The organism is Jiella mangrovi (assembly GCF_017815135.1).
In the GTDB taxonomy this organism is placed as follows: domain Bacteria; phylum Pseudomonadota; class Alphaproteobacteria; order Rhizobiales; family Rhizobiaceae; genus Jiella; species Jiella mangrovi.
Genome location: NZ_JAGJCF010000002.1, coordinates 340356 through 396815, shown reverse-complemented (window position 1 = coordinate 396815; position 56460 = coordinate 340356). Strand labels below are relative to the sequence as shown.

Below are 56460 nucleotides of genomic sequence, written 5' to 3'. Positions count from 1 at the left end.
CTTCTTGCACCGGGCGGGTTCGGTCCCGAGATCGACGCCGAGAAGATCCGCGCCATGATGGACGCAACGAGCGAGGCGAACCTGATCGCCGCGCTCCGGGCAATGGTGGCCGAGGGATTTACCGTTTCGCCGGACATGGCCAGGCATTGCAGCGATCGGGCGGGGCGGGCCGAAATTCGCACGGTCTTCGATCTGCTTTTTTCGACCGGTGAGCAGGGCGTCCTGCCGCTCGAAGCGGTCGCGGCGACTGGTGTTGCCATTGAGGTGCTTTGGGGCGAGGCGGACACTGTCACCCCGGTTTCCCAGAGCAAGCAACTTCCGCCGCAATTTTATGTCAGGCGACTTCAAGATGCCGGCCACATGCTGACACTGGAAGCTCCTAGCGAGAGTGTCGCCGCAATTCGCCGGGCGATCGCGCGGGGCGAGGGCGCCTGAAATGCCCTTGCGGGCGATCGTTCCAGTTTCTTTCGATGCGAAACGCCGTTACGGTTAATTTTCGGTTCAGCGGGTCGATTCGAGGTGGGAATGAGCGAGACGAAGGAAACGATCCCGCATCTGATGGGGACGAAACGGCTGGCAGATGCGGTGCGTCAGGCGAAGATCGCTGCGGCGCAGCGCTCCGATGTCGTCGTCGATATCCGCGAGGCCGACCGCGCCCGGCTGGATATCCTGGCCGAGGAACTCCAGCCGATCACCCGCGAACTCGATCCGGCCGACGACTATTTCGATTTCACGGTCTCGGGCGGCGCGCATCCGCGCCTGTGGATCGACGGAACCGCCAACGTCATGATGGCGCGTGACCGGCGGACCTATCGCTTCGTCCGCGAGACCCGCCTTGGCCGCCTGACGCTCGCCGAATCGACCGAACCGCGCGTGATCGCCGACCATGTGACGAACTATGTCGCGGAGCGGATCGTCGATCGCGAGAAGGCCTATGCGGCCGACGATGCTCTCGGTGACGGTGACGTCGGTCAGCAGGGGCGCAGTTCCAAGCCGTCCCATGCGAGCGACGAGCCGCTGCGGATCAACGAGCCGCAGAAGAAGGACGAGAAGCGTCCGCGCACGAAGACCACCGAATTTGCCATCGCGCTCGTCTGGCTGATGATCGGCGCCGTGCTCGGTGCGGCGATCCTCCTTGCCATCGCCTCTTACCGCGGCATGACCATTCCCGGCTGAGCGGCATGGGGTTGGGGGCGGCGTCTGCCCGACAACCGGTCTTTTCCCGTAGCGCAGATTTTCGCGCGAGAGGGAGCCGTCCGTCATCCCTGGTTCACGGCGAAACCAGCCGGAACAGATGGGCGAGATCCTTGAAGAAGATCTTCAGATGCGCGGCCGGATCGCGGCGCGTCAGCTTCTTGTTCATGTAGGATTCCCACGTCAGCCGCTGCACGTCCTTGTCACGGCAGATCGAGACGAAGCGCTCGCGCTGGGCATCGGATCGGTACCAGAAGCTCTGCATGATCCCCAGGATCCAGAACACCTTGCCATGCTCGCGCATGAAGGCTTTCCGCGCGGCTGAAAGAGCCTTCACATTGCCCGTCGCAAGGAAGGCGCAGGCGGCGTCGGCGACCATTCTCGCGCTGACCATGGCGTAATAGATGCCCTCGCCGGATGCGGGCGCGACGACGCCGGCAGCATCACCCGCGAGGATGACGTCCCGGCGGTTGTCCCAGCGTTTGAGAGGCTTGAGCGGGATCGGCGCACCCTCGCGCCGGATCGTCTGGGCGTCCGACAGCCCGGCCGTCGCGCGCAGCCTTTCGACCGCCGGGCGAAGGCCATAGCCCTTGATGGCGCTGCCGGTTCCGATCGAGGCCGTTTCGCCATGGGGGAAAACCCAGCCGTAAAAATCGGGCGAAATCCGCCCTTGGTAATAGACGTCGCAGCGAACCGGATCATAATCCGCCTGCGGCGCGGCCGGCCTTGCCTTGACGATCTCGTGATAGGCGAAGACGCAAGGGATCTTGTCGGCGCCGGGGATCGCCTGGCGAGCGACGGCCGAGCGGGCACCGTCGGCGCCAATGACGAGCCGCGTCGAAAGCAGCTTGTCCCGACCGCCGGCGTCGCCATCCCCTTCGCGGCCTTTAGCATCGCCCGTCGATCGAAACCGCACGAGGGTCTCGCTGCCGTTGCGCTCGATGGCGGTGAACCGGCCAGTCAGGCGGGTCGCGCCGGCAGCGGCCGCCCGTTCCCGCAGCCATTCGTCGAAATCTTCGCGGTCGACCATGCCGACATAGCCGTTCTCGATCGGCATCGGCACGCGTTTCTCTGACGGCGCCACCATCTGGGCGCTGGCGATGCGCGCGACGAGGAGGTCTGGCGCAATGTCGAAGTCGCGCACGAGGCGCGGCGGGATCGCGCCGCCGCAGGGCTTGATCCGGCCCGCTTTGTCGAGCAGGGCGACCGAATGGCCGGCTCTTGCCAGGCTCTCCGCCGCCGTCGCACCCGCGGGGCCGCCACCGACGACGACGACGTCGAAGCGCGGAATGTCGTTGGAACTCATGCCGTCACCACGTCGCTGGAGGAAAGTTTTGGCTCGTTGCGGCTTTCGGCGGAAGCTGCCGAAAGCCTCGAGACCGCGCGGACCGCAAGGCGCGCCGAGATCACGAACAGCATAGCCTCGGCGGCAAAGACGATCGCATAGGCCGCCCCGTTCGTGCCGACGATCAGGCCGGTGAGATCGACCGCGACGGTGCCGAGGAAGCCGCCGACGCCGAAGGCGATGGCCTGCGACGCGCCCCACACGCCCATGCGCACGCCCTCGCGGCCGGCAGCGCCCTCGCGGGCAAGGCCCATCATCCGGGCGATCGCGGCGACGGCAAAGACGCCATTGCTAACGCCGAGGGCAAAGACCACCGAGCGGAGCGGGAAGACATGCGGGGCAAAGCCCCCATAGGCGAGCGCGGCCAGAGCCGCCGCCGAGCCGACGCAGCCGGCGACCGAGAGGCCCGTAAGAATACCCGGCAGCCGCCGGGCGAGGATGGGCCCGAGCACGGCGACCAGCACCATGCCGAGCACGGTGCCGCCATGCTGGGCGCTGGAAAGCTCCGTCGTCTCGCCGGGTGTCATCCCGAAGACCAGCCCGGCAAAAGGCTCGAGCACCAGATCCTGGGCGCTGTAGGCCAGCATCGAGACGAAGATGAAGACGGTGAACCGCCGGGTCTGGGGTTCCTCCCAGATTTCGGCGACGGCGGTCCTGAAGGCGAGCTTCGGCTTCGTGTTCACCGGAGCTGGTGCCTGCCCGGAGGCCTCGATGCCAGAGACGGCGAGGAGACTGACGACGAAGGCGATGGCGCAGACGACCGCCGTCACCATAACGAGGCGCTGCGGCGAATACGGGTCGAGGAACTGGCCGGCGAGCCCGGTCGTCACCGCGAAGCCGGCGATCATCATGATCCAGATCAGCGTCGCGGCGGGGCCGCGTCGGCGGTCGGCGACATGGGTCGCAACGAGCGTCAGGAGGTTCGTGCCAGCCGCGCCGACGCCGGCGCCGATGACGACGAAGGCGAGGATCGCCGCGATCAGCCCAGCCGTCTGGTGCGACCCCATCAGCGCCGTCGCACCCGCCGCGCCGACCGCGCCGAGGCCGAGGACGGCCATGCCGCCGACGATGAAAGGCGTCCGGCGCCTGCCGCCATCCGAGCTGTGACCGAAGAGGGGGCGCATCATCTGCAGGGCATAGTGGATGCCGACAAGAGCGCCGGGGACGATCGCCGGCAGGGCCAGTTCGACGACCATGACCCGGTTCATGGTCGATGTGGTGAGCACCACCATGGCGCCAAGGGCCGTCTGGACGACGGCGAGCCGGACGATCTGCAGCCAGGTGAGGCCTTTGCCCGTCATCTCCTCAACCTCCAACGACGCTGCCGAGGGCGAAGGCCGAGACCATCATCCCGAGGACGTAGAGGCTGGTGCCGGTGGCGTTGTACCAGGGCGCCCGGCCACGGGGATCGGCGACGAAGCGGCGCATCAACCCGATCTGGAATGCCAGGAGAGCCAGGATCGCCAGAGCGTGGAACGGCGTGCCCCAGACGAAGAGGAGCCCGGCGACCAGAACCTGCGGCAGCGCCATGACGAGACAGGCGATCAGCGCCGCCGTGGTGACGCCGTACTGGACCGGCAGGCTGCGGACCCCGAGCTCGGCATCTCCCTCGATCGCCTTGAAGTCGTTGAGCGTCATGATGCCATGGGCCCCGACGCTGTAGAGATAGGCGACGAAGATGATCCGCACGTCCGGCAGGCCGCCGGCGACGACGGCCGCGCCCGTAAACCAGGCCAGCCCCTCATAGGCGATGGCGACGGCGGCGTTACCCCACCAGCCGTTGCGTTTCAGCCGGAGCGGGGGTGCGCTGTAGGCCCAGGAAAGCAGGCAGCCGATCGCCGAGGCGATGCCGACCCACGGGCCGAGGGCGAAGGCGACGGCAAGCGAGAGCGCGGTCCAGACGACGGCCATGTAGAAGGCCGAGCGGCCCGGCATGCGGCCCGACGGGATTGGCCGGTTCGGCTCGTTGATCGCATCGACATGCCGGTCGAACCAGTCGTTGACGACCTGGCTTGCGCCGCAGAGGAGGGGGCCCGCCAGCACGACGCCGGCCAGAACGACCCATACCGTCTGCTGATCGGTCGCCGCCATCGATCGGGCCGAAATCGCGCCGCAGCCGAAGGCCCACATCGGCGCGAACCAGGTGATCGGCTTCAAAAGCTCGATCCCGGCCGAAAGGCTGGGACGTGACGATGCGGGAGATTCCACGATCAAACGGCTCATGCCAGGAGGCTAGGCGTCGCTCGAAGATGTGTCAATCAAAATTGACAGATGGCTGTCAAGACGGCTTGATCGCGAGATGATGCGGCGAGCTCAGTGCGTCTCGTCGTTGTCCGAATAGTTGCCGGAGATGCCGTGCCTGCGCAGCTTGGAGTAGAGGCTCTGGCGGCTGAGGCCGAGCATTTCGGCGGCCGAGGCGCGGTTGTTGCGGGTGATGTCGAGCGCAGCCTCGATACAGAGCTGTTCGATGATGTCGGCGGTCTCGCGAATGATCTCGCGCAGCGGCACCCGGCCGACGAGTCCGGTCATGTCGTTGGCGGAGCGGAACGGCTCCGACGGGGCAGGGCGGGGCTGCGCGCGCGTCGCCTGCCGGACGGTGAAGCCGTAGAAGCGCTGATCGTCCTTGGTGATGGCCGAACCGCTCACCTCGACTTCGACGATGCCGCCATAGCGGCTGTGAAGATGCGTCGAAAAATTGCGGACGAAGCCGTCCGTGTCGATCGCCTTCATCAAGATGGCGAGTTCCACCCCGCGTCGTCCGAGGATCTCGTCCAGCGGATGACCGACGACCTGGTTGCGGCTGGCGATCTCGGTCAGATCGAGAAAGCTCTCGTTCACATCCTGGATCCGGCGATCGGGGCCGATGACGGCGATGCCGTCGGGGATCGTCGAGCCCAGGCGCGAGACGAGATCGATCTCGATCGGCTCCGAAGGAGCCTGCTCGTCGATGGCAAATCGCAGGATGATCCGGCTGCTGCCATGCTGGCGATAGAACCGCGCCGCGACCGGGACCTTCCTTTCGCCGCCGACGAGGATGAGATTTGCAGTTTCCGATTCGCCCGATGCCCGCGCCGCCTGGGCGAGAGCCTCGATGCCGGCATGGCTCGACGAATGGAACAGGGTGGCGAGCGCCGCGCCGGAGAGACGCCGGCCCTCCTTCTCGAAACTCTGCCGGGCCGCGAGATTGGCGTCGATGATGCGGTTGGTGCCGGCATCGAGAACGACGATCGGCTCGAGCGCCGTATCGAAGAGAACGCGATATTGCGTTTCGGTGCTGCGCAGCCGCGCATAGTCCGTTTCGAGGGCGAGCTGGGTCTCGACGAGATCCTGCTGAAGCGAGGCCATGGTTCGCAGATCACGGCCCAGCGCAAGGCGCATTCCGGTCTGGCTCAGCGGCATGATCGAATAGCCGACCGGCAGATCGGGGCCGCCCGGCATGGGGTGGTTGATCTCGCGGCGCGCCGGGGCTTCCTGGTCCGGCCGCTCCGAGAGCATCCGCTGGACCTTCTGCTTGCTTTCGACGGTGACGACATCGCCGAACTGGCGTCCGATCCAGGTCTTTTCGATTTCACCGAACAGAAACGGCTCGCGGATCGCGACGTCGACGATCGTTCCGTCGCCGTCCAGAAGAAGCGCGATGTCGGTCGCTGCCGTGACCATCGTCGCCACGAGGGCGGCCTCGAGATTCGCGAATGAACGGCTCGGATCGGAAAACTGCCGGCCGGTGCTGGGATGTTCCATCCTCAGTGCGCCTATCTCTCGCCAATCCCCCCGGATTTAATATCGAACCTGCCCGCTGCGCACTCTCAGCGTGCGATGAGCAGGGATTCTGCTCTCTCGACTGCGCTTCGTCCGTCTATCGCGATCAGGTCGGCTCCGTAGTCATCTAATGAAAGTCCTTCCATCGTGAAAGCCCATCCCCCAAGAAAGATGCGGCTTTCCGGTGATTGCGACGCCTGCCTTAGCATCGCTACCTGCTCGCCGACCATCGGCAGAAAGCGCTCGCTGCCGACGCTCATGCCGATCGCGTCGTAGCGCTGGCCATTGGCGAGATCGCACAGCGCGTCGAGAGTGGCATTCGCTTCGACGGAGACGTTCCAGCCGGCGGCGAGGAAGAACTCCGCCATGACGAACAGGCCGAACGTATGCTGTTCCCCCGGCGCCGCGGCCAGGAGGATGCTGGCGCGACCATCGGCCAGCGCATAGGAATCGGAGCGGCCGAGAGAGCGGATCATGTGCTGCAGCCGAGCCGATTTCGTCGTGACCTCGACGAAGCTCATGCGGTCGTTCAGCCACATTTCCCCCAGCTCGCGCACGGCCGGAGCCATGATCTCCATCAGCAGGGTTTCGAGGTCCATACCCTTGGCCTTGAGGCCGAGGAGATGCTGCCATTGCGCGTCGGGACTGCTCGAGAGAACCAGTCCGAGGAAGCGGTCCGCTTCGGCCCGGCGGCGCATGTCGAAGGACGGTCTCTTGTTCTGGTTGTCCGGCCCAGGCTCGAAATGAGCGGCGTAAAGCGACGGGATCACTTTGGCGACAATCGCTTCTGACAGGCGACCCTTCCAGCTACCCTCCTCGCAGCTGTCAATACTTTTTGACAGATCGGAGCCGGACGATGCCGACCGAAACTCTCGGCTGTACAAATCCGCAACTTGAGGGATGCCCGGCATTGTTCGCCTCTCCCGTGTGTTCGCCAAGAACCACAACGGCTCCAATCCCTTGGAAACGCAGCGGTCGCCGGTTCTCGACGCTTGTTGTACATTAAGCTTCCTCCAAACTGGACGAGAATGCAATCAGGGTTGCCGTGATAAAAATGTAAAAAACGCCGAACGTCAATTTTACTTGACACATTGGGTGCGCCGGTCTCACATTCCGGCCATGGCACCCACTCGTTCATCCAAGTCGCCAGACGTCGTTGCCACCGGAAACGGTGCCTCGCTTTATACGCCTGCCGAACGTGAGCGGCGCGACGCGACGGTCTGGACGCTCGTGCAGGGTGTTCTGGCGCCCTTTCAGTTTCTCGTCTGCCTGGTCTCGCTGGTTCTTGTGCTGCGCTACCTGGCGACCGGCGCCGGCTACGAGGCCGCGGCGCTGTCTGTCGTCGCCAAGACGGCGACGCTCTACGCGATCATGGTGACCGGCTCGATCTGGGAGAAGGTGGTCTTCGGCCGCTGGCTGTTCGCCCCGGCATTCTTCTGGGAAGACGTCGTGTCGATGGGAGTCATCGCCCTTCACACGGCCTATGTGGCCATGCTGTTCGCCGGCATCGGCACTGCGGCAGAGCAGTTCGCCGTCGCGCTCGCCGGCTATCTCGCCTATTTCCTCAACGCCGGACAGTTCATCCTGAAGCTTCGGGCGGCCCGGCTCGAGGGCGGAGCGATTGCCGGCGCAGCGCCGGCGGGGCAGGTGCCGGCATGAACGGTCCGCTCAATCTCGCCGGTGGCATTGCGGGTGCCTCGCTCCCGACGAAGGGCTGCACCGAGCGCCCGGTGCTGCGCGAGCGCGGCCAACGCGAGGTGTTCTGCGGCCTCACCGGCATCGTCTGGCTGCATCGCAAGATCCAGGATGCCTTCTTCCTCGTCGTCGGCTCGCGCACCTGCGCCCATCTGATGCAGTCGGCCGCCGGCGTGATGATCTTCGCCGAGCCACGCTTCGCCACCGCCGTCATGGAGGAGCGCGATCTCGCCGGCCTCGCCGACGCCAATGAGGAGCTCGACATCGCCGTCACCCGGCTGATCGAGCGCCGGCCGGACATCAAGATGCTGTTCCTCGTCGGCTCGTGTCCGTCGGAGGTGATCAAGCTCGACCTGTCCCGTGCCGCGGCCAGGCTCTCGGAACGCTACGCGCCGGACGTGCGGATCCTGAACTATTCCGGCTCCGGCATCGAGACGACCTTCACGCAAGGCGAGGACAATTGCCTCGCCGCGCTGGTGCCGCAGCTGCCCGAAGTCGAAACAGCCGCGCCGCAGCTCCTCGTCGTCGGGGCGCTGGCCGACGTGGTCGAGGACCAGTTCGCCCGGCTTTTCGACGCCATGGGCATCGACGACGTCCGCTTCCTGCCGCCCCGCAGGGCGCGGGATCTGCCGCCGGTCGGGGCTTCGACGCGTTATCTTCTCGCCCAGCCTTTCCTCGGCGAAACCGCGCGGGTGCTGGAACAGCGCGGTGCGAGCCGCATCGCCGCCCCGTTTCCGCTCGGCGCCGAGGGCACGACGCTCTGGCTGAAGGCTGCCGCGGACGCTTTCGGCGTCGATCCGATGCGCTTTCGCTCGGCAACGGCTGCGGCCGAGGCGCGGGCGAAGCGGGCGCTGGAGCCCTTCAGGGCCGAACTGTCGGGCCGCTCGATCTTCTTCTTCCCGGACTCGCAGCTGGAAATCCCGCTGGCCCGGATGCTGTCGCGCGAACTCGGCATGCAGCTGACCGAAGTCGGCACGCCCTATCTCCATCGCCAGCATCTCGCCGAGGAGCTGGCACTCCTGCCCGGCGACGTGCAGCTGTCGGAAGGCCAGGATGTCGATCGTCAGCTCGACAGGGCCCGCGCCGCGCGGCCGGACATCTCGGTCTGCGGCCTCGGCCTCGCCAATCCGCTGGAGATGGAGGGGCTGACGACCAAATGGTCGATCGAGCTGCTCTTCACCCCGATCCAGGGCTACGAACAGGCCGGTGATCTTGCCGGGCTCTTCGCCCGTCCGCTCGACCGCAAGACGCGGCTGAGAGTTTAGGGGAGGCGGCCATGCAGCTCACCGTCTGGACCTATGAAGGACCGCCCCATGTTGGCGCGATGCGCGTCGCGACCGCGATGGAGGGCGTCCATTACGTCCTCCACGCGCCGCAGGGCGATACCTATGCCGACCTGCTCTTCACCATGATCGAGCGGCGCTCCAAGCGCCCGCCGGTCACCTACACCACCTTCGAGGCGCGCGATCTCGGCACCGACACCGCCGCACTCTTCCAGCGCACGCTGATCTCCGCCTATGAGCGCTTCCAGCCCCAGGCGATGCTGGTCGGGGCCTCCTGCACGGCCGAGCTGATCCAGGACGATCCGGCGGGGCTCGCGAAAGCATCGAACCTGCCGGTTCCGGTGATCCCGCTGGAGCTGCCCTCCTATCAGCGCAAGGAAAACTGGGGCGCGGCCGAGACGTTCTATCAGGTGGTGCGGACGTTGGCCGGTTCAGGTCGGGCCGCTGTCGCGGATGCCGATGCTTTGAAGCCGCTCGGGTCGGACGGCGTGCCGGGGAACCCCCCTCTGCCTGCCGGCATCTCCCCCACAAGGGGGGAGATCGTTGACGTGGGTGCCGCTCCCCAATCGTCGATGCAGGACGCGAAAGCGCAGGATGACAGCGGCGTTCGCGCAAGCTCGATCTCCCCCCTTGTGGGGGAGATGCCCGGCAGGGCAGAGGGGGGTGACGCTGCCTCCCTCCGATCAGGCCAGGGCGACCAGCTGGGGCCTACCGAAAAGAACGCCCGCCGCCCCAGCTGCAACATATTAGGCCCCACCGCCCTCGGCTTTCGCCACCGCGACGACGTGGCCGAAATCCGCAAGCTGCTCGGCGAAATCGGCGTTGCGGTGAACGTGGTCGCGCCGCTCGGCGCGTCGCCGGCGGACATTGCGCGGCTCGGCGAGGCCGATTTCAACGTCGTGCTCTATCCCGAGATCGCCGGTGTCGCAGCGAAATGGCTGAAGCGGACCTTCGGCCAGGAGTTCACCACCGTCGTCCCGATCGGCCATGGCGCAACCCGCGACTTCGTCGCCGAGGTCCGCAAGCTCGCCGGCCTGCCGACCGAGGAGGCCGACGAGGCGGCCGAACCTGCGTCTCGGCTGCCTTGGTTCTCCCGCTCGGTGGATTCCAACTATCTGACCGGCAAGCGGGTCTTCGTCTTCGGCGATGCCACCCATGCGCTCGCCGCCGCCCGGGTCGCCACCGAGGAATTCGGCTTCACCCTCTGCGGCCTCGGCACCTACAGCCGCGAATTTGCCCGCGACATCCGCGCGGCCGCCGAAAGATACGGTGTCGAGGCGCTGATCTCCGACGACTATCTCGACGTCGAGGCCGCGATCGCCGCTGCCCAGCCGGAGCTCGTGCTCGGCACCCAGATGGAGCGCCACATCGCCAAGCGGCTCGGCGTCGCCTGCGCGGTGATCTCGGCGCCCGTGCATGTGCAGGACTATCCGGCCCGCTACTCGCCGCAGATGGGCTTCGAGGGCGCCAACGTCCTCTGGGACTCATGGGTCCATCCGCTGGTGATGGGGCTCGAGGAGCACCTCCTCGGCATGTTCCGCGACGACTTCGAATTCAACGACGCGGCGGTGCCGTCGCATCTCGGCTCCGGCGTGCGCGTCGCGGCCGAACCGGCCGTCATCGCGGCGCCGCAGATGGCGGAGGCAACGCTCGCATCCGCGCCCGCCGACACCCTCACCACCCCTGAAATCTGGCACGTCGAGGCCGAAGCCGAACTGAGGAAAATCCCCTTCTTCGTGCGGGGCAAAGCCCGCCGCAACACCGAAAAATTCGCCGCGGAACGGGGTCTCTCCGAGATCACCGTGGAGACGCTTTATGACGCAAAAGCCCATTACAGCCGCTGACGCTTCGCCGGCGCGCTCGCGGGACGTTCCCGTCCGCGTCGTCCTGATCAGCCTCGACGGCCATGTCGACGGCGCGGTGGCGGCGGCGCGTCATCGGTTGCGCGACGAGCTTCCGGGGCTTGAGATCGCCGTCCACGCCGCGACAGACTGGGACCGCGACCCGGTGCATCTCACCCGTTGCATCGACGACATCGGATCGGCCGACATCGTCTTTTGCGGCATGCTGTTCCTGGAGAACCATATCCTGCCGGTGCTGCCCGCGCTGCAGGCGCGGCGCGACAAGTGCGACGCCTTCGTCGGCGCCATGTGCGGCTCGGAAATCGTCAAGCTGACGCGGCTCGGCAAGTTCGACATGAGCGGCGAGGCGAGCGGCGCGCTGGCGTTTCTGAAGAAGCTGCGCGGCGGCGGCAAGAAGGCCAAGGGCGAGACCTCCGGCGCCCGGCAGATGAAGATGCTGCGCCGGCTGCCGAAGATCCTGCGCTACATTCCCGGCACCGCGCAGGACGTGCGCGCCTATTTCCTGATGATGCAATACTGGCTGGCGGGCTCGGAAGAGAACATCGCCAACATGATCCGCCTTCTGGTCCAGCGCTACGGCACCGGGCCGCGCGCCGCGCTGAAGGCCGATCTGCGGCCGGCCGATCCCTTCGTCTATCCCGATGTCGGCCTCTATCACCCCCGCCTGCGCGACCGCATCGCCGAGCGCCCCCAGAGCCTGCCGAAGGGCGGCGGCGAGGCCGGAACCGTCGGGCTCCTGGTCATGCGCTCCTATGTCCTGTCTGGGGATACCGGCCACTATGACGGCGTGATCGCGGCGCTGGAGGCCAGAGGCATGAAGGTCATCCCGGCCTTCGCCTCGGGGCTCGACTCCCGGCCGGCGATCGAGGCCTATTTCCAGCGCGATGGCAGGCCGGTGATCGATGCGCTGGTGTCCTTGACGGGCTTTTCGCTGGTCGGCGGCCCCGCCTATAACGACGCCAAGGCGGCCGAGGACGTGCTGGCCGCGCTCGACGTGCCTTACATCGGCGCCCAGGCGGTGGAATTTCAATCGCTCGACGAGTGGAAGCTGTCTTCCGGCGGGCTGACGCCGGTCGAATCCACCATCATGGTGGCGATTCCGGAGATCGACGGCGCCACCGGGCCGATGCTGTTCGGCGGTCGCACGGCCATGCCACGCGGCGACGGCCACCGCGAGATGACGGTCGCGCCAGACCGGGCTGACATGCTGGCCCGCCGTGTCGCCCGCCTCGTCGCCCTTCGCCGCCGTGAGAAGGCCGACCGCAAGATCGCTTTGACGATCTTCAACTTCCCACCGAATGCCGGCAGCGTCGGCACGGCCGCCTATCTCGCGGTCTTCACTTCGCTGTTCAACACGCTGAAGGCGCTGAAGGCGGACGGCTACAGCGTCGATCTGCCGGACAGCGTCGATGCCCTGCGCGAGGCGATCCTCACCGGCAACGCCGCAAGCTACGGCGCGCAGGCCAACGTCTTCGCCCGCATCCCGGCCGACGAACACGTGAGGCGCGAGCCGCATCTCGCCGAGATCGAGGCGCAATGGGGCCCGGCGCCCGGCAAGCATCAGTCCGACGGCTCGTCGATCTTCGTTCTCGGCGTCAGTTGCGGCAACGTCTTCATCGGCGTCCAGCCGGCCTTCGGTTACGAGGGCGATCCGATGCGCCTTCTGTTCGAGAAAGGTTTCGCGCCGACCCACGCCTTCTCGGCCTATTACCGCTGGCTGCGCGAGGATTTCGGCGCCGATGCGGTCCTGCATTTCGGCACCCATGGAGCGCTGGAATTCATGCCCGGCAAGCAGGTTGGCCTGTCCGGCGAGTGCTGGCCCGACCGGCTGATCCAGGATCTGCCCAACTTCTATCTCTATGCCGCCAACAACCCGTCCGAGGGCACCATCGCCAAGCGTCGCGCCGCCGCGACGCTGGTCTCCTATCTGACCCCGCCGGTCGCTCATGCCGGCCTCTATCGCGGCCTCGCCGATCTCAAGGCCTCGATCGAGCGCTGGCGCGGCACCGCTCCCGAGGCGGTCGAGGAGCGCAACAATCTCGAAGCGACGATCGCGGCCCAGGCCGGCGAACTCGACCTTTGCCAGGCACCCGCCGATGGCGCACCAGTCGCCGTCGATGTTCCCGATCTGCGCGAAAGGGTGCTCGAGATCGAGGCGACGCTGATCCCGCACGGCCTGCATGTCGTCGGCGAGCCGGTCTCCGACGCCGAGCGGGCCGATCTGATCGCGGCTGCGGCCGAAGTTTCGCTGGACATGGATCCGGGTGCCGATGCGATCGCCGCGCTGGTTGCTGGCGACAACGGCATCGCGCTGCGAGCGGCCGTCGGTCTCGACGACGGCACCGATGACGTCGCCCGCGCGGAAACGGTCGCGGCGCTGATCACGCTGGAGCGCGACCTGCGACAGGATTTCGAGCTGCCGGCGCTGCTCCGGGCGCTCGATGGCCGCTTCATCCGCCCGGTGGCGGGCGGCGATCTCCTGCGCACGCCACAGATCGTGCCGACCGGCCGCAACGTCCACGGCTTCGATCCCTTCCGCATTCCGAGCGCCTTCGCCGTTTCCGACGGCCGGCGCCAGGCCGAGCGGATGCTCGCCCGCCATGCCGCCAGCGGCCACGCGCTGCCCGAAAAGATCGCCATCGTCCTGTGGGGCGCCGACAATCTGAAGAGCGAGGGCGGCCCGCTCGCCCAGGCGCTGGCGCTGATGGGGGCGACGCCGCGCTTCGACGGCTTCGGCCGGCTCGCCGGCGCCGATCTGATCCCGCTGGAGGCTCTCGGCCGGCCGCGCATCGACGTCCTCGTCACGCTGTCGGGAATCTTCCGCGATCTCCTGCCGCTGCAGTCGAAGCTTCTCGCCGAAGCCGCCTTCCTCGCCGCCTCGGCCGACGAGCCCGAAGAGATGAACTTCATCCGCAAGCACGCGCTCGCCTATGTCGCCGAGACCGGCTGCGACTTCGAGACGGCGGCGCTGCGGGTGTTCTCCAATGCCGACGGCGCCTACGGCTCCAACGTCAACCTGCTGGTCGATTCCGGCGCCTGGGAGAGCGAGGGCGACCTCGCCGCCGCCTATACGCGGCGCAAGTGCTTCGCCGTCGACCGCAAGGGCCGCACCGGCGAGCAGGAGGCGCTGCTGAAGGCGAGTTTCGCCAAGGTCGAGATGACCTATCAGAATCTGGAATCGGTCGAGCTCGGCGTCACCACCATCGACCATTACTTCGACACCCTTGGCGGCATCAGCCGGGCGGCGTCCGATGCGCGGGGCGAGAAGGTGCCGGTCTATATCGGCGACCAGACCCGCGGCGAGGGCAAGGTACGCACGCTGGAAGAGCAGGTGGCGCTGGAAGCGCGCACCCGGATGCTCAATCCCAAATGGATCGAGGCGATGCTCGCCCATGGTTATGAGGGCGTGCGCCAGATCGAGACCCACGTCACCAACACCCTCGGCTGGTCGGCGACGACCGGGCAGGTGAGCCCCTGGGTCTATCGGCGCCTCGCCGAGACCTTCGTCCTCGACCCGGCGATGCGCGAGCGCCTCGCCAGCCTCAATCCGACCGCCTCGGCCCGCATGGCCGACCGCCTGATCGAGGCGCAGGAGCGCAATTACTGGACCTCCGACCCGGCCGAAATGGAGGCCCTGCGCGAAGCGGGCGCCGATCTCGAGGACCGGCTGGAAGGCATCACCCCAAAGGAGGTCGTGGCAGCATGACCGGACTGAAAACCACACTCCCGCTCCCGCGCACCGTCTATCGCAAGGAGGATGGCGAGGGCTCCGTTCAGGTGAAGATGAACACCGGGCCGAAGATCGACGGCGCCAAGGTCTTTGCCGTCTATGGCAAGGGCGGCATCGGCAAGTCGACGACCTCGTCGAACCTGTCGGTCGCCTTCTCCAAGCTCGGCAAGCGCGTGCTGCAGATCGGCTGCGATCCCAAGCACGACTCCACCTTCACCCTGACCAAGCGCCTGCAGCCGACGGTGATCGACGTCCTCGAGACGGTGGATTTCCACGCCGAGGAGCTGCAGCCGGAGGACTTCGTCTTCGAGGGCTACAACGGCGTCATGTGCGTCGAGGCGGGCGGACCGCCGGCCGGAACGGGCTGCGGCGGCTATGTCGTCGGCCAGACGGTGAAGCTTCTGAAGGAGCATCATCTCCTCGAAGACACCGACGTCGTCATCTTCGACGTCCTCGGCGACGTCGTCTGCGGCGGCTTCGCGGCGCCGCTGCAGCATGCCGACCGGGCGCTGGTGGTAACCGCCAACGACTTCGATTCGATCTTCGCGATGAACCGCATCGTCGCGGCGATCCAGGCCAAGGCCAAGAATTATGACGTCAGGCTGGGAGGCGTCATCGCCAACCGCTCGGCCGGAACCGACGAGATCGACCGGTTCAATGCCGCGACGGGGCTGGAGCGGATCGCGCATTTCCCCGACCTCGACGCCATCCGCAAGAGCCGGCTGAAGAAGGCGACGCTGTTCGAGATGGGCGACGCGCCGGAGGTCAAGGCCGTGCAGGAGGAGTATCTGCGGCTCGCCGCCACGCTTTATGCCGGGGTCGAGCCGATGGACGGCAAGTCCATGAAGGACCGCGACATCTTCGATTTCCTCGGGTTCGAGTGAGGCGGGCGATGAGCGATGGTGCCACCTACGAGACCCGGCGCGGCGAGATCGAGACCTATTTCGACCGCACGGCAAGTGATGCCTGGAAGAAGCTGACCTCCGACGCGCCGCTCGGCCGGATCCGCGCCAGCGTCCGGGCCGGCCGCGACGAGATGCGCGCCGCGCTCCTCGCCATGCTGCCCACCGACCTGACCGGGTTGCGGGTGCTCGATGCCGGCTGCGGCACCGGCGCACTGTCCATCGCGCTCGCCGAGCGCGGCGCGGAAGTCGTCGCCATCGATCTGTCGCCGACGCTCGTTGCTCACGCTGCCGATCTTGCGGCGTCCGCAGGCGTTCGTCACGCCATCCGTTTCGCCGCGGGTGACATGCTGGCCCCGTCCTACGGCCGCTTCGACCATGTCGTCCTGATGGATTCGCTGATCCACTACGAGCCGGCGGATGCCGCCGCTGCCCTTGCGACGCTCGCAGCCCGCACATCGCGTTCGATCGCCTTCTCCGTCGCGCCGAAGACGGCGATGCTGGCTGCGATGCACCGGGTCGGCCGGCTGTTCCCGCGAGGAGATCGGGCTCCGGCGATCGTTCCCGTCGCGACGCGGCGTTTCAGCGAAGAGCTCGAGAGCCATCGCGGCCTCGCCGGCTGGCAGATCGGCAGCGAGCGCCGGGTGACGAGCGGGTTCTACAAGAGCCACGGAATGGAGCTCGTCCGGCCATGAGGCTTTTCCGCCAAAAAAGCTCCGCTCTGGCCCGCGGCACATCGGCCCCGATGTCGGCGCGCGAGGTGGCCGCCAGAGAGCAGATGCGGCGCTTCGTGATGGCGCTGATGCCGTTTGCGGACGCGGGGACGGTGGAACTGCCTCTCAGCCGGATCCTCAGGCTGTCGCTCTTCCAGATCTCGGTCGGCATCACGATGGTGCTTCTCGGCGGCACGCTCAACCGCGTCATGGCTGTCGAACTCGGCATCCCAATCTCGCTCATTGCGGTTGCGCTGGCGCTGCCGCTCGTCGTCGCGCCGGCCCGCGCGCTGATCGGCCACAAGTCCGATACCCACCGCTCCTATCTCGGCTGGCGCCGGGTGCCGTATATCTGGTTTGGCGCGATCGCCCAGTTCGGGGGCCTTGCGCTGATGCCGATCTCGCTTCTGATCATTTCCGAGGGGCGCCCCGGCACGGTGATCTACGGGGAGGCGGGAATGACGATCGCCTTCCTGATGACCGGTTTCGGCCTTCATACGGTGCAAACCGCGGGCCTTGCGCTGGCCACCGATCTCGCTCCGGCGGAGAAGCGTCCCCGCGTCGTTGCGATGCTCTATACGATGCTCCTGGTCGGCATGGTGGCCGGGGCGATCGTCATCGGGCGGATGCTGTCCGATTTCTCGCCGCTCAAGCTGATCGAGGTCCTGAAGGGCTCAGCCATGCTGACGCTGGCGCTGACGATGATCGCGATCTGGAAACAGGAGCCGCGACGCCGGGATCTCGCGCCCGACGGCAAGCCGAAAGAATCCTTCGGCGCGGCACTGAGGGCGCTCCGGCAGCAAAAGAGCCTCGATCGTCTGTTGATCGCCCTTGCCATCGGCACGGCCGCCTTCGGCATGCAGGACGTGCTGCTCGAACCCTATGGCGGTGCGGTCCTCAAGATGGCCGTCGGCGCGACGACGCTTCTGACGGCGCTGTTCGCGGCGGGAAGCCTCGTCGGCTATTTCTTCTCCGCGCGGCTGATGGGCAAGGGCGCCAATCCTTATGTCGTCGCCGCAATCGGGCTGCTGCTCGGCCTGCCGGGATTTGCGGCCGTGATCATGTCGGCGCCGTTCGATTCCGTCGTCGTGTTCTGCCTCGGCACGGCGCTGATCGGGCTCGGCAGCGGGCTCTTTGCGGTCTCCATGCTGATCGCGGCGATGGCGATGGTCACTTCGGGGCGCGGCGGCCTCGCCCTCGGCGCGTGGAGCGCCGTGCAGGCGGTGGCTCTCGGTCTCGCGGTGGCGTTCGGCGGCTTCGTGCGGGACGCCGTCAGCGGCCTCGCCGATGCCGGCTGGCTCGGCCCGGCCTTTGCCAGCCCCGCAAGCGGCTATTCCATCGCCTATTGCGTCGAGATTCTTCTCGTCTTCGCGGCTCTCGCCAGCCTCGGGCCGCTCGTCAAGCCGCGACGGATCGAACCGCGGGCCGAACCATCGGCTCGCTTCGGCCTCGCCGATCTACCGAACTAGAAGCTTAAGCAAAGGGAGTGCGTGTCTTGCCAGGATATTCCTTCACGGAGCAGCTCGATATTCCTCTGCTGCTCGTCATCCTGTTCTTCCTGTTTTTCCTCGGGCTGGTCTATTACCTGCGCGGCGAGGACAAGCGGGAGGGCTATCCGCTTGAAAGCGATCGCACCCTCGGCACGGGCGGGCGGATGAAGGTCGTCGGCTTCCCGCCGATACCCTCGCCGAAGACCTTCAGGCTGATGCATGGTGGGACGGTGACGGCGCCGAGGCACGAGCCGGAGCGCGAGCTCGCCGCGTTCTCTGCTTACGAGTTCCCCGGTTCGCCGATCATGCCCTCCGGTGATCCGCTGGTCGATGGCGTCGGCCCGGCCGCCTATGCGCTGAAATCCGACACTCCCGATCTCACCAATGACGGTTCGCTCAAGCTGGTGCCGCTGCGAAACCACACCGAGTACCATCTGGAGGAGACGGGCACCAATCCGATCGGCATGCCGGTGATGTCGCGAGACGGCTCCGAGGTCGGCAAGGTCGTCGACGTCTGGGTCAACGCCCACGAATATTTCCCCCGCTATCTCGAAATCGAGACGAATATCGAGAGCGGCGGCAAGCGCGTTCTGGCGCCGGTCGCCTTCGCGACGATCAAGGACAGCCTCGGGGTGATCCGCTTCGGGCAGCTGACGCGGGCGCAGTTCTCGCGGGTTCCGCCGCTGGCAAGCCCCGATCAGATCACGATGCGCGAGGAAGACCGCCTCAACGCCTATTTCGCCGGCGGTGCCTTCTACGATGGCTCGCCGATCGAGGATGCCCTGTCATGAGCGCTCAGATGGACGAATTCGACGACATCAAGCCCGTCGTCGGCCGTGAGGAATTGCCCAAGGGCGAGACCATCCTGTGGCAGGAGCGGCCCGACTGGTGGCGGCTGGCCCTGACGGCGTTCCGCCTGAAATGGATCGGTGTCTGGTTCCTCGGCTTCGCCGTGTGGAAGGTCGGCTCGACCCACCACGACACCGGGTCGTGGGCGCTGGGCTTCGCCGATGCCGCGACGCTTCTGCCGGCGATCGGCTTCGGTGTCGGCGTGATCATGCTGCTGGCCTTCCTGATGGCGCGGTCGACGAGCTTCACGCTCACCAACAGGCGGCTGGTGATGCGCTACGGCGTCGCCCTTCCCGCGCAGCTCAACATTCCGCTGTCGGACATCGACAGCGCCGGGCTCAAGGTGAATGGCGACGGTTCCGGGGACATCGTCCTGTCGATCCCCAAGAAGGGCCGGCCGTCCTACTTCCAGCTGTGGCCCTATGCCCGGCCGTGGAAGTTCGGCTCGGCCGAGCCGCTGCTGCGTGCCGTTCCCGGTGCCGGCGAGGCGGCGCGGCTGGTTGCCGACGCACTCGTCGCCTCGCAAGGGGGAGCGCGCGGCGCCGTTCGCAATGCCCGGCCGGCCGACGAAAAACGCGCCGAAACCGGCTTTGCCGGCGCTCAGCCGGCTGCGATGTGAAGGAAACCGGATCATGCGAGCTCTCGCCGCCGCCATCCGCAACGGATCGATCAAGATCGCTCCCGATCCGGAAAAGCCCATCCCCAGGCCGATCCTGATCAGCGCCGGGGCGCTCGCCCTCGTCACCCTCGTTGCGATCGGCATGGGTCGCACGACCGGCGTCGGCATGGCCGACACGCCGCATATCGCCACCGTCGCCCACCGCGATCTGCAGCTTGCCGAGCATGACGACGGCTCGGCTTCCGTCGTCGATGCCGAAAACGGCGAGGTGCTCCTGACCGTCGAGCCCGGATCCGGCGCCTTTGCCATCGAAGCCCTGCGCAATCTGGCGCGTGACAGGTTGCGCAAGGGTGCTACTGTGGGTGGGCCGTTCGTTCTCGCATTGAAGTCCGACGGCAGGCTGGTGGTCGAGGATCCCGAGACCCACCAGCAGGTGGAACTGCGGGCATTCGGCGAGAGGCAGGCCAAGGCCTTTGCCAATATGATGCCGGCCGCCGATGCCGCCAATCTGGGAGGCGTGAAATGATCGGACGATTGCTCAAGAAACGATCCGAAGACGTCGGCTGTACCGTCGAGGTTTCCAACACCTTCGACAGCCTCCATGCCCATGTGCGCTTCGACGGCGGCGTGACGGTGGAGCCGGGCGACGAGGTTCTCGTTCACGGCGCGCCGGTGGAAGTGCCCTATGGCGAGACCGCCTGTATCAGGCGCCGTGCGACGATCCGCCGGGCCGGATGGCTGGAGCGCGCCTGGACGCGGGCGACCGGCGACTTCGAATTCATGGAACTTTGCGAATTCTCATTCTCGGAAAGGGCAACGCTATGAACGCGCACGCCAGGATCGCCGCTGCCGAAGCGCCGAACGAGACGACCAGGACGGCCCAGCAGGACACGCTGCTGACGCCGCGCTTCTACACCACCGATTTCGACAAGCTGGACAAGGTCGACGTCTCCGGCGTTCGCCGCGAGTGGGACGCGCTGATCGCCGAGATGAAGTCCGATCCGAACCGCGGCCATTTCAAGCGGGACGAGAACTGGGACAAGATCGAGCTCGACGATCTGCCCGAGGGCCTGCGCAAGGAGCTCGTAGATTTTCTCGTCTCCTCGCTGACGGCGGAATTTTCCGGCTGCGTTCTCTACAAGGAGATGAAGCGGCGCGGATCCAATCCCGATATCTGCGAGCTCTTCTCCTATATGAGCCGCGACGAGGCCCGCCATGCCGGCTTCATCAACGACGCGCTGAAAGAATTCGGCATCGGGGTCAATCTCGGCTTCCTGACCAAGGAGAAGAAGTACACCTTCTTCCAGCCGAAGTTCATCTACTATGCCACCTATCTATCCGAGAAGATCGGCTACGCCCGCTACATCACCATCTTCCGGCATCTGGAACAGCATCCGGAACGGCGCATCCACCCGATCTTCAAGTGGTTCGAGAAGTGGTGCAATGACGAGTTCCGCCACGGCGAGGCCTTTTCGCTGCTGATGCGCGCCGAGCGGCATACGCTGGAAGGCCGCAACAAGCTGTGGATCCGCTTCTTCCTGCTGGCGGTCTACGCGACGATGTATGTCCGCGACCATGCCCGGCCGGAGTTCCACAAGGCCCTCGGCCTCGACCCGTCGGAATACGGCTTCAAGGTCTTCGCCATCACCAACGAGATTTCCAGACAGGTCTTCCCGGTGATGATCGATATCGACGATCCGCGCTTCAAGGCCGGGCTCGAGCGCCTCCTGAAGATCAGCCGCGGCATCGACGCGGCGGCGCAACAGGGCGGAGTTTCCGGCAAGCTGAAGGTCTGGCGTGGCAAGGCGGCGGCGGCGCTCGCCTTCGCGCGGCTCTACACACTGCCGGTGATCAAGAACGAGATCCCGAAGGAGAGCAAGCTCGTTCCCGTGTGGTGAGACGGGGCGGCCGGGTTCGCAAATTGCGGCGAAGCGAAACCTTTCGACGTCGTCATCCCGGGCTTGACCCGAAATCCATTCCAAATCGTCGAAGCTGCTCAGACGGTTCGATCAAGTCGAATGTGGTTCCAGCCGCGGACGGACCTGCCGCCGTCATAGGAATGGATTTCGGGTCAAGCCCGGGATGACGAGCGCTCGAGGTGGGTCCCTATGGCGCTTCGACCGACGCAGGCGGGAATGCCTCAGACACAAGCAGACGTCTTGGCGGACGAACCGTCGACACAGGTAGAAGGACCAGACAATGACCGAATATCTCTACCCCGCGCTGTTCGCGCTCGTCGTCTGGTGGGCCTCGACCGTCGCGATCATCTATCTCGACGGGCTGCCGAAGAAGACCTTCAAATATTCGATGATCGGGGCGACCTTCGTCTTTGCGATCTCGCTCATCGGGCTGCAGAAATCCGCCCAGGATGCGACAATTACGGGCGCCTATCTCGCCTTCACCTGGGGGCTTCTGGCCTGGGGCTGGCAGGAGATGAGCTTCTATATGGGCTACGTCACCGGCTCGCGCAAACAGCCTTGCCCGGAGAACTGTCGCGGCTGGCCGCACTTCGTCCATGCGGTGCAGACCAGCCTCTATCACGAGCTGGCGATCATCGTCGCCGCCGTGGCGGTGGTCTGGCTCACCTGGGGCGCGCCGAACCAGATCGGCATGTGGACCTTCATGGTGCTTTGGTGGATGCATCAGAGCGCCAAGCTGAACGTCTTTCTCGGCGTCAGAAACCTCAACGAGGAATTCCTGCCCGAGCATCTGGAGTTCCTGAAAGGGTTCCTCAACAAGAAGTCGATGAACCTGCTCTTCCCGTTCTCCGTGACGATCTCGACGGTGATCACCGCATTGCTCGTCACGGCCGCGATGGCCGAAGCGGCGACCAGCTTCGAGCGCGCCGGCTACACCTTCCTGGCCGTTCTGATGGCTCTCGCGATCCTCGAACACTGGATGCTGGTCCTGCCGATGCCGACGGCGACGCTGTGGTCCCCTGGCTTGAAGTCGCGCGGCGAGCGCACGCCCTTCGAGGCCGAGATCGTCGTCGGCTTCCTCGGCGCCGGCAAGACGACGACGCTGCGCCACATGCTGTCGGAGGCCGATCCGAACGTGAAGACCGTCGTCCTCGTCAACGATTTCGGCGAGCTCGGCATCGACGGCTCGCTGCTCGAAGGGCAGGGCGCCGACGTCGTCGAGTTGTCGAACGGCTGCATCTGCTGTTCGCTGCGCAAGGATCTGTCGGCGCAGCTGCGTGAGGTCGTCGCCAAGATCAAGCCGCAGCGCGTCCTGATCGAGCCGTCGGGCGTGGCCGACGTCGCCTCGCTTCTGCGCGTCCTGCACGAGCCTGAAATCGCCGGCCTGACCAAGGCGCTACGGCTCTACACGGTGATCGACGCCGGAGCGTTCCTGAGAGACTTCGCCCGCATGCCGGACTATTTCCGCATTCAGGCACGGCTTGCCCCGGTCTTCATTCTCAACAAGACCGACCTCGTCTCGCCAGGCGAGATCGAGACCGTCCGAGAGACGCTGCTCGCTCTCAATCCGTCGGCCAAGATCCTGACGGCGCGCTACGGCATCGTCGAGGGTGGCGTCGATCCAGCGCTCGCACTCTCGCTCTGGCAGAGCGAGACCCGGGACATGATGGACGACGAGACGGCACCGCGTCAGGCTCAAGCTCGGGGCCAGGGTTCAAGTGCTCACGCCGCCGCCGGGACCGCCCGCGTGGTCGAGCACGCGCCCAACGAGACAAGCAAGCATGGCCGGCACGAAGATACGGGGCATGGGCACGACCATGCAGCGACCGGTCCGGCGGTTGCTGCCCGCCACGAGCATGAGCACCACGCTCACGGGCTCGATGATCATCATGCTCATGATCACGGGCATGCCGGACGTCATGATCATGACCACCATCACGGGCATGATCACGCCCACCATGCCCATTCACACGATGATCATCAGGGGCACGATCATCACGGGCATCACCACCACGACGAGCCGGGCCTTGGCCTTGCGTCCTGGAGCCGGTGCTTCTCCGGCAGGGTCGATGCCGATGCCCTGCGACAGGTTCTGGCAGAGGTGGTCGCTGGCGAAGCCGGCGAGATCGACCGGATGAAAGGCATCGTCGAGACAAAGAGCGGCTGGCTGCGCTTTGACGTTGCCGGCGGCCGGGCCTCGCTGGCGGCGCATGTGCCGAAGGCCGGCGAGACCCCCCGAGCCCTGGCGATCGGCGCAGGTCCGGACAATGCATGGCTCGATCGGGCGTTCGCCGCGCTGACCGGGGAGGTGGTTTCGGCCACCGTGGCGGAACCTGCGCGCAAGGAGCCGGCGCTTTCGGTCCATGCGCCGGCCGTCAACATCCTGCCGGCCGAATAAAGGCCGGCGCCCGGCACTATGCTCCCGGCCGCCGGCGTGAAGCCTGTCCGCTCTGTCAGGCGGCGACGAATTCGTTCTGCCGATAGCCCTGAATATAGAGAAGCGCCGTCAGATCGCCGCGATCGACCCGGTGGGGCGCACTGGCCGCGACAGTCGGCTTGGCGTGGAGCGCGACGCCGGTTCCGGCGAGCTTGAGCATCGGCAGATCGTTGGCGCCATCACCGACTGCGATCGCGTCAGCAGGAGACAGCCCGTTTGCCGCAGCGATCTCGTGGAGCGCCGTCACTTTCGCCTCGGCGCCGAGGATCGGCTCGCCGACTTCGCCGGTGAGCTTGCCGTCTTTGGCGATCAGGCGGTTCGCCCGGTTCTCGTGAAAACCGAGGGCAGCTCCGATCGGGCCCGTGAACACCGTGAAACCGCCGGAAACGAGCGCGGTATGGGCGCCGTCTTTGCGCATCGTAGCCAGCAGCGTCCTGCCGCCGGCCGCATAGGTGATGCGCTCGGCGATGACCTTCTCGACGACCATCTCGGAAAGGCCGGAAAGCAGGCCGACCCGCTCGCGCAGCGCCGGCTCGAAAGCGATCTCGCCATTCATCGCGCGCGCGGTGATCGCCGCGATCCTGTCCTTGATCCCGACCTCGGCGGCGAGTTCGTCGATGCATTCCTGCTCGATCATGGTCGAATCCATATCGGCGATCAGAAAGCGCTTGCGACGGCCGGCCGCCTCCTGCACGACGAGATCGAGACCGAGCTCGGCCGCGTTCGAGCGGGCGGCGGCGATGGTGTCGGCCGCTGGGACCTTTCCGAGCGGCAGATCGGCGGCCATGCCCTCGGCAAGCCAGTCCGCATCGGCTGCGTTGGCGCCGAGCGTCGTCGCGATCTGGTCGATCTCGCGCTGGGAGAAGCGGGGCCCATTGGTCGGGGCGATCAGGGTTGCGAGATACATGAGACGACTGCCGAAGAAGGGGATGCCATGACGGGGGAGATCGAGGCGATCCTGATAGCCGGCCCCACTGCCAGCGGCAAGTCGGGCCTTGCGCTGGAGCTGGCGGAGCGCCATGGCGGCGAGATCGTCAATGCCGATTCCCTGCAGGTCTATGACGGCCTGGAAATCCTGACCGCGCGACCGTCCGCAGGAGACGTTCGCCAGGTGCCCCACCATCTCTACGGCCATGTCGATCCACGATCGAACTACTCGGCAGGGGCCTATCTCAAGGATGCCGGTTCGGTGCTCGCGGCGGTGCGGGCAAGGGGCCATCTGCCGATCGTGTGCGGCGGCACCGGGCTCTATTTCAAGGCGCTGCTCGGGCTTCTCGACGAAATGCCCGCCGTGCCGGACGAAATCCGGGCGAAATGGCGGGCGCGGCTCCTGGCGGAAGGAGCTGCGGCGCTCCACCGCGAACTCGAAACGGCCGATCCGCTGGCGGCGCGGCGACTGGATCCGGCGGACGGCCAGAGAATCGCCCGGGCGCTGGAGGTCTGCGAGGCGGCAGGGTCCCCCATGTCAACGTTGCAACGTCGCGATGGAGAGGCCCTGATCGATCCTCGAAACGCCCGGAAGATCGTCCTGACACCGGATCGGGCGGAGCTGCGCCGGCGGATCGCCGAGCGCTTTGACCGCATGCTCGAAGGCGGAGCGCTGGAAGAAGTTCGCCGTTTCGAGGCACGGTTTCCCGAGCCCGGCCCGACGGCCGGCAAGGCGATCGGACTTGCGGAACTGGGCTCCTTCCTGCGGGGGGGCTCGAGCTATGAAGAGGCGCGCGAACGGTCCATCGTACGAACCCGTCAATACGCCAAGCGCCAGGAAACCTGGTTCCGGCATCAGTTCGATGACAGCTGGGAGCGCCTCGTTCCGGATGGAGCGATTTAGTCGCGGCTATCGAATGCGATTTAACAGCTCGGTAGACCCTTTGCGCTACAGATGCGTCGTCAATTCAGGGGAGCTGGACGGAACGATGAAGGTTGCCAAGGCGGAGTTGTCGGTCGCATTCGTCGTATGCGCCGTCGTCGCCGCGTCCACGATCATTTATTACAATCACGCCCTGATGGGGAACTCGCTAACCAGCGTTGCCGGCGAAGGAATCCGTCGCACCCATTCGTCGTTGACATTCTTGGCCCTCGGCCTTCTCGGCGCTGCAGCGCTCGCCGCCCTGTTCGTCATTCTGCCGCTTCTGCGCCACCACGACCGCGAGAGCGGCAAGCTCCATTCTTTGACCGGCCTTTTGAAGGAGCGATCACAGAACCTGGAGGCGGCCGCTTTGACCGATCCCCTGACCGGCATGCACAATCGCCGCTTCTTCGACGAGGCTCTGAAGCAGTTTGTCCAGGAATTCGAGCGGATCGAAAAACCCCTCGGCCTCGCGCTGATCGACCTCGATCATTTCAAGTCGATCAACGACACCCATGGACACGACATCGGCGACGAGGTGCTGCGCACGGTTGCCTACTGCCTGTTCGAGCACTCGCGGTTCCACGATGTCGTGGCCCGGATCGGCGGCGAGGAGTTCGCCGTCATCGCGCCGAACATGGATGAGAGGGACCTGCGGCGCTTTGCCGAAAAGCTGCGGTATGAACTCTCCTGCCTGTCGGTCCAGGCTGGCCATACGAGAATTGAAGTCACCGCTTCGATCGGGATCGCCGCGGCGCTTCCCAAGGACGAGCCGGCGACGATCATGAAACGGGCCGACGTCAAGCTCTATCAGGCCAAGCAGTCCGGCCGGAACCGGGTCGCGGCCTGACCCCACGTTCTCGCGGCTATTTGCCCAGCTGTCGGAACCAAGCCTCTGTCCATGCGTCTTCCTCGAAAGGGAATACACGTGATCATGAGCACATCCGAGAGCATGGCGCCGGGCGACGGCAAAGACTGGCTGAAGACGGCGGCGAGGGCAGGGTATGCGGCCCGGGGCCTGGTTTTCCTGATCGTCGGCTATTTCTCGTTTCGAGCCGCTTTCGCCAGTGGCGAAGCGATGGATACCAAGGATGCCATCGAGGTCATCGCCGGTTCGGGCTTCGGGGCCGTTCTTCTTGCGGCAATGGTGCTCGCGCTGGCGGCCTTCGCGATCTGGCGGCTCATCCAGGTTGTGATGGACGTCGATGATCACGGCAATGGCGCAAAGGGGCTCTTCGTCAGATTCGGTCTGCTGATCAGTGCCTTTTCCTATGGCGGTCTGGCAGTCTATGCGACGACGCTGCTGATCGGCAGTGCGTCGGGCGGGGAAGAAGGCGGTAGCAGCGGCAAGAGCGGCGCAATCGCCTACGCCTATGAGCAGGGCTATGGCGTCTGGCTCACCTATCTGATCGCGGCAGGCATGGCAGCAGCAGCCATCGCTCATCTCGTCAAAGCGGCGAAGGCGGGATTTGAGAAATACATGGCTCTGCCCGAGGATCGTCGGTGGTTGTTGAAGCCGATCTGCCAGTTCGGCCTGTCGGCCAGGGCTCTCACCTTTATCGTCCTTGCGGTGCTCCTGGCCTCGGGGGCAGCGGGTTACCAGTCCGGCGACACGCCGGGGCTCGATGCCGCGCTGCAGGAAATCTCCGGCTGGAGCTTCGGCTGGGCGTTTCTGTCACTGACCGGGCTGGGGCTGATTGCCTTCGGCGTCTATTCGATCACCGAAGCCGTCTATCGCCGCATCGAGATGCCGGACGTTTCGAACGTCGGTTGAGCCAGTCTGGCGCTTTTCTATCATCCAGCTGGAAAAAGCCGTTGACGGCGCTGTCTTGCCCGCCTAGCTTCTGTGCCATGAACACGAAGCTGATTCTTGTAGGTGTGCGCACACGCGTGACGGTCTGACGGCCGCCCGGCGACAGCCACGTGTGCGCGAAACAAAGGGCCCCGAGAGGCCCTTTTTTTATTGCCAAAATTTTGGGAACGAACCGCCGGACAAGACGAGGGCGGCGATGCGAAAGACGAAAACGATGGATATCAAGGCCGAAACTGAAGCACGTGAGATGACGGGCGCCGAGATGGTCGTCCAGGCGCTCGTCGACAACGGAGTGACCGACATCTTCGGCTATCCGGGCGGGGCGGTGCTGCCGATCTATGACGAGCTGTTCCAGCAGACCGAGATCCGCCACGTGCTCGTTCGCCATGAGCAGGGCGCTGGCCATGCCGCGGAAGGTTATGCCCGCGCGACGGGCAAGACCGGCGTCATGCTGGTGACGTCCGGCCCGGGCGCGACCAACGCGGTGACGGCACTGCAGGACGCGCTGATGGATTCGATCCCGCTCGTGTGCATTTCCGGCCAGGTTCCCACCACTCTGATCGGCTCCGACGCCTTTCAGGAGTGTGACACCGTCGGCATCACCCGGCCCTGCACCAAGCACAACTGGCTGGTCAAGGACGTCGCCGATCTCTCCCGTGTTCTGCACGAGGCCTTTCTGGTCGCGCGGACGGGGCGGCCGGGACCGGTGGTCGTCGATGTACCGAAGGACGTGCAGTTCGCAACCGGCATGTATTCGCCGCCGCCGCCCAGCCGCGCCCACGAGAGCTACCGTCCGCGGCTGTCGCCGGAGGCCGAGCGGGTCGCCGCGGCCGTCTCGATGCTCGCCGGCGCCAAGCGCCCGATGATCTATTCGGGCGGCGGCGTCATCAATTCCGGGCCGGAAGCGTCCAGGCTCCTGCGGGAATTCGTCGAGATGACCGGTTTTCCGATCACCTCGACCCTCATGGGGCTCGGCGCCTATCCCGCTTCCGGCAAGAGCTGGATGGGCATGCTCGGCATGCACGGCACCTACGAGGCCAATCTCGCCATGCATGGCTGCGACGTCATGCTGTGCATCGGCGCGCGCTTCGACGACCGGATCACCGGCCGCCTCGACGCCTTCTCGCCGGGTTCGAAGAAGATCCACATCGACATCGACCCGTCCTCGATCAACAAGAACGTGCGCGTCGATCTGCCGATCATCGGCGACGTCGCCCATGTCCTGAAGGAGCTGATCGCCGCATGGAAGGGCGCGGGGGCGGCGGTCGACCCGCAGTCTCTCGAGGCCTGGTGGAGCGAGATCGAGACCTGGCGCGCGCGCAACTGCCTCGCCTACAAGCCGAGTGACGAGGTGATCATGCCGCAATATGCGGTGCAGCGCCTCTACGAAGCGACGAGGCATCGCGAGACCTACGTTTCGACCGAGGTCGGGCAGCACCAGATGTGGGCGGCGCAGTTCTACGGTTTCGAGGAACCCAACCGGTGGCTGACCTCGGGCGGTCTCGGGACGATGGGCTACGGCCTGCCGGCGGCGATCGGAGCGGCGATTGCCCATCCCGATGCGCTCTCGGTCTGCATTGCCGGCGACGCCTCCGTCCTGATGAACATGCAGGAGATGTCGACCGCGGTTCAGCACCGGGCGAACGCCAAGATCTTCATTCTCAACAACCAGTATATGGGCATGGTGCGCCAGTGGCAGCAGCTTCTCCATGGCAACCGCCTGTCACACTCCTACACCGAGGCGCTGCCCGACTTCGTCAAGCTTGCGGAGGCCTACGGGGCGGTCGGAATGCGCTGCTCCAAACCGGGCGATCTCGACGAGGCCATTGCCGAGATGATCGCCGTCGATGCTCCGGTCCTGTTCGACTGCCGCGTCGCCAATCTCGCCAACTGCTTCCCGATGATCCCGTCCGGAAAGGCGCATAACGAGATCCTCCTGCCGGAAGAGGCGACCGACGAGGCGGTGGCGAGGGCGATCGACGCGAAGGACCGGGTGCTGGTTTGACGGCCATCAGAAACGACAAAAATCGGAAACGACCATGAACAATCCTGCCGTTCAGCCGCCTGCCTCGGCCTATTTCATCACGCCCGAACGCGAGACGGTGGTGGCGCGCACGCTCGCCATCCTCGTCGACAACGAGCCGGGCGTGCTCGCCCGCGTCATCGGCATGTTCTCCGGGCGCGGCTACAACATCGAGAGCCTGACCGTTTCCGAGACCGAGCACGAGAAGCATCTGTCGCGCATAACGGTCGTGACACGCGGGGCACCGCATGTGATCGAGCAGCTGAAGAGCCAGCTCGACCGCATCGTCCCTGTGCACCGGGTGGTCGATCTGACCACCAATACGGGCGACACCGGCGAAGGCCGGCCGATCGAGCGGGAACTGGCGATCATCAAGGTCGCCGGGCAGGGCGAGAAGCGGGTCGAGGCCCTGCGTCTTGCCGATGTGTTCCGGGCAAAGGTGGTCGATTCCTCGATCGAGCACTTCGTCTTCGAGATCACGGGGCGTCCGACGAAGCTCGACAAATTCGTCTCGCTGATGGCACCGCTCGGTGTCGTCGAGATCTGCCGCACGGGCGTTGCGGCGCTATCGCGCGGCAAGGCGGGAATGTAGTCGCGACATGGCCGGCTTTCCCTGCGCCGGCATGCGGTGTCGGTTCGCAAACCCCGAAGCGTTCGCTCCCGGGCCATGAACTGACCCATCGTGCCTGCGGAAATGGATTTCGATCTCCGCAGCGACCTCATGGGATGACGATGTCCGCGTCGAAATGAACGGTCGGCCTTCGGGGCGGGGTAGTTTTCTTGCCCGAAGCTTGCGCTTCGATCATCGCGGAACGGGGCCGGAAAATCGTTTCGGAAAGTAGATTTCAGGCAGGATCGGACGATTATCCTTAATCGCGGAAGTCGCATCCGCGTGCCTTGTCCTCAGCGACAACCGCGGGATCGAAATCGATAATGACGCCGAAGTGTCTTTCGTTTATCCGCTTATCCTTTCTTGGCACATGGCTACCTGCGTCAAGTTGTCTCATAAAAATCGCCTTCTGGTAGTAATTTAATCGTGGTTAATCACCGGATTGAATGATAGATTGTCTTCGGTAATAATTTTATAAACAGGCGACGAGGCATCGGAAACACGAATTCGGTAAGTCGACGCGTCAAGATATATGGAACCGGAACGGGGTGATCGACGGTTAAACTCTTTGACTGCGTCGTTAATGACATTCGCCAAGCGAAAGTCGGGTCGAAATTGCGCGGTCCCAGCGGCTTTCCGGCGCTGCTGGCCGCTCAACTCGCGGCTTTCGGGACGCGCAGTCGACGAACGCAATGGTGAGAACGTGAACGGTCGCTCCAGACGAAACTTGCGGATACTCGTCGTCGATGACGATGCGATGATCATGATCAACACCGTTTCGATGTTGACGGAGCTGGGCCACGCGACCGTCGATGCAATGTCGGGCGAGGAAGCTTTGCAGATTCTTGCAGCGCGTGACGGCGAAGCCTTCGACCTCGTGATCACCGACCACTCGATGCCACGGATGACCGGCATCGAACTTGCGATGATCGTGCGGGACAGGTGGCCGTCGATCGCGATCATCGTTGCGTCAGGATACTCCGAGGACGTGATTGGCTCCGTAGAGGTTGCCAGCGCCCACTTGCACAAGCCCTTCGGCATGCGCGAGCTCGACGCCACCATCCAGACCATCCGCAAAGACGGCTCGAAGGCGTTCGAGATGTCCGGCGCGGGCGCCCGCGGTGGCGTTCGGGCCTGAAGCGCCGTGCGTGCATCCGAATGCGCAAGCAACGCTCCTCTTCCATCATTCGCGTCCTCGGGCTTTGCCAATACCATTCCGTTTTGGCGCCGCTGACATGATGGGCCGCCGCACGTCGCACGAGCCGGGGGGCGCCCGCTGAAAAAGCTGTGGGCGGACAAGTGCCTCTCCCCGGACATCGCCCGGTTTAAAGGGCGCGCGCAGGCGGGCCTCGGCTTGATCCGACCGTCAAATCCTGCAACGCATGGCGCTCATTGCGAAGGCTCGGTGCATTCGCGAAATGTCGTCGTCCGACGCTTGCCGGATCGTTCGTCGAAGCTGTCGATCTGGATCGGGTGAGCCAGAGGACTTGTTCGCGGTCTTGCGCGCTTCGGCATTGCTCCATCCGATCGGCCTTGTCGGCCGCTCGCAGGCCCTGGCGCGCCGCACAAGACTGAGGGGGAGAATCGCCCTTGAAACTCACGCCGCAACAGGACGACGCGCTGCGCGCCGTCGCCGATTGGCTCGACAATGGCGATCAGCCGATCTTTCGCCTGTTCGGCTATGCCGGCACCGGCAAGACGACGCTGGCGAAACATTTCGCCGAAGGCATCGACGGGGCCGTGCAATTTGCCGCCTTTACCGGAAAGGCGGCACAGGTCCTGCGTTCGAAGGGGGCGAAGTCGGCTCGCACCTTGCACTCGCTGATCTATCGGCCGCGCGGCGAGGAAACGGTTGCCGACGAGACGAGCGGTGTCTCCAGGGTCTCGCCGACCTTTTCGCTCAACCGCCAGAGCCCTGTCGCCAAGGCGAAGCTCGTCATCGTCGACGAGTGTTCGATGGTCGACGAGGCGCTCGGCCGCGATCTCATGTCGTTCGGAACCCCGATCCTCGTTCTCGGCGATCCGGGGCAGCTGCCGCCGGTCTCCGGCGGCGGTTTCTTTACCGAATCGGAGCCCGATTTTCTCCTCACCGAGATTCACCGCCAGGCACGCGACAACCCGATCATCGAGATGGCGCTCGCCGTCCGTGAGGGCCGCGAGCTGATGTATGGCGACTACGGGACGACGGCCAAGGTCATTTCCAAGCGCGAGGTCGAGACCGAAAACGTGCTGGCCGCCGATCAGGTCCTCGTCGGCACCAACCGCACGCGGCGGCGCTACAATGCGCGGCTGCGGGAGCTGAAGGGCTTCGAGGGGCCGCTGCCGATGGCCGGCGACAAGCTGGTCTGCCTCAGGAACGATCCGCCGAAGGGCCTTCTCAACGGATCGCTCTGGCAAGTCATGACCGCATCGCGCGAGACGACGAAACCCGGCGTCAACCTCATCGTCAAGCCCGACGACGACGACATCGATCAGGGCGCGGCGAAGATCCGGCTACTCAAGCAGGCCTTCGAGGAGCCGGAGGCCGAGGTGCCCTGGGCGACGAAGAAGCGCTTCGACGATTTCGATTTCGGCTACGCGCTGACCGTCCATAAGGCGCAGGGCTCGCAGTGGAACGACGTCATGCTGTTCGACGAGAGCTGGGCGTTTCGCGATACCCGCGAGCGCTGGCTCTATACGGCGATCACCCGCGCGGCCGAGCGGCTGACGATCGTGCGCTGAGGTTTCCTGCCTTCGATTGAAAAAGAAATGGCCCTGACCTTCGGGGGAAAGGTCAGGGCTCGCTTGGTGGTGCGGGTATGGGGGATTATTCCGCAGGCACCATCTCTGGCGCGCGTTTCGTCGCGGGGGAAGCGAGGAACAGCCAGAGGAAGAGCAGCGCTCCCAGAATGACGATGGGGGCACCGACCATCAGGAAGAGATTGGGTTCGCCGGTCGCATCGACCATGATCTTCCCGGTGAGCAGAGTGATCGTTCCGATCTCGTAGACGGCGAACTGTACGCTGGAGAGGACGCGCTCGCGCAGCTCCGGCCACGCGCGGTGAATGACACCGAAAAGGACGGAGGCGACGAAGCCGAGCAGGCCGATATGAGCGTGCGACTGAGCGAAGTTGAAATGGCCGCTGGCGCCAAGCCAGGTGCCGAAGCCAGCGGAGAAGATCAGCCATCCGAAGCCGGTGGCTACGTAGAGTCTGTCGATGTTGCGCATGGAGCGTGATCTCGAAGGCAGCCGAAACCAACGGGAACTCCCGGGCAGCTCAGCCCAAGGAACCGTTCGGCGGACGACTTCTTAAGCCCGGCGCATTTCCTTACGATTTCGAGTTGTGTTTCGGATGTGTTTCGCGACCTTCGATTTTCAGTCCGTTCCCTGGAATGCCGCGCCCTCGAAGGTGAAAACCTCCGCGCCGTCCTGGTTCACTCCGAGGGTGGTAAAGCTTAGAATACCCCAGCCCGGCCTCGTTTCCGAGACGCGTTTGTCGACGATGGTCTGGCTGAAGGTCACGTTGTCGCCGGCATAGACCGGCTTCGGCCAGCGCATGTTCCTGAAGCCGGGGGAGGGGCCGATCTTCGGCGCCGGATTGCCGGCTTCGATCCACTCCTTCACTCTGGCATAGCGATAATCGACGTTGAGACGCATGCAGGCCGCCGCCGTATGCCAGCCCGAAGCGCAGAGACCGCCGAGGACCGACGCCTTGGCGGCCTCCGCATTCAGATGGAAGACCTGCGGGTCGTATTTCTCGGCAAAGCGGACGATGTCTTCGGCCGAAAACAGATACGACCCCAGAACGATCGGCTCGCCGATGACGAAGGTGTCCCAGAATTTCATGCGGCGATCCCTTCGCGCGTCAGAAGGAGCAGTGTGTATTCGGTTTCGAGGACGGCGACGCCCGCCTGGTTCTCGATGATCACCCCGATTTTCGTGATGCCGAGGGTGGGGCGCTTCGCCGACAGGCGGCGGGACAGCACGCGGGCCGTGCCCGTCAGAACGTCGCCGGCCCTGACAGGGGCCTTCCATTTGACGAAATCGACGCCGGGAGAACCCTGCGACGTTGAATCGCGAATGAAGCCGTCGGCCATCATGCGCATCAGCATCGAGCATGTGTGCCAGCCGGAGGCCGAGAGCGAGCCGACGAGTTCGTTGGCGCCGCCGGCCGCGTCGTCCAGATGGAACGGCTGGGGATCGAATTCGCGAGCAAATTCGATCATCTCGTCGCGATCGGCCGTGTAGGGGCCGATCGGGATCTCCAGCCCTTCCTCGAAATCCTCATAGGCGCGCTTCGTCACGTCGTTATTCTCCGTTTCTGGATGTCCCGGCGGCTTATAGGCCCGCCGCGGCTCCTGCGAAACGGCTATTCGACGAGGCTCGCCCTGCGCAGCTCGATCGCCGAGTTCTGCAGCGGCGCGTTCGCGCCCACCAGGGCGATCGTGACGATGGCAGCGCGGTTTTCAAAGCGCATTCCCTTCGGCACGTTGACGACGAAATACGCTTCCTCGCCAACCTCTTCGGCTTGCGTGAATGCGACGGTGCCGGCAAGCTGGCTGGCGCTTCCCTGCGTGAGTTCAGCGGTAGTCGTGCTGCTTGTCGTCTCCGGTGTCTTGGTCTTCGCGGCGGCCTGCTGCAGATAGACGTCGATGAAGACCGTCTCGGCCGGATCGACGGCGTGTGGCGCGAGGACGAGTGCCAGCCGTGTGGGGGCGAGGGGAGCCCGAATGCGAAGGGATGCATCCTGCTCCGGCGTTGCGATCGAAGTCGCCGCATCGTCACCGGCATCCTGCTCCAGGCGGTCCTCGGACTTTTGCGCCGTCTGCGCGCGTGCCGCCATCATGCCGGACGCGATCGCCACGCAGATCGCGAGGGCGATGGCCGCGATGCGTGCGAACGGGCGGACGGATGGTGATGGCTGCCGGCAGGATGACGGTGTCGAAAGCGTGTGCATGACCGTTATAAGCATTGCTGCGCAACGCTTCGCAAGCGTGGGCGGAACCAGTCTTAAGAAAGGGTTACCGCCGGCTCGAGACGCGCGGTCCAGTCGCCGGCCAGCCGAGGAGGCGGGAAGCCATGTCCGGAAAGATCCATCGCTACGCGGTCCGGCTCGAATGGACCGGCAACGAGGGCGAGGGAACGACGAACTACCGGGCCTATTCCCGCGATCATGTCCTGTCGGCGGACGGCAAGGCCGCGATCGAAGGCTCGGCCGATCCGGCCTTTCGGGGGGATCCGGCCCGCTGGAACCCGGAAGAGATGCTGCTCGCTTCGCTGTCGGCCTGCCATCAGCTCTGGTATCTGCATCTGTGCGCCGTCGCGGGCGTCGTCGTCACCGGCTATGCGGACGCGGCCGAAGGCGAGATGCAGGAGGCGCCGGATGGCGGCGGCGCTTTCGTCAGGGCCGTGCTGCGACCGAAAGTGACGATCGCGGCCGGCAGCGACGCGGCAAAGGCCAAGGCGTTGCATCACGGGGCGCACGAAAAATGCTTCGTCGCGCGCTCGGTGAATTTCCCGGTGCTGTGCGAGCCGGAGATCGTCGAGGCAAGGTGAGCAAGCGGCGCGGCGTTTCAGCATCTTTCGTGCTGACCAAGTTCCGGGCCGCTGCTCTCCCCATGAGGCTCAGACGTTGAACTTGAAGTTCATGATGTCGCCGTCCGCGACGACATACTCCTTGCCCTCGTCGCGGGCCTTGCCGGCCTCCTTGGCGGCGGCCTCGCCGCCGAGCGCGACGAAGTCGGCAAAGGCGATGGTCTGGGCCCGGATGAAGCCCTTCTCGAAATCGGTGTGGATGACGCCGGCGGCCTGGGGCGCCTTGGTGCCCTTGTCGATCGTCCAGGCCCGCGTTTCCTTGGGGCCGGCGGTGAAATAGGTGATGAGGTCGAGCAGCTCGTAGCCGGCGCGGATGAGCCGGTCGAGGCCGGGCTCGGTGAGGCCCATGGCTTCGAGATAGTCGCCGGTCTCGTCGTCGGGCAGCTGGGCGATTTCGGCCTCGATGGCCGCCGAAATCACCACCGAACTCGCGCCCTGGCTTTCGGCCATCTTGGCAACGGCGGCGGAATGGTCGTTGCCGGTCGCAGCGTCGGCCTCGGCGACGTTGCAGACGTAAAGCACGGGCTTGGAGGTCAGGAGGTTGAGGCCGCGCAAGAGTGCAAGCTCCTCGGGGTCGAGGCCGGAAAGCAGGACGCGCACCGGCTTGCCGTCGTTCAGCACCTCGAGCGCCTTTTCCATGACGGGCAGGACGGCGATCGCCTCCTTGTCCTTGCCGGTCGCCTTCTTGCGGGTGCCGACGACCCGGCGCTCGAGGCTTTCGAGGTCGGACAGCATCAGTTCGGTCTCGACGGTTTCGGCGTCGGCGACGGGATCGATCTTGCCCTCGACATGGACGACGTCACCGTCCTCGAAGCAGCGCAGCACATGGACGATGGCGTCCACCTCGCGGATGTTGGCGAGGAACTGGTTGCCGAGGCCTTCGCCCTTGGAAGCGCCACGCACGAGGCCTGCGATGTCGACGAAGGTGATGCGGGTCGGCAGGATGTTCGCCGACTTGGCGATCCTGGCGATGTCCTTCAGCCGGGGATCGGGCACCGGCACGTCGCCGGTGTTCGGCTCGATGGTGCAGAACGGATAGTTCGCGGCAGCAGCCGCGGCCGTCTTGGTGAGGGCGTTGAAGAGCGTCGACTTGCCGACATTCGGCAGGCCGACGATGCCGCATCTGAAACCCATGGGGCTGGTCCTTCGAAGGAATGAGTGGATCGCCGGGCGATCATGATTTTGAGGCGCTGTTTGCAGCCGAAAGGGCAAGCGGTCAACCGCGCGGAAGATCTTCCCGCCTAGTCCTTGCCGCCGAACAGCCGCTTCAGCATATCGGCCATCGGCCCCTTTTCCGGCACCTTGACCTGCGGGCCGGCGCCGCGCGCCTGGCGGATGTGGCTCTTGCCCTTCGCTGCAGGCTTTGCGGATGCCGAGCCCTTGGCGCCTGCCGGCTCTTCCCGCCCGCCCGTGGCGACACTCACCTTGTTCATGAACATCGCGTCTTCGCCGGCAACGAGGCTGTCGATATGGCGGGCGATGGCGTCGATGAAGGGCTCCAGCCATTCCCTGTCGACCTTGGCAAAATCGCCGAGGACATGCGGATTGACCCGTTCCTTCGAGCCCGGATGGCCGATGCCGAGGCGCACCCGCCTGTAATCCCTGGTGCCGAGATGGGCGTCGATGGATTTCAGCCCGTTGTGGCCGCCATGGCCGCCGCCGGTCTTCACCCGCATCTTGCCGGGCGCGAGATCGAGTTCGTCGTGGATGACGACGATGTCTTTCGGCTCGATCTTGTAAAAGCGCGCGGCCTCGCCGACCGAGCGGCCGGACTCGTTCATGAAGGTGAGTGGCTTGAGAAGCAGAACCTTCTCGCCGCCGATCATGCCCTCGGCAATCTCGCCGGAAAACTTCTTCGAAAAGCCGGGAAAGCCGTGCTGCCGGGCGATCTCGTCCACGGCCATGAAGCCGATATTATGGCGGTTGCCGGCGTATTTCGAGCCCGGATTGCCCAGACCTGAGATCAGAAACATCATGGAACTCCTCAGGGCAAACCGATCCGGGCCAGACTGGTGACAGGCGCCATTACCCGGTCCTTGCGCGACCTTCGTCTTCGGCGACCGATCGCAAAGACTGAAATCGTTGCCGCGGTCAAGACGGGTGCGCGAAGCATCGACGCATCGTCATCCCGGCCCTGAGCCGGGATCCATTCCTCTGCGCCGACATGCCCGCGCCAGCGAAATGGCCGCTCTCGCGAGGACCGATCGACCTCGCAGCGTTGATGGTTTGGAATGGGTCCCCGGTCAAGCCCGGGATGACGAAGCCCGGGATGACGACGGTTGGGTGCGGACGGCCGGACCGTGGCGGTCTCTGCCTGTGCTGCAGCCCGCGTCTCATGAAAACGGCCGGACAATGCCCGGCCGTCAAACGGTAGTGCAAGGGGAAGGAGCGTGGGCTCCTTATTCCTTGCCGGCTTCGGTCTCGCCCTCGACATTGTCGTCGGTCTGCTCGATGACCTTGGTCTCGGTGACCTCTTCGGCGCCGTCCGTCGCATCGTCGTCCTCGGAGCGGAGCGCTGCCGGGGTGGCGATGGTCGCGATGGTGAAGTCGCGATCGGTGATCGTCAGCTCGACGCCCTTCGGCAGGTTGAGAGCCGAGGCGTGGATGCCATCGTTGATCTCGAGACCGGTGAGGTCGATGGTGAAGGCTTCCGGGATGTCGCCGGCCGGGGCGTGAACCTCGACTGCGTGGCGCACGACGTTGAGCGTGCCGCCGCGCTTGAGACCGGGAGACTTCTCCTCGTTCTCGAAATGCACGGGGATCTCGACCGTCACGCGGGTCTTCTCGGAGACGCGCAGGAAATCGACATGGGTGAGGAAGTCGCGAACCGGCTCGAGCTGGTAGTCCTTCGGCAGGACCTTGATCTTCTTGCCGTTGACTTCGATCGTCGCGATCGACGTCATGAAGCCGCCGGCATGCAGCGCCAGGAAGGTTTCCTTGTAGGGCAGCGCGATCGGCAGGGGCTCTTCCTTGCCGCCATAGATGACGGCGGGGATCATGTTGTTGCGGCGCAGATGTCTGGCGGCCCCCTTGCCGACCTTCTCGCGCGCCTCGGCCTTGACCGTGAAGGTCTGGTGCATGGCGTTCGTCCTTTAGTTTTCGAGGGGTCGGCCCGGGCCCCATGCCCGAAACGACGAAAAGCGGCGCCCGCTGACGGGGCCGCTTCACTCCGCGCTGCCTCCAAGGGTGTCCGCGCGGACGAGAGAGCCTATAACGCGCCCCGCTTGGGCAGACAAGGGTCGAAGGGGCCCAAAACAGCGGCGCCCGCCGCTCGGGGGTGAGGGCGGGCGCTGGTTTCGGGTGCTGGCCTCGGCTGCGGGATCAGCCGCCGAAGATCGCCTGGAGCAGGCCGGGCTGGCGGGCCGGACCGGTCTCGGCATAGACCTTGTTCGCGCCGCGCCCGTCAGGGCCGATGACGATGACCTTGGAGCCGACCGGAACGCGGCTGTAGAGATGTTCCACGTCCTCGTTCATCATGCGGATGCAGCCCGACGACATCATGTGGCCGATCGTCCAGGGCTGGTTGGTGCCGTGGATGCGGAACATGGAATCGCGGCCGCCGCGATAGAGATACATCGCCCGGGCGCCGAGCGGGTTGCCCGGTCCGCCCTTCATATAGGCCGGCAGCTCGCGCCCCTTGGCCCGTTCGCGCCGCACCATGGTCGCCGGCGGCGTCCAGCCCGGCCACTCGGCCTTGCGGCCGAGCTTCATCGTGCCGGACCAGCCGAAGCCCTCGCGGCCGACGCCGACGCCGTAGCGCGTCGCCATGCCGTTACCCTCGACGAAATACAGGTAGCGCTTGCTGGAATCGACGATGATCGTGCCGGGCTTTTCGGAGGTCTGGATGCGCACCTCGCGGCGCATGAACTCCGGCGCCGGCTTGCGGGCCAGCATCTTTCGCAGCTGCCCCGACGGGGCATTCGCATCGACCTGCTCCCAGGAGAAGGTCGCGTAGTTGTAGCGGCGAACGGTCTCGGCCGACGCTTCGCTGGCCAGCGCGCCGACCATGCCGGCAGCCGCAAGTCCCAGGACGAACCTGTTGAGGGATTTCATCGATATTCTCCAGCCTCTCGCCCGCTTGCAGCGGCGGGCTTGTTTGGTCTTGGACCCCGGTCATTGCCGGCGCCCGGCACTGTCATCACAGCAGTTTCGCAGAATTCGTCGGCCTGCGACCACCATCTCTCACGCCGAATTCATGCCACGCATGCACCATGATTTCGCCATGTTTCGAACGCGGATCACCGGCGATCGATCCGGCGGGTGGGCGGCGGACCGATAACCTTTGCGTGAACGCGCTTATCGCCTCTGGGTTCTGGCGCGGCAAGCCCCGCCTGTCGGCCAGCGGGCCGAGGCCCGCGACGGTCGAGCACGCCCTAAAGAACGACGACCTTGGTCCCGACCCGAACGCGGTCGTAGAGATCGGTGACGTCCTCGTTGCGCATGCGGATGCAGCCTGAGGAGACGTTGCGGCCGATCGTCCAGGGCTGGTTGGTGCCGTGGATGCGATAGAGCGTCGAGCCGAGATACATGGCTCGTGCACCCAGGGGGTTGGCAGGGCCACCTTCCATGTGAGCCGGGAGGTTGCGCCCCTTCTTGCGCTCGCGGGCGATCATCTGCGCCGGCGGCGTCCAGCCGGGCCATTCGGCCTTGCGGGTGACGCGGTGGGTGCCGGTCCAGCCGAAGCCCGGCTTGCCGGTGCCGACACCGTAGCGCATCGCCGTGCCGTTTTCGCCGACGAGGTAGAGGAAGTGGGCCTTGGAATCGATGACGATCGTTCCCGGCTTCTGGCCGCCGCTATAGGCGACCTCCTGGGGCAGGAACTTCGGATCGATCGCGTGGCGCGGGTCGATCGATCGTGCGGCCGGGGCGGTCTGGCGGGCGAGGGCGGCGGTCTCGATGCTTGACGGGCTGCCGGGCGTGCGGGCCGCGAGGACGACGCCGCTGGGAGCGGCGAACTCCATCAGCCAGGAGCCGCCGACGCCCGGAGCGATCTGGACACCGGCGCGGGCGTAGCGATCCTGCGCGACGGCCCCTGTGGCGATGAGTGCAATGGACGTGGCAAGGACGGCGAAGGCGAGGCCTCGTGGCATCGATGTCTCCTCATGTGACGATCCGCCGCGGATCGTGCGGCCGGTTTCATCCGTCAGGCTCGCGCGAAAGCACCAGCGAAGGGTTAACCGCAGCCCTCCTGTTGGTAACGCTTTTTGCAAACCCTTTCATAGGGTTAACGGAACCTTTCGGGGCCCTTGCAGTCCCTTCCGTCGCACGGGGTTAGCAAGGGCGCACCGCGGGGCAGCAGCTTCGTGCAAGCAGATGATGAAAGGATGGGCAGAACACGGGTAGTGCAGATTCAAGGCATTGTGCACTGCAGCAAAGCTGCTAGCATTCCGCTCGCGCCGCCCCGTTTCATCGGGAAGGCCAAGGCCGCGAAAGTCGATGCGAGCATGCCGGCAACGCTCCGGCAGCCGGGGAAGGCGTTTGTAAGGGTAACGCGTAAGGAGAGTGGTCCGATCATTGGTCGGACGACCGTCAATCAAGCCGCAGGTGGAGGAGCGGCACCAACGATCGGAACCAAACCATGATTGCCTTGACCCTGGTCATGTGTCTCAACACCCAGCCGAACAATTGCCACGCCGAGGATGTCGCCTTCGACGGGTCGATCATGCAATGCGCCATGTTCGGCCAGGCGGTCGCCGCCAACTACATGAACGGCCGGCCGAAATGGTCCCTCAAGCGCTATCGCTGCTCGTCGCGGCGGCTGAAGGACGCCTGAGCGGCAGAGCCATCCGCCCTTGTCAGCGTCTCGTCTGCCTGACATGACCTGTGGCGATGGCACATGATCACGACATTGCGGATGGTCTCGTCCGGCGCGACGACGGCTCGCTCGGCTGCGCCTGGCATGGCGCCGATCCGCTCTATCGCCGCTATCACGACGAAGAGTGGGGGCGCCCATGCGCCGACGACGACCGGCTTTATGAAAAGCTCTGCCTGGAAGGGTTTCAGGCCGGGCTTTCGTGGCTGACGATCCTCAGGAAGCGCGAAGCCTTTCGCGCCGGCTTCGACGGCTTTTCCATCGAGCGCGTCGCGCGCATGGGCGAGGCCGATGTCGAGCGGCTGGTGAAGGATCCCGGCATCGTGCGCCATCGCGGCAAGATCGCGTCAGCGATCAACAATGCCCGGCGCGCGGCCAAAATCCAGGAAATCCACGGCTCGCTGGCGAGATTTCTCTGGTCCTTCGAGCCGGGCAAAGACGAGCGTCCCGGGGAGGTGGATATCGCCTTCGTCCGCGCCACGCCGACAAGCGCCGCGTCCACCCGCCTGTCGAAGGCCCTGAAGAATCAGGGATTCACCTTCGTCGGCGCGACGACGGTCTACGCCTTCATGCAGTCCATGGGCTTCGTCAACGACCACATCGAGGGATGTTCCGCGCGGGCGGCGTGCGAAGCGGAGCGGGCGGGGTTCAGGCGGCCGGTGCGGGGGTGACGATCAGGCGGTGATTGGCCCGGCGAGCGGGGCGTCCTCCCCCGGTGCGTGGCTTCGGGCGCAGGTTGAAACAGATGGGGTATTCGGCTGGAGCCCCTTCCTTGAAACTGGGCCCAAGGTGCTGCGCTTCGAGCTGATGATAGAACGTGGTCTGTGAGAAGCAGCCACAAGCATCAGCAAAGGAAGCGCAGCATGAAGCACTATGCTGGTTTGGATGTCTCGATGAAAGAGACGTCGGTTTGCATTGTCGACGAGACCGGCGCGGTCTGCCGGGAGATGAAGGTCATCAGCCACCCGGATGATCTGGCCCGCGTCCTGCAGAACCCGGCTTGGCAGATCGATCGGATCGGTCTCGAAGCCGGGCCCTTGTCACAATGGCTGTTCAGCGGCCTGGCGGAAGCGGGTTTGCCGGCGATCTGCATCGAGACCCGCCATGCGAAGGCGTTTTTGAAGGCGCAGGTGAACAAAACCGACCGCAACGACGCTCGCGGCATTGCACAGATGATGCGGGTCAATCTGTTCCGGCCGGTCCACGCCAAGACGCTGACGAACCAGCGGCGCCGGGCTCTCCTGACCGCTCGCAGATTGCTGCAGGAAAAGGCGATCGCCATCGAGAACGACATCCGCGGTTTGCTGCGCAACTTCGGGCTCAAGGTCGGTGTTGTCGGAACGGCCGGGTTCGACGCGCGCATTCGCGACCTCGTCGACGACAAACCGGAACTCGGTGAGATCATGACGCCTTTGCTGGCAGCCAGGCAGAAGCTGCGCGAAACCTTCATGGAGCTTCATCGCAAGCTGCTCTTGATCGCACGAGACGACGCGGTCTGCCGGCGCTTGATGACGATCCCCGGCGTCGGGCCCGTCACCTCGCTGGCGTTCATCAGCATGATCGATGCCCCGGCGCGCTTTGCCAACTCACGCGCCGTTGGCCCTGCACTGGGCTTGACGCCAACGCTTCACCAATCAGGCGAGAGCCATCGCGTCGGTCGCATCTCCCTGTGCGGGGACGGCATGGTGCGATCGCTGCTTTACGAGGCGGCACAGGTCATGTTGAGCCGGGTGAAGACATGGTCTTGGTTGAAGACCTGGGCAATGAACGTCGCCAAACGTCGCGGACGACAAAAGGCCATCGTCGCGCTCGCACGCCGGTTGGCAGTGATCATGCATCGCATGTGGAGCGACGGCACAGAGTTCCGCTGGACAAGGGAGAACGCCACTCCTACTGCAGCTTGACCGCCGCCAACGGAGGGAGAGATCAAATCGGGATCGCAAGCTCCCGAACAGTTCCACCAGCCGGTGGGACGACGTCCTTCGCGGGACGATGGACGAGGTGAGTTCGCGGTAATTCTTGTGCCGATCGCATCATCGCGATCAGGACGCGAAACAGATGGAGCCGCCTCGTTCTCCTGATCCCATCATGGGAGGGCCAATCGGCCGATCCCGAAGAGAAGCGAGGACCCGCGAAAGACGTCAAACGCCGGTGAAACGGAAAAGCTCGAAAGCGCTTGAAATCCAAAGGCCGAATAGAGAAGAATACACTAAATGTGTTCCACCAACGAGCGTCCAACGGTGATGCGCCACCTATTAGGAATAACGGTTTGGCTCTGTTCCAGACCTGTTCAATTCCATGCCTTAATCGCAAACATCCGAGGAGAACGTTATGCAGCAGCTACGCCGCATCATTATTCTGGTCTGCCACACCTTGATCGCGCTCGATCGTCTTTGGCCCTAATATCAATTGCCACCACCGTAGGCTCATTGCCTCGGTGGTGGCTCTGCTGAAACCGAATTGCCGATTCCGTTTCAGAGTTTGAGATGGTCCGCGCACTGAAAATTTCGCCATCACCCGACCAGCATAAGCCGCAGCGTCAGGGCCACGGCCCCGACCATGCCGACGCCGGCCATCCAGAACAGGACGAACCAGAGCCAGCGATGCCAGCGGGGGCTCTCGTCGGTTTCGCGTCGGACGTCATCGGGGGTCAATGGTAGCCCTCTCCCTCGCGGACCTTGCCCCGGAAGATCCAGTAGGCGAAGGCGGTGTAGATCAGGATGGTCGGGATCAGAACGGCCGCGCCGACGAGCAGGAAGATCTGGCTCGATTCCGGCGCCGCCGCTTCGAAGATCGTCACGTCCGGCGGGATGATGTCGGGGTAGAAATTGATCCCCAGCCCGACGAAGCACAGCAGGAACAGGCCGAGGGCCGAAAAGAACGGCCGGTAGTCCTTCCCCGTCCACAGCGCCTGGAACAGGCTGGCGGCGAGGAGCGCCAGGAGAACGGGCACCCAGGCGACCGTCAGGAACTGTGGGATGCTGGCAAACCAGCGCGAATAGAATTCCGGCTGCTGGAAGGGCATCCAGACGCTGACGATGCCGACTGCCGCGAGGGTGCCGAAGGCGAGAAAAGAGGCGTAGCGGCGGGCGATGTCGTGGATCTCGCCTTCGGTCTTCATCACCAGCCAGGTGGCGCCGAGGAGGGCATAGCCGACGACGACGGCAAGGCCGGTCATCAGCGAGAACGGCGTCAGCCAGTCGAACCAGCCGCCGGCATAGGCCCGGCCGGAGACCTCGATGCCCTGGACGAGGGCGCCCAGCGCAATGCCCTGGCAGAAGGCGGCGGTGAGCGAGCCGATGAAGAAGGACAGGTCCCACAGCCAGCGGCCGCGCACCGTCTTGAAACGGTATTCGAAGGCGACGCCCCGAAAGATCAAGGCGAGCAGCATGGCGATGATCGGCGCGTAGAGCGCCGGCATGATGATCGCATAGGCGAGGGGGAAGACGGCGAAGAGCCCGCCGCCGCCCAGAATCAGCCAGGTTTCGTTGCCGTCCCAGATCGGCGCGACGGAGTTCATCGCCGTGTCGCGATTCTCGTCGCGGCCGAGGAAGGGAAAGAGGATGCCCGTGCCGAGGTCGAAGCCGTCGAGGACGACATAGGCGAGGACGGCGAAGGCGATCAGGAACGCCCAGACGATCGTCAGATCCATGATCGGCTCCTATTCCGCTGGGCCGGCAAGGGAGGGCGCCGGTGTCAGGCCGGCGGTACGGATCGGCTCGTGCGGCGTATCCTCCTCATAGGGGCTCGGTGCCCTGCCCATCAGTCTCAGAATGTAGAAGGTCCCGGCACCGAAAAGCAGGAAATAGACGATGATGAAAGCCAGAAGCGAGGTTCCGACGGCCGGCGCGCTGATCGGCGAGTGGCTTTCGGCCGTGCGCAAGAGGCCGTAGACGGTGAAGGGCTGGCGGCCCATCTCGGTCGTCACCCAGCCGCAGAGGACGGCGATGAAACCGGATGGCGCCATGACGATCGCCGCCCGCTGCAGCCATCGCGACTCGTAGAGCGTTCCCCGGAACCGTTTCACCAGCGACCAGAGGCCGATGCCGAGCATGGCGAAGCCGATCGCCACCATCACCCGGAACGTCCAGAAGATGACGGTTGAATCCGGCCAGTCTTCACGCGGGAAGTCCTTGAGGCCCTTCACGACGCCGTCGAGCGAGTGCGTGAGGATCAGGGAGCCGAGATAGGGAATGTCGAGGGCGTAGTCGGTCCTTGCCGTCTCCATGTTCGGAATGCCGAACAGGGTCAGCGGCATCGGGTGATCCGTGTTGGTCTCGAAATGGCCTTCCATCGCCGCGACCTTGGCCGGCTGGTGCTCCAGCGTGTTGATGCCATGTGAGTCGCCCGCAACGATCTGCAGCGGCGCGACGACGACGGCCATCCACAGCGCCATGGAGAACATCACCCGAGCACTGGCGTTGTAGCGGTTGCGCAGGAGATGGAACGCGCCGACACCGCCGACGACGAAGGCGGTCGTGAGGTAAGCCGCGAGAACCATGTGGACGAGGCGGTAGGGGAAGGACGGGTTGAAGACGATGGCCCACCAATCCTCGGGAATGAACTGGCCGTTCGCAGCGATCGCGTAGCCCTGCGGTGTCTGCATCCAGGAATTCACCGACAGGATCCAAAAGGCGGAAAACAGCGTGCCGATCGCCACGACCAGGCTCGCGAAGAAATGCAGGCCGTTGCCGACCCTCTTCTGGCCGAACAGCATGATGCCGAGGAAGCCGGCCTCGAGAAAGAAAGCCGAGAGCACCTCGTAGCCCATCATAGGCCCGAGCACCGGCCCGGTCTTGTCTGAAAACACCGACCAGTTGGTGCCGAACTGGTAGCTCATCACGATGCCGGAGACGACGCCCATGCCGAAGGAGATCGCGAAGATCTTCACCCAGTATTTGAACGTGTCCATATAGACGGGCTTGCCGGTCGCCAGCCACAGGCCTTCGAGAACCGCCAGATAGGACGCAAGTCCGATCGAGAAGGCCGGGAAGATGATGTGAAACGAGACCGTGAAGGCGAACTGGAACCGAGCCAGATTGACGGGGTCGAATCCTTCGAACATCGGACGGGCTCCTTGCTGTTTCGTTCGGGCGTGGTGTGCACCCAATATAAGCATTGTGCAACGCAGCGCGGACGAAATGCGGCGATTTTCTGCGCAGATGCGCTATGCATTTTCATGGCGACTGGAACACAAGGTGGTGACCATGGACGAGACACGGGCGAAAGGCTTGGTGAAAACGATCTTCACCGCCTGCGTCGACGCCGCGCATCCCTCGCGGATCCTGGCGAGGCATCTGCCTGACGCGCCAAACGGCCGGATCGTCGTTCTGGCAGCGGGCAAGGCCGCCGCGTCGATGGCATCGGCCGCCTTCGAGCACTACACCAAAACGCATGGGCTCGACCCCGCTTCGATCAGCGGCGTTGCCGTGACGCGCGACGGCTACGCCGTGCCTGCCGGAACGATCCGGGTGGTCGAGGCCGGTCACCCGATGCCGAACGAGGCAGGGCTTGCGGCGACGCAGGAGGTGCTGGAACTGGCGAAAGGCGCCGGCAAGGGCGATCTCGTGCTCGCTTTGATCTCCGGTGGCGGCTCGGCCAACTGGTTGGCACCTGCCAAAGGCGTGACCCTCGCCGACAAGCAGGCGGTGACGAAAGCGCTCCTGCGCAGCGGCGCCGGCATCGGCGAGATCAACTGCGTACGCAAGCATCTGTCGAGGATCAAGGGCGGACGGCTTGCTGCGGCTGCGCGGGCGAACGGCGCGAGGTTGGTAACGCTGGCGATTTCCGACGTGCCGGGCGACGATCCGAGCGTCATCGCCTCGGGGCCGACGGTGCCGGATGCAACGACGCTGGCCGAGGCGCTGGCGATCGTCGAGCGGCGCGGCATCGCTTTGCCGGAGAGCTGCAAAGCAGCGCTGAACGATCCGGCGAATGAAAGCCCGAAGCCGGGCGATCCGGCCTTCGACGGGGCAGACTTCGCGATCATCGCGACGCCGGCCGAGGCGCTGGCAACCGCCGAGAAGGCGGCGTTCGCGGCGGGCTACCCAGTCGAAAATCTCGGCGCCGACGTCGAGGGCGAGGCGCGAGAGGTCGCGGCCGAACACGCCGAACTGGCGCTGGCAGCCAAGGAGCGGGGTGAGAAACTCGCGATCCTGTCCGGCGGCGAACTGACGGTGACGATCCGCGGCGAGGGGAGGGGCGGCCCGAACCAGGAATATGCTTTGGCGCTCGCCCTTGCCCTGAACGGCGCCGAGGGGATCGCCGCGCTCTCCGGCGATACCGACGGCACCGACGGCGGCACGGGCCTTGCGACCGACCCGGCCGGCGCCTTCGTCCTGCCCACGACCTTGAAGCGGGCGCAGGAAGCGGGGATCGATCCGGCCGCGTCACTGGCGGGCAACGACTCGACCGGCTTCTTTTCGGCGATCGGTGATCTCTACGAGCCCGGTCCGACCCATACCAATGTGAATGACTGCCGGGTGATCCTGGTGGGGTGAGGCTGCCAAGATTGGTGAATGGGGGATCCTGTGATCCTTATTGCGAGAATGGCGGCTTCAATCTGATAGAGTAATTTCCAACACTCGCACACGACTGGACGGATGAGAGACCAATGACGCGTGTCGAAAGAATCGAAACCGAGATCGAGCAGTTTTCCGACGAAGAACTCATTCGCTTCCGGGAGTGGTACGATGCGTTCGAAGCGAGGCGGTTCGATCATGCGATCGAGGCAGACGCGCAGGCCGGCAGGCTCGACAGTTTGGCCGACGAAGCTCTCGGGGAATTTCAGGCGGGCCGGACGCGCTCGTTTTGAAACATCAGGCGACCAGCGCATTCTGGGACGCCTATGATCGCCTTCCGACGGCCGTCCAGAAACTGGCCGATCGGAATTTCCAGTTGTTGAAAGCCGATCCCTCGCATCCCTCGCTGCGCCTCAAGCCGGTCGGGCGGCTCTGGTCGGTTCGTGTCGGCTTGCGGTATCGCGCGCTTGCCACCCGGCACGAAGACACCCTCATCTGGTTCTGGATCGGCAGCCATGCAGCCTACGATCAGCTGGTCGGTCGGTGATGAACGCCAGCGTTCGCGGCACTCTCGCGCGTTGATCCGTGAGCTTCCCACGAGAAATCCACGCCGCGCCCGCCGCGCGATTCTGTGGACAGCGCCGTCTGTTGCGGCCATGTGACGGCTTTGCCGTGCTAGGCTGACGAGTGTTATCGGCATGCTCCCAGGCGTCGCCGATGCCGTCTCCGCCGACCGCCCCCCAATCACTCGAAAGGCAGATGATGACCGTCGCCGTCGATCTCGGCACGACCCAGAACGGTGAGCCGGCCGAACTCGATCTCGAAGAGCTTCTGTCGACGCGGCTTCTCGTCCAGGGCAATTCCGGCTCCGGCAAGTCGCATCTCCTCCGTCGGCTCCTGGAGCGCAGCGCCGGCCACGTGCAGCAGGCGATCATCGATCCGGAGGGCGACTTCGTCACGCTGGCCGAGAAATACGGCCACGTCGTCGTCGATGCCAACCGCACGCCGGCCGAGCTGACGCGGATTGCCGGGCGCATTCGCCAGCACCGCGCCTCCGTCGTGCTCGATCTCGAAGGCCTCGACGCCGAAGTGCAGATGCTGTGCTCGGCGGCCTTTCTCAACGGGCTTTTCGATGCCGACCGGGCATTCTGGTTTCCGATGCTGATCGCCGTCGACGAGGCGCATCTCTTCGCGCCGTCGATGTCCGGCGAGCATTCGGAGGAGGCGCGAAAGGCCTCGCTCGGCGCGATGACCAATCTGATGTGCCGCGGGCGAAAGCGCGGTCTGGCCGGCGTCATCGCCACCCAGCGCCTTGCCAAGCTCGCCAAGAACGTCGCCGCCGAGGCCTCGAATTTCCTGATGGGCCGCACCTTCCTCGATATCGACATGGCGCGGGCCGCCGATCTTCTCGGCATGGACAAGCGCGCCGCCGAGCGGTTCCGCGATCTCAATACCGGCGAGTTCGTGGCGCTCGGACCGGCCCTCTATCGCCGCCCTCTGCCGATCCGCATCGGGCCGACGGAGACCCATTCGAAGGCCGGCCGGCCGATCCTTGCGCCGCTGCCCGAGCTTGCGCCGGAAGACCTCGCCGATCTCGTCTTCACAGCGACGCCGGAGGAAGAGGCTGCCGAACGCCGCCAGTCACGCCGGGCGACGCCGGGTTTTCCGCCGCCGCCTCCCGCTCCGCGCGCCGAGCCGGCGAACACCGCCGTGCCGACCCGGGCGATCCTGGAGCGTGTCAGCCAGAGCCCGTCCGTCTCCGAGCCGGTGGAGGAGGACGACCCGCGTTCGTCGCAGGAGCGCGCGGCCGCCGTCGATGCGATTTTCGCGGAGATGCTGGAAGACCCCGAAGCCGCCTTCCGCCCGGTGCCGGTGCTCTATCAGGAGTTCCTCACCCACTGCCGGCTGAAGCGCATCTCCGGCGCGGCCACCGACATGACGGCCTTTCGCCGCCGGCTGTCGCTGGCGAGAGCCGGCATCGGCGAGGAGACCGACGATCCCGAATGGCAGACGGTGATCGAGCGGGCGGGCGAACTGCCCGAAGAGATGCAGGGCGTCTTCATGATGCTCGCCAGAGCCGCCCGGGACGAGGCCGAGTGCCCCTCGGACGAGGCGCTGGCGCGGGCCTATGGCAGCCACTCGCCGTCGCGCGGCCGGTTCCTTCTGTCGTTCATGGACGAGCGCGGCCTGATCAAGGCCGATCGCGACTTCCGCGGCAACCGGGTGGTGACCATCGGCGGCACGGACTGGCGGACCAAGCTGCCGGAGGTCCGGCTCGACAATATCGACGAGGCGCGAGCACGGCGCGCGGCCAGGCTGGCGCGGCAGGGCGGCTGAGCGCGTTGACTTGTTTCAAGGCGCGTAGCAACGCTTTGTGCGCGCTCTCCGCGCCCCACGCAAAGCTTCATCGATGACCGCATTCGCTCTCGTCTGTCCGCCCTATTACAGCCATTTGCGGCTGTTCGAGGCCGTGGCGGCGGAGCTTTCGGGGCGGGGGCATGACGTTCACTTCATCGTCAATGGCGGCGCGGGCGAGATGATCGGCCCCCTGGGGAGGGGGATCTTCGTCCACGAGGTCGATGGGCAGCCGCGCGAGGAGCTCGGCGGGATGCTGGCGCGGGCGGCCGGCGGCGGGACGCCGTTTTCGGTTCTTCGCACGGTGCGCGATTCGGCCCGGCTGACCGACGATCTTTGCCGGGGAATGCCGCGCCTTTGCCGTGAGCTTCGTATCGGCGCGATCATCGGTGACCAGATGGAACCGGCGGCGGGCCTCGTCGCGGCCCATCTCGGCCTGCCGCTCGTTTCGCTTGCCTCGGCACTTCCGGTCCATGACGATGCTCGCGTGCCGCTGCCGTTTCTGGGCTGGTCCTACGATCCGAGCGATGAGGGGCTGAAACGCAATCGCGGCGGCGTCGTGGTGGCGGGCTTGCTGCTGTCTCGCCAGAGGAAGACGATCGCCCGCTGGGCGCAGCTCTTCGAGCTGAAGGAGCGCGCGTCGCTCAGCGATTGCCTTTCACAAATTTGTCAGATCAGTCAACTCGTCGAGAGCTTCGACTTCCCGCGCTCGGCCTCGGCGATCCGGCATGGCGTCGGCCCGATCCGCGGACAGGCGGACGAGGAACAGCCGCTGGCGATCCGAAGGTCTGCGGACCGCCCGCTGGTCTTTGCCTCCTTCGGCACTCTGCAGGGGCACCGGCTCGGTCTCTTCCGCAGGATCGCCAAAGCCTGCCGCCTTGTCGGCGCAGACTGCGTCATCGCCCATTGCGGAGGCCTGAGCGAGAGCGAAGCCGGGACGATCGACGCCGCATTCGTCACCGATTTCGTCGCCCAGCGCGCAATGCTCGCCGAAGCCGATGTTTGCGTCACCCATGCCGGCATGAACACCGCGCTCGACGCGCTCGAGGCCGGCAAGCCGATGCTGGCGATCCCGATGGCCTTCGATCAGCCGGGGATTGCCGCCCGCATCGTCCATCACGGCGTCGGCGAGCGGCTGACGCGCGGCCATTTGTCCGTTCGCAATATCGCCCGATGCCTTGAGCGATTGCTCACGCAAGCTAGCTTTAGGGACAATGCGCGCCGCATCGGGCGCGACATCGCGATTTCCGGCGGAGTGACATTGGCGGCTGACATCATCGAGGCGGCGCTTTCGAATGCCCGCGGAGCAAGAGCCGTGGAGGGGCAGGATCACCATGGCCGCCACTGAGGGCGTCGACATCGCGCTCGTCGGGGGAGGTCTGGCCAACGGGCTGATCGCCTGCCGGCTGGCGGAGTTGCGTCCCGAGCTGAAGATCGGGGTCTTCGAGGCCGGGCCGGCCGTCGGCGGCAATCATACGTGGTCGTTCCATGAAGGTGACCTGACGGCGCAGGAACACGCCTGGCTGCAGCCTTTCGTCACCTATTCCTGGTCCGACAACGAGGTGCGGTTTCCCAACCGCCGCAAGCGGCTCGGCACGGGCTATCGCAGCGTCGCGTCGGAACGGTTCCGCGAGCGTCTGGAACAGCGGCTGGGTGGCTCGATCCGCTGCAATGCGCCGGTCAGGGCCGTCAGCCCGACGTCGCTCGTCCTCGACGACGGCACGGCGATCGCCACCGGGGCGGTCGTCGACGGCCGCGGCCATGCCGCCAATTCCCATATGCGCCTCGGTTTCCAGAAGTTTCTCGGCCAGGAGATCGAAATGGCGGCGCCACACGGCGTTGTGCGCCCTGTCATCATGGACGCCACCGTGCCGCAGGCCGACGGTTACCGGTTCGTGTATCTCCTGCCCTTGACCGAGACCCGGCTTTTGATCGAGGACACCTATTATGCCGATGGAGCCGATCTCGATCGCGCCCGGCTGGCCGCGTCCATCGGGCAATACATGAGCGAGCACGGCTGGGAGGCCAGGGCGATCGTGCGGGAGGAGGAGGGCATTCTGCCGATTGCAATCGACGGCGATATCGACGCGTTCTGGGACGACAAGGCCGGCGTTGCGGCATCCGGCCTCGCGGCCGGGCTGTTTCATCCGACGACGGGCTATTCGCTGCCTGACGCCGTGAAGCTCGCCGACCGGCTCGCCGCTCTGCCGGATCACTCCGCCGCGGCGCTCTATGCCGAGACGCGGCGTCATTCTGTCGAGACGTGGAAGGCGCGCGGCTTTTTCCGCATGTTGAACCGCCTGCTCTACTTCGCCGGCGACGCGTCCGAACGCTATCGCATCCTCGAGCATTTCTACCGGCTCGACGCCCCGCTCGTCGCAAGATTCTACGCCGCGCGGCTCAGAACCCGCGACAAGCTGCGGATCCTCACGGGAAAACCTCCGGTCCCCTTCGGAAACGCCATCCGGGTTCTCGCTCGCCATCGACTGACCGGAGAGCTGGCATGAGCAAGACGATCGAGCGGCCCGAAGTCGCCAAGGACGGCGCAGCGAAGCGGGCGGTGGTCATCGGCGCCGGCTTTGGCGGCATCGCGCTGGCGATCCGGCTGCAGGCGGCGGGCATCGAAACCGTCCTCCTCGAAAGGCGCGACAAGCCGGGCGGCCGGGCCTATGTCTACGAGGACGCGGGCTACACCTTCGATGCCGGGCCGACGGTGATCACCGATCCGACCGCTCTCGAGGAGCTGTTCGCGGCGGCCGGTCGAACCATGGCCGACTATGTCGAGCTTCTGCCGGTTTCGCCGTTTTACCGACTGTGCTGGGAGGACGGCCGCTTCTTCGACTACGTCAACGATCAGGCCGAGCTCGATCGGCAGATCCTTGAGTTCGATCCGGCCGACGTCGAAGGATACCGGCGGTTTCTGGCCTATTCGAAGGAGGTCTTCCGCGAAGGCTACGAGAAGCTCGGCACCGTGCCGTTCCTGTCCTTCCGCGACATGGTTCGCGCCGGGCCCCAGCTCGCCCGGCTTCAGGCGTGGAAGAGCGTCTATTCCAAGGTCTCGGACTTCATCCAGGAAGAGCATCTTCGCCAGACCTTCTCCTTCCACTCGCTCCTCGTCGGTGGCAACCCCTTCGCGACATCGTCCATCTACGCGCTGATCCACGCATTGGAGCGAAAATGGGGGGTATGGTTCCCGCGAGGGGGAACCGGTGCGCTCGTCTCGGGCCTCGTCAGGCTGTTCACCGACATCGGCGGGCGGATTGAACTGTCCGCCGAAGTTTCGGAAATCGAGATGTCAGAGGGCAGGGCGTGCGGCGTCCGGCTGAAGGACGGCCGGCGTTTCGGCGCCGACATGGTCGCCTCCAACGCCGATGTCGTCCACACCTACGGCAATCTGATGAGCGGCAGCGCGCGCGGCGAGCAGCAATCGAAGCGTTTGAAGAAGAAGCGCTTTTCCATGTCGCTCTTCGTCATCTATTTCGGGTTGAAGACCCACCGGCCGGACATCCAGCATCACACCGTGTGCTTCGGCGCGCGCTACCGTGAGCTGATCTCGGAGATTTTCAACGGCAAGGACCTGCCGGGCGACTTCTCGCTCTATCTGCACAATCCCTGCGTCACTGACCCGTCGCTGGCGCCTGATGGGGCAGGGGCGTTCTACGTGCTTTCCCCGGTCCCGCATCTCGGCAATGCCGACATCGACTGGGAAAAGGACGGCCCACTCTACCGAGACCGGATCCTGGACTATCTCGAGGCGCGCTATATTCCCGGATTGCGGGCCGATCTCGCCACCTGCCGCATCTTCACGCCGGCCGATTTCAAGTCGGAGCTGAACGCCCATCTGGGCTCTGCCTTCTCGCTTGATCCGGTGTTGACCCAGAGCGCCTGGTTCCGTCCGCATAACCGCGACGACAAGATCGCAAATCTCTATTTCGTCGGGGCCGGGACCCATCCGGGAGCCGGCGTTCCCGGCGTCGTCGGGTCCGCCAAGGCGACCGCGGGGCTGATGATCACGGAAACGGCACGCTAGCAAGATGTCGATCGCCACCGAACCGATGCGGCCTCCGCATGCTTGCGCCGACAGGGAGGAACTCGCCGCGCTCGCCGAAGACACCATCGCCAAGGGATCGAAGAGCTTCGCCGCGGCCGCCAGGCTGTTCTCGCCGGAGATGCGGCGCAGCGCGATGATGCTCTACGCCTGGTGCCGCCATTGCGACGATGTCATCGACGGCCAGCAGCTCGGCTTTAGCAGACGCCCGGTGGCGGAGATGCGCGAACCGATGCAGCGGCTCGGCGAGCTTGCGATCGACACGCTGAGAGCCCTCGACGGCGACACCGCGCTCCACCCCGCTTATCTCTCGGTCGCCGACGTCGCTCATCGCCACGGCCTGCCACGCGCATTGTTGATCGAGCATCTCGAAGGCTACCGCATGGATGTCGACGAGACCCGCTACGAGACGATCGAGGAGACGCTCGGCTACTGCTACCGCGTCGCGGGGGTGGTGGGCGTCATGATGGCGATCATCATGGGCGTGAAACGCGAGAGCGTCCTCGATCGGGCGAGCGATCTCGGCATCGCATTCCAGCTGACCAACATCGCTCGCGATATCGTCGACGATGCGAGAGCCGGCCGGGTCTACGTGCCGGCTGAGTGGCTGAGCGAGGCCGGGCTGGAGGCCTCGGATCTGGCGAACCCCGCCCGGAAGGGCGACGTCGCCAAGCTCGCGGCTCGACTGGTCGATCATGCCGAGCCCTATTACCGCTCGGCCTTCCTTGGTCTGAGCGGTTTGCCGGCCCGCTCGGCCTGGGCCGTGGCGACGGCCCATGGCGTCTATCGTCAGATCGGCCTCGATGTGAAGGCAAAGGGGCCGCAATCCTTTGGCACGCGCGTTTCGACCAGCCGGGCGGCCAAGCTGCGCCATCTTTTTCTCGGCGCGGTCAAGGTCGTCGTCACGCGGGTGCCGCTTCCGTTGAAGCGGCCGCAGACCTTGTGGACCCGGCGACGCCGCCGTCCGGCAGACGCGCCGCGCAGCCCGGGCGACCGCAGGATTCGCCCCTGACGCTGCGGGCGGGCTTACGCTTTGTCGTCACAGGGAGCTTGATCCGCGGGCGCTTCGCCCGGCGGCAATCACAGCGAGAAACCGCCGCGGGTCGGTCCCCCGTCCCGGCGACTACGCCCTTGCCCGCCGCTCTTCGGCGACGGTGCCGCGTTGGCGCAGCTCCGCGGAGAGTTTTTCGACCGGCGGCGCATAGAGGAAACCGAAGGAGACGCAGCCGTCCTTGCCTTCGACGGCGTGGTGCAGCCTGTGCGCCTGCACCAGGCGCTTGGCATAGCCGCGATGGGGAATGGACCGGAACGGCCAGCGCTGATGCACCAGCCCGTCGTGAACGACGAAGTAGAAAATCCCGTAAAGCGTAATGCCGACAGCGACGGCGAAGACCAGCGGATAACCCTGTGATCCGACGACGAATAGGATGATGGAAAGGATCGAGAACACCACGGCGTAGAGATCGTTCTTCTCGAAGAAGCCCTCGGTCTCCTCGTGATGGGACTTGTGCCAGCCCCAGCCGAAGCCGTGCATGATGTATTTATGCGCCGCCCAGGCGACGCCTTCCATCACCAGGAAAACGCCGATCGCGATGGCGGCGAGGCCGAGAAATTCGATCAGGCTCATATGTTTCTCCATCGGGCATTCCTGCCATCGGCCCGGCCATGCGAGGCGTCGGACCGTGACCTCCGCCTTATTTGGCGCCGACGTCCACCCGGCGCATCGTCGCCGGCGCCGATCCAGGAAGCGCTTCTGCGAAGATGAAGTCGACACAGCCATGCATCAAGCTCTTCGGCCCGACGGATTCGTCGAGATAGGCGTGGGCTTTTGCCACATGGCCCGCGATCCGCTCGACCACCGAGTCGCTGCCGATGACCGACCCGATGGTGGATTTGCCGATGTCCTTGCCGACGTCCTTGCCGGTCCGGCCGGCATTGCCGACGAGATCGAGGAGGTCGTCGAGAAGCTGGAAGGCATGTCCGAGTTCGCTGGCGAAATTCCGAAGGGCGAGGCGGACCGTCTGGTCGGCGCCCGCGATAACGGCGCCGATCTCCAC

At 65.3% G+C, this 56460-nt stretch carries 55 protein-coding genes and 1 pseudogene (2 of these 56 running past the window's edge); 35 read left to right on the top strand and 21 right to left on the bottom strand.

Annotation, left to right across the window (positions count from 1 at the left end; translation table 11 throughout):
• Positions 1–435, top strand: the 3' portion of a protein-coding gene (locus J6595_RS04750; protein WP_209593284.1) for an alpha/beta fold hydrolase. The gene continues 339 nt to the left of window position 1, outside the view; 435 of the gene's 774 nt are visible here — the last part of the coding sequence; its start codon lies off the left edge, out of view; it ends in the stop codon at positions 433–435.
• Positions 436–525: 90 nt separating this feature from the next.
• Complete coding sequence (locus tag J6595_RS04745; RefSeq protein ID WP_209593283.1) at positions 526–1176, top strand: hypothetical protein; 651 nt, start codon at positions 526–528, stop codon at positions 1174–1176.
• A 94-nt stretch (positions 1177–1270) separates the two neighbouring features.
• On the opposite strand, the gene J6595_RS04740 is transcribed toward J6595_RS04745, so the two are convergent.
• The 5 genes from J6595_RS04740 to J6595_RS04720 all read right to left on the bottom strand — a co-directional run bounded on the left by J6595_RS04740 (position 1271) and on the right by J6595_RS04720 (position 7209).
• Positions 1271–2500: a geranylgeranyl diphosphate reductase gene (locus tag J6595_RS04740; protein ID WP_209593282.1), complete on the bottom strand. Its 1230-nt coding sequence runs from the start codon at positions 2498–2500 to the stop codon at positions 1271–1273.
• Complete coding sequence (locus J6595_RS04735) at positions 2497–3840, bottom strand: BCD family MFS transporter (protein WP_209593281.1); 1344 nt, start codon at positions 3838–3840, stop codon at positions 2497–2499. Before J6595_RS04735 ends, J6595_RS04740 begins: the two co-directional genes overlap by 4 nt.
• Before the next feature lie 4 nt (positions 3841–3844).
• Positions 3845–4762, bottom strand: a complete 918-nt coding sequence (gene chlG, locus J6595_RS04730; protein ID WP_209593280.1) for a chlorophyll synthase ChlG — start codon at positions 4760–4762, stop codon at positions 3845–3847.
• Between the two features lie 90 nt (positions 4763–4852).
• Complete coding sequence (gene ppsR / locus J6595_RS04725; RefSeq protein ID WP_209593279.1) at positions 4853–6280, bottom strand: transcriptional regulator PpsR; 1428 nt, start codon at positions 6278–6280, stop codon at positions 4853–4855.
• Positions 6281–6345: 65 nt separating this feature from the next.
• Entirely contained in the window at positions 6346–7209 is an 864-nt protein-coding gene (locus tag J6595_RS04720) for a cobalamin B12-binding domain-containing protein (protein WP_209593278.1), read from the bottom strand.
• A 208-nt stretch (positions 7210–7417) separates the two neighbouring features.
• Here J6595_RS04720 and bchF point away from each other — a divergent pair, with 208 nt between their 5' ends.
• From bchF to puhE, 14 genes and pseudogenes are all read left to right on the top strand, one after another.
• Positions 7418–7957, top strand: coding sequence for a 2-vinyl bacteriochlorophyllide hydratase (gene bchF / locus J6595_RS04715; protein ID WP_209593277.1), 540 nt, complete (start codon positions 7418–7420; stop codon positions 7955–7957).
• A complete protein-coding gene (locus J6595_RS04710; RefSeq protein WP_209593276.1) occupies positions 7954–9258 on the top strand; it encodes a ferredoxin:protochlorophyllide reductase (ATP-dependent) subunit N in 1305 nt (434 codons plus the stop codon). Before bchF ends, J6595_RS04710 begins: the two co-directional genes overlap by 4 nt.
• A gap of 11 nt (positions 9259–9269) precedes the next feature.
• Positions 9270–10863, top strand: a pseudogene (locus J6595_RS04705) (nitrogenase component 1); the annotation flags it as partial.
• A gap of 47 nt (positions 10864–10910) precedes the next feature.
• Positions 10911–11120: a hypothetical protein gene (locus J6595_RS22930; RefSeq protein ID WP_425342125.1), complete on the top strand. Its 210-nt coding sequence runs from the start codon at positions 10911–10913 to the stop codon at positions 11118–11120.
• On the top strand, positions 11092–14844 hold the full coding sequence (locus tag J6595_RS04700; protein ID WP_209593274.1) for a magnesium chelatase subunit H: 3753 nt from the start codon (positions 11092–11094) through the stop codon (positions 14842–14844). The genes J6595_RS22930 and J6595_RS04700 overlap by 29 nt, the downstream gene beginning before the upstream one ends.
• Positions 14841–15752 carry a ferredoxin:protochlorophyllide reductase (ATP-dependent) iron-sulfur ATP-binding protein gene (bchL, locus tag J6595_RS04695; RefSeq protein ID WP_209593273.1) on the top strand — a complete coding sequence of 304 codons (912 nt, stop codon included), beginning with the start codon at positions 14841–14843 and terminating at the stop codon, positions 15750–15752. The genes J6595_RS04700 and bchL overlap by 4 nt, the downstream gene beginning before the upstream one ends.
• A gap of 8 nt (positions 15753–15760) precedes the next feature.
• Positions 15761–16465 (top strand): magnesium protoporphyrin IX methyltransferase, encoded by a 705-nt coding sequence (gene bchM / locus J6595_RS04690; RefSeq protein ID WP_209593272.1) that lies wholly within the window; start codon positions 15761–15763, stop codon positions 16463–16465.
• A 50-nt stretch (positions 16466–16515) separates the two neighbouring features.
• A complete protein-coding gene (locus tag J6595_RS04685; RefSeq protein WP_209593401.1) occupies positions 16516–17952 on the top strand; it encodes a BCD family MFS transporter in 1437 nt (478 codons plus the stop codon).
• Positions 17953–17978: 26 nt separating this feature from the next.
• Positions 17979–18764 carry a photosynthetic reaction center subunit H gene (gene puhA, locus J6595_RS04680; RefSeq protein WP_209593271.1) on the top strand — a complete coding sequence of 262 codons (786 nt, stop codon included), beginning with the start codon at positions 17979–17981 and terminating at the stop codon, positions 18762–18764.
• A complete protein-coding gene (gene puhB / locus J6595_RS04675; protein WP_209593270.1) occupies positions 18761–19441 on the top strand; it encodes a photosynthetic complex putative assembly protein PuhB in 681 nt (226 codons plus the stop codon). Before puhA ends, puhB begins: the two co-directional genes overlap by 4 nt.
• Positions 19442–19454: 13 nt before the next feature.
• Entirely contained in the window at positions 19455–19967 is a 513-nt protein-coding gene (gene puhC / locus J6595_RS04670) for a photosynthetic complex assembly protein PuhC (protein ID WP_209593269.1), read from the top strand.
• Positions 19964–20266 carry a hypothetical protein gene (locus J6595_RS04665; RefSeq protein WP_209593268.1) on the top strand — a complete coding sequence of 101 codons (303 nt, stop codon included), beginning with the start codon at positions 19964–19966 and terminating at the stop codon, positions 20264–20266. The genes puhC and J6595_RS04665 overlap by 4 nt, the downstream gene beginning before the upstream one ends.
• Positions 20263–21339 carry a magnesium-protoporphyrin IX monomethyl ester (oxidative) cyclase gene (gene acsF / locus J6595_RS04660; protein ID WP_209593267.1) on the top strand — a complete coding sequence of 359 codons (1077 nt, stop codon included), beginning with the start codon at positions 20263–20265 and terminating at the stop codon, positions 21337–21339. The genes J6595_RS04665 and acsF overlap by 4 nt, the downstream gene beginning before the upstream one ends.
• A 301-nt stretch (positions 21340–21640) precedes the next feature.
• Entirely contained in the window at positions 21641–23758 is a 2118-nt protein-coding gene (gene puhE, locus J6595_RS22720) for a putative photosynthetic complex assembly protein PuhE (RefSeq protein ID WP_209593266.1), read from the top strand.
• Between the two features lie 55 nt (positions 23759–23813).
• On the opposite strand, the gene serB is transcribed toward puhE, so the two are convergent.
• Positions 23814–24704 carry a phosphoserine phosphatase SerB gene (serB, locus tag J6595_RS04650; protein ID WP_209593265.1) on the bottom strand — a complete coding sequence of 297 codons (891 nt, stop codon included), beginning with the start codon at positions 24702–24704 and terminating at the stop codon, positions 23814–23816.
• A gap of 27 nt (positions 24705–24731) precedes the next feature.
• On the opposite strand from serB, the gene miaA reads away from it, so the two are divergent.
• From miaA to ilvN, 5 genes are all read left to right on the top strand, one after another.
• Positions 24732–25628, top strand: a complete 897-nt coding sequence (gene miaA, locus J6595_RS04645) for a tRNA (adenosine(37)-N6)-dimethylallyltransferase MiaA (protein WP_209593264.1) — start codon at positions 24732–24734, stop codon at positions 25626–25628.
• Between the two features lie 85 nt (positions 25629–25713).
• Positions 25714–26496, top strand: a complete 783-nt coding sequence (locus tag J6595_RS04640) for a GGDEF domain-containing protein (protein ID WP_209593263.1) — start codon at positions 25714–25716, stop codon at positions 26494–26496.
• A gap of 84 nt (positions 26497–26580) precedes the next feature.
• Positions 26581–27420: a DUF1206 domain-containing protein gene (locus tag J6595_RS04635; protein ID WP_209593262.1), complete on the top strand. Its 840-nt coding sequence runs from the start codon at positions 26581–26583 to the stop codon at positions 27418–27420.
• Positions 27421–27673: 253 nt separating this feature from the next.
• The gene (locus J6595_RS04630; protein ID WP_280890288.1) at positions 27674–29464 is read left to right on the top strand and encodes an acetolactate synthase 3 large subunit; all 1791 of its coding nucleotides are present in this window, start codon (positions 27674–27676) and stop codon (positions 29462–29464) included.
• A 34-nt stretch (positions 29465–29498) separates the two neighbouring features.
• Complete coding sequence (gene ilvN / locus J6595_RS04625) at positions 29499–30074, top strand: acetolactate synthase small subunit (protein ID WP_209593260.1); 576 nt, start codon at positions 29499–29501, stop codon at positions 30072–30074.
• Between the two features lie 438 nt (positions 30075–30512).
• On the opposite strand, the gene J6595_RS22460 is transcribed toward ilvN, so the two are convergent.
• Positions 30513–30857, bottom strand: a complete 345-nt coding sequence (locus J6595_RS22460) for a hypothetical protein (RefSeq protein ID WP_245197611.1) — start codon at positions 30855–30857, stop codon at positions 30513–30515.
• Between J6595_RS22460 and J6595_RS22455 the strand changes: the two genes are divergently transcribed.
• Together J6595_RS22455 and J6595_RS04615 are read left to right on the top strand one after the other, a co-directional pair.
• Entirely contained in the window at positions 30850–31230 is a 381-nt protein-coding gene (locus J6595_RS22455) for a response regulator (protein WP_245197610.1), read from the top strand. The two genes, J6595_RS22460 and J6595_RS22455, sit on opposite strands and share 8 nt — an antisense overlap.
• 452 nt (positions 31231–31682) lie before the next feature.
• On the top strand, positions 31683–32813 hold the full coding sequence (locus tag J6595_RS04615; protein ID WP_209593258.1) for an ATP-dependent DNA helicase: 1131 nt from the start codon (positions 31683–31685) through the stop codon (positions 32811–32813).
• Positions 32814–32898: 85 nt separating this feature from the next.
• On the opposite strand, the gene J6595_RS04610 is transcribed toward J6595_RS04615, so the two are convergent.
• The 4 genes from J6595_RS04610 to J6595_RS04595 form a co-directional block, all read right to left on the bottom strand.
• Positions 32899–33300: a hypothetical protein gene (locus J6595_RS04610; RefSeq protein ID WP_209593257.1), complete on the bottom strand. Its 402-nt coding sequence runs from the start codon at positions 33298–33300 to the stop codon at positions 32899–32901.
• A 147-nt stretch (positions 33301–33447) separates the two neighbouring features.
• Positions 33448–33918 (bottom strand): MaoC family dehydratase, encoded by a 471-nt coding sequence (locus J6595_RS04605; protein WP_209593256.1) that lies wholly within the window; start codon positions 33916–33918, stop codon positions 33448–33450.
• Positions 33915–34376: a MaoC family dehydratase gene (locus J6595_RS04600; protein WP_209593255.1), complete on the bottom strand. Its 462-nt coding sequence runs from the start codon at positions 34374–34376 to the stop codon at positions 33915–33917. The genes J6595_RS04605 and J6595_RS04600 overlap by 4 nt, the downstream gene beginning before the upstream one ends.
• A gap of 65 nt (positions 34377–34441) precedes the next feature.
• A complete protein-coding gene (locus J6595_RS04595) occupies positions 34442–34936 on the bottom strand; it encodes a hypothetical protein (protein WP_209593254.1) in 495 nt (164 codons plus the stop codon).
• Positions 34937–35151: 215 nt separating this feature from the next.
• Between J6595_RS04595 and J6595_RS04590 the strand changes: the two genes are divergently transcribed.
• Complete coding sequence (locus tag J6595_RS04590) at positions 35152–35628, top strand: OsmC family protein (protein ID WP_209593253.1); 477 nt, start codon at positions 35152–35154, stop codon at positions 35626–35628.
• Between the two features lie 69 nt (positions 35629–35697).
• Here the strand turns inward: J6595_RS04590 and ychF are convergent, their stop codons facing one another.
• The 5 genes from ychF to J6595_RS04565 all read right to left on the bottom strand — a co-directional run bounded on the left by ychF (position 35698) and on the right by J6595_RS04565 (position 40757).
• The gene (gene ychF, locus J6595_RS04585; RefSeq protein ID WP_209593252.1) at positions 35698–36801 is read right to left on the bottom strand and encodes a redox-regulated ATPase YchF; all 1104 of its coding nucleotides are present in this window, start codon (positions 36799–36801) and stop codon (positions 35698–35700) included.
• 107 nt (positions 36802–36908) lie between these two features.
• Positions 36909–37640, bottom strand: coding sequence for an aminoacyl-tRNA hydrolase (gene pth, locus J6595_RS04580; RefSeq protein WP_209593400.1), 732 nt, complete (start codon positions 37638–37640; stop codon positions 36909–36911).
• 426 nt (positions 37641–38066) lie between these two features.
• Positions 38067–38747 (bottom strand): 50S ribosomal protein L25/general stress protein Ctc, encoded by a 681-nt coding sequence (locus J6595_RS04575; protein ID WP_209593251.1) that lies wholly within the window; start codon positions 38745–38747, stop codon positions 38067–38069.
• Between the two features lie 241 nt (positions 38748–38988).
• On the bottom strand, positions 38989–39720 hold the full coding sequence (locus tag J6595_RS04570; RefSeq protein ID WP_245197609.1) for a L,D-transpeptidase: 732 nt from the start codon (positions 39718–39720) through the stop codon (positions 38989–38991).
• Positions 39721–40040: 320 nt separating this feature from the next.
• Positions 40041–40757 (bottom strand): L,D-transpeptidase, encoded by a 717-nt coding sequence (locus tag J6595_RS04565; RefSeq protein ID WP_209593250.1) that lies wholly within the window; start codon positions 40755–40757, stop codon positions 40041–40043.
• 488 nt (positions 40758–41245) lie between these two features.
• Here J6595_RS04565 and J6595_RS04560 point away from each other — a divergent pair, with 488 nt between their 5' ends.
• The 3 genes from J6595_RS04560 (at position 41246) to J6595_RS04550 (ending at position 43383) form a co-directional block, all read left to right on the top strand.
• A complete protein-coding gene (locus J6595_RS04560; RefSeq protein ID WP_209593249.1) occupies positions 41246–41440 on the top strand; it encodes a hypothetical protein in 195 nt (64 codons plus the stop codon).
• Positions 41441–41496: 56 nt separating this feature from the next.
• Complete coding sequence (locus tag J6595_RS04555) at positions 41497–42150, top strand: DNA-3-methyladenine glycosylase I (RefSeq protein ID WP_209593248.1); 654 nt, start codon at positions 41497–41499, stop codon at positions 42148–42150.
• A gap of 192 nt (positions 42151–42342) precedes the next feature.
• Positions 42343–43383, top strand: coding sequence for an IS110 family RNA-guided transposase (locus tag J6595_RS04550; RefSeq protein ID WP_209593398.1), 1041 nt, complete (start codon positions 42343–42345; stop codon positions 43381–43383).
• Between the two features lie 609 nt (positions 43384–43992).
• Here the strand turns inward: J6595_RS04550 and J6595_RS04545 are convergent.
• The 3 genes from J6595_RS04545 to J6595_RS04535 are packed head-to-tail and all read right to left on the bottom strand — an operon-like array spanning position 43993 to position 46544.
• Complete coding sequence (locus tag J6595_RS04545) at positions 43993–44133, bottom strand: DUF2474 domain-containing protein (RefSeq protein ID WP_209593247.1); 141 nt, start codon at positions 44131–44133, stop codon at positions 43993–43995.
• Positions 44130–45131: a cytochrome d ubiquinol oxidase subunit II gene (cydB, locus tag J6595_RS04540; RefSeq protein WP_209593246.1), complete on the bottom strand. Its 1002-nt coding sequence runs from the start codon at positions 45129–45131 to the stop codon at positions 44130–44132. Before cydB ends, J6595_RS04545 begins: the two co-directional genes overlap by 4 nt.
• A 9-nt stretch (positions 45132–45140) precedes the next feature.
• The gene (locus tag J6595_RS04535) at positions 45141–46544 is read right to left on the bottom strand and encodes a cytochrome ubiquinol oxidase subunit I (protein WP_209593245.1); all 1404 of its coding nucleotides are present in this window, start codon (positions 46542–46544) and stop codon (positions 45141–45143) included.
• A 142-nt stretch (positions 46545–46686) separates the two neighbouring features.
• Between J6595_RS04535 and J6595_RS04530 the strand changes: the two genes are divergently transcribed.
• The 8 genes from J6595_RS04530 to J6595_RS04495 all read left to right on the top strand — a co-directional run bounded on the left by J6595_RS04530 (position 46687) and on the right by J6595_RS04495 (position 55415).
• Positions 46687–47979 (top strand): glycerate kinase type-2 family protein, encoded by a 1293-nt coding sequence (locus tag J6595_RS04530; protein WP_209593397.1) that lies wholly within the window; start codon positions 46687–46689, stop codon positions 47977–47979.
• 113 nt (positions 47980–48092) lie between these two features.
• The gene (locus tag J6595_RS04525) at positions 48093–48293 is read left to right on the top strand and encodes a hypothetical protein (protein WP_209593244.1); all 201 of its coding nucleotides are present in this window, start codon (positions 48093–48095) and stop codon (positions 48291–48293) included.
• Entirely contained in the window at positions 48290–48547 is a 258-nt protein-coding gene (locus tag J6595_RS04520) for a type II toxin-antitoxin system RelE family toxin (protein WP_209593243.1), read from the top strand. Before J6595_RS04525 ends, J6595_RS04520 begins: the two co-directional genes overlap by 4 nt.
• 215 nt (positions 48548–48762) lie before the next feature.
• The gene (locus J6595_RS04515) at positions 48763–50337 is read left to right on the top strand and encodes an ATP-binding protein (protein ID WP_209593396.1); all 1575 of its coding nucleotides are present in this window, start codon (positions 48763–48765) and stop codon (positions 50335–50337) included.
• Between the two features lie 73 nt (positions 50338–50410).
• Positions 50411–51703, top strand: coding sequence for a glycosyltransferase (locus tag J6595_RS04510; RefSeq protein ID WP_209593242.1), 1293 nt, complete (start codon positions 50411–50413; stop codon positions 51701–51703).
• Positions 51690–52862: a lycopene beta-cyclase CrtY gene (crtY, locus tag J6595_RS04505; protein WP_209593241.1), complete on the top strand. Its 1173-nt coding sequence runs from the start codon at positions 51690–51692 to the stop codon at positions 52860–52862. Before J6595_RS04510 ends, crtY begins: the two co-directional genes overlap by 14 nt.
• Complete coding sequence (locus J6595_RS04500; RefSeq protein WP_209593240.1) at positions 52859–54385, top strand: phytoene desaturase; 1527 nt, start codon at positions 52859–52861, stop codon at positions 54383–54385. Before crtY ends, J6595_RS04500 begins: the two co-directional genes overlap by 4 nt.
• Positions 54386–54389: 4 nt before the next feature.
• Positions 54390–55415: a phytoene/squalene synthase family protein gene (locus J6595_RS04495; protein ID WP_209593239.1), complete on the top strand. Its 1026-nt coding sequence runs from the start codon at positions 54390–54392 to the stop codon at positions 55413–55415.
• A 111-nt stretch (positions 55416–55526) separates the two neighbouring features.
• On the opposite strand, the gene J6595_RS04490 is transcribed toward J6595_RS04495, so the two are convergent.
• Entirely contained in the window at positions 55527–56030 is a 504-nt protein-coding gene (locus J6595_RS04490) for a sterol desaturase family protein (RefSeq protein ID WP_209593238.1), read from the bottom strand.
• 67 nt (positions 56031–56097) lie between these two features.
• Positions 56098–56460 carry the final stretch of a polyprenyl synthetase family protein gene (locus tag J6595_RS04485; RefSeq protein WP_209593237.1) on the bottom strand. The gene runs 567 nt beyond the window's last position, so the window shows 363 of its 930 coding nt (coding positions 568–930); its start codon lies off the right edge, out of view; the stop codon is at positions 56098–56100.

Bases quoted from the DNA above. Each gene is read 5' to 3' on its own strand.
- J6595_RS22455 (WP_245197610.1), top strand. From the start codon at position 30,850: ATGATCATGATCAACACCGTTTCGATGTTGACGGAGCTGGGCCACGCG.
- J6595_RS04510 (WP_209593242.1), top strand. From the start codon at position 50,411: ATGACCGCATTCGCTCTCGTCTGTCCGCCCTATTACAGCCATTTGCGG.
- puhE (WP_209593266.1), top strand. From the start codon at position 21,641: ATGACCGAATATCTCTACCCCGCGCTGTTCGCGCTCGTCGTCTGGTGG.
- crtY (WP_209593241.1), top strand. From the start codon at position 51,690: ATGGCCGCCACTGAGGGCGTCGACATCGCGCTCGTCGGGGGAGGTCTG.
- J6595_RS04700 (WP_209593274.1), top strand. From the start codon at position 11,092: ATGACGCAAAAGCCCATTACAGCCGCTGACGCTTCGCCGGCGCGCTCG.
- J6595_RS04500 (WP_209593240.1), top strand. From the start codon at position 52,859: ATGAGCAAGACGATCGAGCGGCCCGAAGTCGCCAAGGACGGCGCAGCG.
- bchL (WP_209593273.1), top strand. From the start codon at position 14,841: ATGACCGGACTGAAAACCACACTCCCGCTCCCGCGCACCGTCTATCGC.
- J6595_RS04720 (WP_209593278.1), bottom strand. From the start codon at position 7,209: ATGCCGGGCATCCCTCAAGTTGCGGATTTGTACAGCCGAGAGTTTCGG.
- miaA (WP_209593264.1), top strand. From the start codon at position 24,732: ATGACGGGGGAGATCGAGGCGATCCTGATAGCCGGCCCCACTGCCAGC.
- J6595_RS04740 (WP_209593282.1), bottom strand. From the start codon at position 2,500: ATGAGTTCCAACGACATTCCGCGCTTCGACGTCGTCGTCGTCGGTGGC.
- ppsR (WP_209593279.1), bottom strand. From the start codon at position 6,280: ATGGAACATCCCAGCACCGGCCGGCAGTTTTCCGATCCGAGCCGTTCA.
- J6595_RS04635 (WP_209593262.1), top strand. From the start codon at position 26,581: ATGAGCACATCCGAGAGCATGGCGCCGGGCGACGGCAAAGACTGGCTG.
- J6595_RS04565 (WP_209593250.1), bottom strand. From the start codon at position 40,757: ATGCCACGAGGCCTCGCCTTCGCCGTCCTTGCCACGTCCATTGCACTC.
- J6595_RS22460 (WP_245197611.1), bottom strand. From the start codon at position 30,857: ATGATCATCGCATCGTCATCGACGACGAGTATCCGCAAGTTTCGTCTG.
- J6595_RS04735 (WP_209593281.1), bottom strand. From the start codon at position 3,840: ATGACGGGCAAAGGCCTCACCTGGCTGCAGATCGTCCGGCTCGCCGTC.
- J6595_RS22930 (WP_425342125.1), top strand. From the start codon at position 10,911: ATGGCGGAGGCAACGCTCGCATCCGCGCCCGCCGACACCCTCACCACC.
- bchF (WP_209593277.1), top strand. From the start codon at position 7,418: ATGGCACCCACTCGTTCATCCAAGTCGCCAGACGTCGTTGCCACCGGA.
- J6595_RS04710 (WP_209593276.1), top strand. From the start codon at position 7,954: ATGAACGGTCCGCTCAATCTCGCCGGTGGCATTGCGGGTGCCTCGCTC.
- acsF (WP_209593267.1), top strand. From the start codon at position 20,263: ATGAACGCGCACGCCAGGATCGCCGCTGCCGAAGCGCCGAACGAGACG.
- J6595_RS04570 (WP_245197609.1), bottom strand. From the start codon at position 39,720: ATGAAATCCCTCAACAGGTTCGTCCTGGGACTTGCGGCTGCCGGCATG.
- serB (WP_209593265.1), bottom strand. From the start codon at position 24,704: ATGTATCTCGCAACCCTGATCGCCCCGACCAATGGGCCCCGCTTCTCC.
- puhB (WP_209593270.1), top strand. From the start codon at position 18,761: ATGAGCGCTCAGATGGACGAATTCGACGACATCAAGCCCGTCGTCGGC.
- J6595_RS04495 (WP_209593239.1), top strand. From the start codon at position 54,390: ATGTCGATCGCCACCGAACCGATGCGGCCTCCGCATGCTTGCGCCGAC.
- J6595_RS04630 (WP_280890288.1), top strand. From the start codon at position 27,674: ATGGATATCAAGGCCGAAACTGAAGCACGTGAGATGACGGGCGCCGAG.
- J6595_RS04575 (WP_209593251.1), bottom strand. From the start codon at position 38,747: ATGCACCAGACCTTCACGGTCAAGGCCGAGGCGCGCGAGAAGGTCGGC.
- J6595_RS04535 (WP_209593245.1), bottom strand. From the start codon at position 46,544: ATGTTCGAAGGATTCGACCCCGTCAATCTGGCTCGGTTCCAGTTCGCC.
- ilvN (WP_209593260.1), top strand. From the start codon at position 29,499: ATGAACAATCCTGCCGTTCAGCCGCCTGCCTCGGCCTATTTCATCACG.
- J6595_RS04590 (WP_209593253.1), top strand. From the start codon at position 35,152: ATGTCCGGAAAGATCCATCGCTACGCGGTCCGGCTCGAATGGACCGGC.
- J6595_RS04530 (WP_209593397.1), top strand. From the start codon at position 46,687: ATGGACGAGACACGGGCGAAAGGCTTGGTGAAAACGATCTTCACCGCC.
- J6595_RS04555 (WP_209593248.1), top strand. From the start codon at position 41,497: ATGGCACATGATCACGACATTGCGGATGGTCTCGTCCGGCGCGACGAC.
- pth (WP_209593400.1), bottom strand. From the start codon at position 37,640: ATGTTTCTGATCTCAGGTCTGGGCAATCCGGGCTCGAAATACGCCGGC.
- J6595_RS04665 (WP_209593268.1), top strand. From the start codon at position 19,964: ATGATCGGACGATTGCTCAAGAAACGATCCGAAGACGTCGGCTGTACC.
- chlG (WP_209593280.1), bottom strand. From the start codon at position 4,762: ATGAGCCGTTTGATCGTGGAATCTCCCGCATCGTCACGTCCCAGCCTT.
- puhC (WP_209593269.1), top strand. From the start codon at position 19,455: ATGCGAGCTCTCGCCGCCGCCATCCGCAACGGATCGATCAAGATCGCT.
- J6595_RS04560 (WP_209593249.1), top strand. From the start codon at position 41,246: ATGATTGCCTTGACCCTGGTCATGTGTCTCAACACCCAGCCGAACAAT.
- J6595_RS04745 (WP_209593283.1), top strand. From the start codon at position 526: ATGAGCGAGACGAAGGAAACGATCCCGCATCTGATGGGGACGAAACGG.
- J6595_RS04610 (WP_209593257.1), bottom strand. From the start codon at position 33,300: ATGCGCAACATCGACAGACTCTACGTAGCCACCGGCTTCGGATGGCTG.
- cydB (WP_209593246.1), bottom strand. From the start codon at position 45,131: ATGGATCTGACGATCGTCTGGGCGTTCCTGATCGCCTTCGCCGTCCTC.
- J6595_RS04685 (WP_209593401.1), top strand. From the start codon at position 16,516: ATGTCGGCGCGCGAGGTGGCCGCCAGAGAGCAGATGCGGCGCTTCGTG.
- ychF (WP_209593252.1), bottom strand. From the start codon at position 36,801: ATGGGTTTCAGATGCGGCATCGTCGGCCTGCCGAATGTCGGCAAGTCG.
- bchM (WP_209593272.1), top strand. From the start codon at position 15,761: ATGAGCGATGGTGCCACCTACGAGACCCGGCGCGGCGAGATCGAGACC.
- J6595_RS04550 (WP_209593398.1), top strand. From the start codon at position 42,343: ATGAAGCACTATGCTGGTTTGGATGTCTCGATGAAAGAGACGTCGGTT.
- J6595_RS04490 (WP_209593238.1), bottom strand. From the start codon at position 56,030: ATGAGCCTGATCGAATTTCTCGGCCTCGCCGCCATCGCGATCGGCGTT.
- J6595_RS04640 (WP_209593263.1), top strand. From the start codon at position 25,714: ATGAAGGTTGCCAAGGCGGAGTTGTCGGTCGCATTCGTCGTATGCGCC.
- J6595_RS04515 (WP_209593396.1), top strand. From the start codon at position 48,763: ATGACCGTCGCCGTCGATCTCGGCACGACCCAGAACGGTGAGCCGGCC.
- J6595_RS04605 (WP_209593256.1), bottom strand. From the start codon at position 33,918: ATGAAATTCTGGGACACCTTCGTCATCGGCGAGCCGATCGTTCTGGGG.
- J6595_RS04525 (WP_209593244.1), top strand. From the start codon at position 48,093: ATGACGCGTGTCGAAAGAATCGAAACCGAGATCGAGCAGTTTTCCGAC.